Consider the following 57,671-nt stretch of genomic DNA (forward strand, 5'->3'; position numbering starts at 1 on the left):
CAGGCGTTTGATCGCTGTGCGGTTATGGTCTTTCAGCATCTGCTTGTGCTTCAGAATTTGTCGATCCAGTTTATCCATCAACATGTCGATCGCGGCATACAGGTCTTGCGCGACGCTCGCCACGTGCAGGGTCTTGCCCGACACCTGGACATTGATTTCAGCTTTTTGCCTTTTTTCTTTTTCGGTGAGGTTATCGACGGCCAGGAAGACGTGGGTATCTATGACTTGATCGAAATGGCGAATAATGCGTTCCAGCTTATTCTGAACGTATTCACGGATGGCAGGGGTTACTTCGAGATGGTGACCACTGATGGTGAGGTTCATACACACTCCTTTGAAGATGTCACGTCGCTTGCACCACACAGGAGCTGAAGGCACAGACTGTATGAGCGGCGTTGTTACAAGGCTTTGCGGAGACTGACGGGGGGGATCTTGAGCGCTTCACGGTATTTTGCGACCGTCCTGCGCGCAATGACCATGCCTTGTTCCCCGAGCATTTCCGCGATCTTGCTGTCGGATAATGGATTCTTAGGGTCTTCTGCTCCTGTCAATTGTGCGATGAGCGCACGGATTGCCGTTGAGGATGCTTCGCCTCCCGCCTCGGTGGCAACGTGGCTACCGAAGAAATACTTCAACTCGAACATGCCGTGCGGGGTCAGCATGTATTTCTGGGTTGTGACACGAGAGATCGTGCTCTCGTGCAGACCTAGTGTATCAGCTATCTCGCGCAAAACAAGGGGCCGCATGGCAACCGCGCCATGGCTGAAAAAGTTGCGCTGGCGCTCGACAATCGCTTCGGCCACACGCAGGATCGTGTCGAAACGCTGGCGCATGTTCTTGATGAGCCACTTCGCCTCCTGCATCTGCGCACCCATCTGGCTCTCGCTGCGGCCCTGCTTGAGCATCGTGGCGTACAGGCTGTTCACGCGCAGGCGCGGCATGACGTCCTGGTTCAGCGTGACCGCCCAGCCGTTCTTGGCGCGCCGCACGATCACGTCCGGCACCACGTAATCCGACACGTTCGATGCGAACGCCGCGCCCGGATGCGGATTGCACTGGCGGACCACGGCCTGCACTTCGCGCAGGTCTTCGTCATCGCAATCGAGCGCTTTTTTCAGCTTGCTGTATTCGCGCTGTGCGAACCAGGTCAGGTAGCCTTCGACGATCTTCAGTGCCATGCGGCGCGTCACCATCGGCACGCCCGGCATGCGCCGGATCTGCAGCGCCAGACATTCGGCCGCGCTGCGCGCGCCCACGCCCACCGGGTCCATGCTCTGCACCATCGCCAGCGCGCAGCGCAGTTCGTCCAGGTCGACGTCGAGTTCTTCGGGCAGGCGCGCGTGGATGTCGTCGAGCGGTTCTTCCAGGTAGCCGTTGTCGTCAAGCGCGTCGATCACCAGTTCGGCCAGTGCGCGGTCACGGGTTGACAGCAGCGTTTCGCGCACCTGTTCCATCAGGTGTTCGCGCAGCGTGATGGCGCATGCCTCCAGCTGCGGGCGGCCGTCTTCGTCGTCGCTGCTGCTACTCCCGGACGACGCGCCGCTGCTTTCGCTCCACTCGTTGTCGGGCCGGTCGCCATCGACCGCGCCGCCTTCAGCACCCTCGCCCTCGGCCGGTGCACTGCCCTCGCCTTCGGCCTGCTGGCCCGGCGCCGGCGGCGCCTCGCCCGGTGCCGGCGCATTGTTGATGGCGCCATCGGCCAGCAAGCGCACCGAATGATCGAGCGGGTCGTCGAGCCTTTCGAGCAGCGGGTTATCGCCCAGTATCTGCTCGATCTCCTGGTGCAGTTCGAGCGTCGACAGCTGCAGCAACCGGATCGATTGCTGCAGCTGTGGCGTGAGCGCCAGGTGCTGCGAAGTGCGGAGCTGAAGGGACTGTTTCATCAATTGAGTATGGCTTACATGCGGAAATGTTCACCAAGGTACACGCGGCGCACCGACTCGTCGGCGATGATATCGTCGGGTCGGCCGGATGCGAGCACCGCGCCCTGATTGATGATGTAGGCGCGGTCGCAGATACCGAGCGTCTCGCGCACATTGTGGTCGGTGATCAGGACGCCGATCTTGCGCTCCTTGAGGAAGCGCACGATGCGCTGGATCTCGATCACGGCGATCGGGTCGACACCGGCAAAGGGTTCATCGAGCAGCACGAAGCGAGGATTGGTGGCCAGTGCGCGTGCGATCTCCACGCGGCGTCGCTCGCCGCCCGACAGCGACAGCGCCGGGTTCTCGCGCAGCTTTTCGATCTGCAGATCGGCCAGCAGGTTGTCGAGCCGCTCGCCGATCTGCGCCTTGGTCAGCGACTTGCCGTCGACCTTCTGCAGTTCGAGCACGGCGCGGATGTTTTCTTCCACCGTCAGCTTGCGAAACACCGACGCTTCCTGCGGCAGGTACGACAGGCCGAGCACCGCGCGGCGATGGATCGGCATCCTGGTGATGTCGGTGCCGTTGATGCTGATCGAGCCGGCATCCGACGGCACCAGGCCCACGATCATGTAGAACGAGGTGGTCTTGCCGGCGCCGTTCGGGCCCAGCAAACCCACCACCTCGCCGCATTCGACATCCAGCGACACGTCACGCACGACCAGGCGCTTGCCATAGCTTTTCTGCAGGCCCTTGACGACCAGCGTGCTGCGATCGTTCAAGGCCGTCATTGCGTGCCTCCGGCCGGCGTGCGCTTGGGCGCCAGGATCAGCGTACCGCGCCCGCCGCCAACCTTGCTCTCGCCACTGACGTCATTGCGCACGGCGACGACTTCCTTGCGGTTGTCGTACGAAATGAACGGGCCGGTCATCTGGTTGGTCATCCGGTCGTTTTCGAGTTCCTTGACGATGGCGTTCGAGTACAAGCGCACCAGCTCCGTACGCTCATCGTATTCGATGCGTTCGGCCTGGCCCTCGACCCACAGGTTCGGGCCGCCGTCGCGCTTCTGGCGGAACGTGGCAGGCTTGCCGTTGGCCGCGGTGAGCGTCACGCTCATGTAGCCTTCGGGCGTATCCCTGACCACCGCGCGTTCGGCCTTGACCAGCAGCGTGCCGCGGGTCAGGATCACGTTGCCGGTAAAGGTGCGCACGCCTGCGACGCCATCGAGGTCGCCGTTATCGTATTCGAGAGCCGCCTGCTTGAGCGAGTCGGCCTTTTCGGCCATCGCGCTCAAGGAAAGGAGTGACAAGAAAGCGGCAGCAAAAAGTTTTTTCATGATGGTGCTGGTCCTGGGTTAACACGCGCGCATGGCTGGTGGCCTTCAGCGCTGGCGTGGCGGATAGACGATACGGCCGCGGCCGGACAATTTCATCTGCATGGTCGCATTGTTGGCCACCAGGCCGACGGCCTTGAGGCTGGACGCGCCAAGCTCCATGTCGATCGGCTGGTCGGTCTTGACGATTTCTTCGTCGGGCAATACGGTCATGGCCGACGTGCGCACGCGCAGCGCTTCGCTGGCGGGCGTCTTCGGGCGCTGCAGATCGACGTCGCCGAACAGTTCGACGCGGTGCTCTTCGTGGAAGATGCGCGCGCTCTTGGCCACCACCGTCATCGGTGGACGGCCCGGTTCGACGCCGCGCATGAGGGGCTGGTCGACATTCGACACGTCGCCTTGCGGGATGTGGGCCAGGCGCTTGCCCGACACCACGTAGCTCGGCTGGCCGTTGGGCGTCATCCGCACGAACGAGAAGTTCTCGACGATGTAATCCGGCTCGTCGGGCGGGCCGCCCAGTTGCGCATCGATGTTAGTCCCCTGCATCAGCTGCAGCAGCCAGAAGCTGCCGAAGGCGAAGAACACGCCGATCACGATCATCGCCAGCAAGTTCCAGCGATGCGAGGTGCGTTTGTTGGAGGCGAGTGTGGCCATGGCGCTCAGGCGAAATACGGCGCGAGCGCCTGGTCGTAGGTGCCCTGCGCGCGCATGACGAGGTCGCAGATCTCGCGCACCGCGCCACGCCCGCCACCGTTCTTGGTCACGTAATGCGCGCGGTGCTGCACGTCCGGATGACCTGAGGGCACGGCGACGGCAAAACCGACGCGCGCGAACAGCGGCAGGTCGATCACGTCGTCGCCGATGTAGCCGCATTGGTCGGCGGTAAAGCCGGTGGCCTCGAGCAGATTGGCAAAGCCGATGCGCTTGTCGTGGTTGCCCTGGTAGACATGCGAGATGCCCAGGTCGGCGGCGCGCCGGACGACGATCGGCGACAGGCGCGCACTGATGATCGCGGTCTGCACGCCGGATTTATTCAGCATCTGGATGCCCAGGCCGTCGAGCACATTGAAGGTCTTGGTCACTTCGCCATCGGGGCCGTAGGTCAGGCTGCCGTCGGTAAGCACGCCGTCGACGTCGAAGATCATGACCTTGATGCGCGCGGCGCGCTCGATGTGGGCCAATACGGGAATAGTCATCAAATCACCTTTGCGCGGGTCAGGTCGTGGATGTGCAGCGCGCCGACCAGCTGGCCCGCCTCATCGATCACGAGCATCTGGTTGATGCGGAATTCTTCCATCACGGCGACCGCGTCGACGGCCAGCTGCTCGGGACGTACGCTGCGCGGATTGGCGTGCATGACGTCGCGAATCAGCACGTTCGAAAAATCGTGCATGCGCTCGATCACGCGGCGCAAGTCGCCGTCGGTGAACACACCCAGCGGCCGGCCATCGGAATCGACCACGGCGGTCATGCCCATGCCCTTCTGGCTGATCTCGAGCAGTGCCTTGACCAGCGGGACATCCAGGCCCACCGACGGGATGGCATCGCCGGTGCGCATGACGTCGCGCACATGCGTGAGCAGGCGCCGGCCCAGCGCGCCGCCCGGATGCGACAGCGCGAAATCCTGCTCGCGGAAACCCCGCACGTCGAGCAGCGCCACGGCCAGCGCATCGCCCATGGCCAGCGTGACGGTGGTGCTGGTGGTTGGCGCCAGGTTGAGCGTGCAGGCTTCTTTCGCCACCGCGATATTCAGGTGGACGTCGGCCAGCTTGGCCAGCCGCGAAGCCGGCTTGCCGGTCATGGCGATCACGCGCGCGCCCAGGCGCTTCACGGCCGGCAGGATGTCGAGCAGTTCGGACGATTCGCCCGAATTGGAAATGGCGATCAGAATGTCATTCGCGGTCACCATGCCAAGGTCGCCGTGCGCGGCTTCGCCCGGGTGCATGAAGAACGCCGGCGTACCGGTGGACGACAGCGTGGCGGCGATCTTGCGGCCGATGTGCCCCGACTTGCCCATGCCCGAGACAACCACGCGGCCGGTGCCGGCGTAGATCAGCTGCGCGGCGTCGACGAAGCTGCTGTCGTCGCCCAGGCGCGCGTGCAGCGCCACGATGGCGTCGGCCTCGATCGCAAGCGTCTGGCGACCCAGTTCCAGCACGCGCTGCGCCAGGGTTTCGTCAAAACTTTTCAGCATTATTTGGTCATCAGTTACACTCATTCCAGAAGTATAAACGAATTGCGAAAGCAAAAAACTTGCCAGTCGTAACATTCGATGACAAGTACGCCTCGCCACCCCAACCGTCACCCGCTTCACCCCATGCATTCTGGTCTCGAACTCACCCTGTTGCTGCTTGGCTGCGCCGTCCTCGGCGTGGTCGCCTTTCGTACCCTGCAGCTGCCGCCGATGCTCGGCTACCTGGCCGTCGGCGTCCTGATCGGCCCCCACGCCCTGGCCCTGGCCGAAGACAGCCCCACCACCCACGCGCTGGGCGAATTCGGCATCGTCTTTTTGATGTTCTCGATCGGGCTCGAATTCTCGCTCGGCCAGCTGCGCTCGATGCGGCGCATCGTGTTCGGGCTGGGGCTCGGCCAGGTCGTGACGACCGTCGCTGCGGCCATGGGCATCGGCCTGCTGGCGGCGTACCTGATGCCGCACCTGACGCTGGCCTGGCAGGCCGCATTCGCGCTGGGCGGCGCGCTGGCCATGTCGTCCACGGCGATCGTCGTCAAGCTGCTTACCGAGCGCCTCGAACTCGAGAGCGAACACGGGCGGCGCATCATCGGCATCCTGTTGTTCCAGGATCTGGCGGTGGTGCCGCTGTTGATCATGATCCCGGCGCTGGCGCGCGATCCGGAAGACATGGCCATCACGCTGGGACTGGCCGCGCTCAAGGCCGGGCTGGTGCTGGCGCTGCTGCTGTTCTTTGGCCAGAAGCTGATGGGTCGCTGGTTCACGATCGTGGCCAAGCGCCGCTCGCAAGAGCTGTTCATGCTTAACCTGCTGCTCGTGACACTGGGGTCCGCCTGGATCACCGAGCAGGCCGGCCTGTCGCTGGCGCTGGGCGCTTTCGTCGCCGGCATGCTGATTTCCGAAACGCCCTACAAGCACCAGGTGGAAGAAGACATCAAGCCGTTTCGCGACGTGCTGCTTGGCCTGTTCTTCATCACGATCGGCATGCTGCTCGACCTGCGCCTGGTGAGCCAGTACTGGTGGCAGGTCACGCTGCTGCTGGGGCTCGTGGTGCTGCTCAAGGCCGGCCTGATCGTGCTGATGGCGCGCGCATTCGGCGCGCCACTGGGCACCGCGCTGCGCACCGGTCTCGCGCTGGCGCAGGCGGGCGAATTCAGCTTCGTGCTGCTCAGCCATGCATCCGGCTCGAAGCTGATCGATCCGTTCGTGATGCAGCTGGTGCTGGCCTCGATGGTGCTGTCAATGCTGCTCGCGCCCTTCATCATCGGCTACATGGACCGGATCGTGATGAAGGTCGCGGCCAATGAATGGATGATGCAGTCGCTGCAACTGACGCAGCTGGCCACGCGCACCATGACCACCCAGAAGCACGTGATCATCGCCGGTTTCGGGCGCAGTGGCCAAAGCCTGGCCACGCTGCTCAAAGAAGAGACCTTGCCGTGGTATGCCCTTGACCTGGATCCGGAGCGGGTGCAGAAGGCGCAGGCGGCCGGCGCGTCGGTGTCGTACGGCGATGCGGCGCGCCGCGAAAGCCTGATCGCGGCCGGCGTACACCGCGCAAGCGCGCTGGTGATCACGTTCGCCGACACGCGCCAGGCACTCAAGGTGCTGCACCTGGTGCACGAACTGGCGCCCGCCCTGCCCGTGATCGTGCGCAGCCACGACGATGGCGACATGGACGTGCTCAAGGCAGCCGGCGCGACCGAGGTGGTGCCGGAAGCCCTGGAGAGCAGCCTGATGCTCGCCTCGCACGCGCTGGTGACGCTCGGCGTGCCGCTGCGCCGCGTGGTGCACCGGGTGCAGGACGCGCGCAAGGGCCGCTACGCCACGCTGCGCGGCTACTTCCACGGCACGGACGACAGCGGTGCGGATCTCGAACATGGCCAGGTGAAGCTGCATTCGGTGCGCCTGCACGCGCAGGCCGGCGCGATCGGCGTGTCGCTGGGCGCGTTACGGCTGCAGGATGTGGCGGTGGAGGTCACGGCCTTGCGGCGTGGCGGCAAGGATCTGGCGCCCGGTCCGGACGTGCTGCTGGCATCGGGCGACGTCGTGGTGCTGCGCGGGGACAGCGAGGCGGTCAGCCGCGCCGAAGAGCGGCTGCTGTAACCATCACGCGAACCTGACGACCTGATTGCGGCCCGCAGCCTTGGCCTGGTACAGCGCCGCGTCGGCCGACGCGATCAGCTCCTGCGCGACGCCTTCGATGGCGTGATCGCGCTCGAAATCGGTCAGCGCCGCCACGCCGATCGACACCGTCACGCTCACCTGCTCGCCCGTGCTCAGGTCCACCGGCAAGCCGGCCACGCTCGTGCGGATGCGGTTGGCGACGATGCTGGCGTTTTCCAGGTCGGCGTCGATCAGCACCACGACGAATTCCTCGCCGCCGAAGCGGCACAGCGTATCGGACATCCGCAATTCGGCCTTGATGCGGGCGCACACCTCGCGCAGCACGTCGTCGCCGCCCTGGTGGCCGACCGTGTCGTTGACGCGCTTGAAGTGGTCGATGTCGATGTACATGCAGGACAGGCGGTAGCCCTGGCGCCGCGCACGCGCGATTTCTTCGGCCAGGCGCCGGTCCATGTAGCGCCGGTTGTAGGCGCCGGTGAGCGAATCGGTCAGGCCGATGTACTTGAGCATCTCGTTACTGATCACGTTCTCGAGGCAGATCGCGATGATCGAGCCCATGTGCTCGACGAAGTCGGTGCCCAGTGCCGGCGTGAACCGGCCCGGGTCCGCGCTGCCCAGATTCAGGCTGCCGATCAGGCGCTTGTTGCGCATCAGGGGCACCAGCGCCACGCTGCGCAGATTGGCCGGCGGCTGCGGGAACATCGCGCGGTGCTGGCCCGGCGCGTAGGCGCCCAGGAGAGGCCGTAGCTGCGATTCCGGTGCCATGTCAAAGCCAAGTTCGACCGCATGCTCACAGAAGATCAGGTTGGGCAGCGTGTCGAAATCGACGCCCAGGCGGTGCATGACCGTGTAGATATCGGCATTCTGGTCGATCAATGACAGCGTGACGATATCGAGGTCCGAGATCACCGGCAGCGTGCTGAAGATCGTGCCGACGAGGTCAGGAAAACTGCTGGCGCCGACAATCTGCAGGTCGAATGCCTGGTGGCGGCACATGATCTCGTGATTACGCTCGGCCTGTTCGAGCAGATACGCCATGCGTGCGCGCAACGTCTCGTTTTCCGCCATCAGTTCCCGCGACGAAATGCCCGGCTCGTGCATGAAGAATTCCTTTCAGCAATAACCGTAACATTACGCCATCCTCCCGGGCTTGGATACGAAAAACCGCCCCATCACGCAGGCGATTAGGCGATTTTGCGACAGTGTGGCGCGCTATCTAGAAAGCCAGCTCGACGTTCAATGGCTGGCCAACCCGCAGCGTCTGGTCAATGCCATCCTGCACGATCACGTTCATGCCCACCGTGACGGCGCCGTCCATGCGCGGGTTGGCGCGCCAGGCTTGCAGGATGTCGAGGGGATCGGGGCCGGGAATGCCAGTTACCTGGTCAACGGCCGGGATCGGGCAGCGCGTGCAGGGCTTGACGGGGCGCAGCGTCATTCCGTCGCCGTGGAAGGCCGCGACGAAATCTTCCTCGAATGCGCCGATGCCATCGACGACGACGTTCGGACGGAAGCGGTTCATCGGCAGCCTGTCGCGACCGGCCTGCGCGAGTTTCGCGTTGATGTCGTCGAGCGAGGCCTGGCCGATCAGCAGGATCGGGTAGCCGTCCGAAAAGCGCGTGGCGGCCGGGATGCCGTTTGTCCACTTGGTGCTGGTTGGGCGGTGGACGTCGGGGCGAAAGCGCACCAGGCGGCATGGGGCCTTGAGGGCGGTGGAGAACCAGCTGGCGGCCGCGTCGCCGCAATCGGCGGCGGGGATGCGGTCTTCCCAGAGCAGCACCTCGATCGTTTTTGCGGCGGCGTCGTGCGCCAGCGGCAGATGCAGCGGCGACATGCCGGGCGCGTTGGCGATCAGCTCTGTGGCGTCGATGCGCGGCGTGACCGTGGCCATGCGCGGGACTTCGCGCTGGGTCAGGAACAGGCCGTCGGGCGTGACGAGCATCCATTCGCGGTCGTGCACGCCGTTGGCCGAGAGGCCGTCGAGGGCCAGATGGGCTTCGGGGACGGACAGGCCGGCGCAGGATTTGATCGGGTAGATAACGAGTTCGGTGAGGGTGGCCATGCCGGGTACGCGCGGAGTGAGAGGCCGCTAGTATGGCAGCAATCTGTCCCTGTGCATGGTCCCTCGACCAACGCACAGACAGCTGCGCACCTTCGATGACGTCGCCATGGTGCGATGACCCGATCCATCAGATAATGGAAAACATTTCTCACACACGACAATCCTGTGTCCAGCGCATACTGTGCAGGAACATCGCCCCATCCGATGCAACCAATCCGCTTTACTCAGCTCATCAGTTTCTGGCGCAGTGTCGAAGCGCTCAGCCCACAGTCCATTCCGAAGTTGGCGCCGTCAAATCAAACCGCGCCTGTTCGCAACTGGGCCCATGGCGCATTGGTACCGTGGCTGGAACCGGCATTTGCGCAGCGTCCGATATCGCCCGCAAAGGCCTGGCGCCACAGCATTTACGGCGCCGTCTACGAACGCGCGACATTCATTCGCTTGTTGGAACTACAACTGGGCAAACAACCGGACGTCCATGAGGAGCGCGCCAACGGCGAATGCTGCGTATTCTATGTCGCGGTCGATGAGCACGGTCGTCCACAGGCAGACTCGCTGACGCTCAGCATGGCTGCCTGGGCGCTTGGAACGATCGAGAAACACGGTATGGCGGCGCTTGGCGATAGTCAGGCGTGCGACGTTGCCGGGCTCCACAGCTCGCCATCGATCCTTGAACTACCGCCGACAAACAGCGGGTTCCCCGGATTCGATACGCAAAACGATGCACTGCGTGACGAGCTTGCATGGCGCATCGGTCAGCTCGCTCCCGATCAGGCAATCGATGGCGAATGGCTGGCGGACTTCTCCGACCTGGTCGTTTCCCGGCTGGGTCTTGCCACATTGGTGCGATCCGAAGCGCCGCACCGGATCAAATCCGCCCAGATAACACGTCCCAAACCAAACTCGGCAACACCGACGCCAGCGAAGTCCGAAGACGATTTCATGAACTCGTTCTTCATACGGGATCTCAACCGGATTGCGGCTGCCGGCGCCCTGGCTGCCGGGCGGGCCTTCAATCGTTATCTTGAAGCCCCTGCACATATACAGCGCATCGATGTGCGCGCAGACCGCACACGCGCGCTTGCCCTCCTTGATCCGGCTCTTTTTCCGCAGGGATGCTGGCCGGCCAGGTATCCGCTGGTATGGAGCCAACAGCTTGCAATCAACGCTCTTTGGCAGGAACTCGATCAGGATGGCACATTCGCCATCAACGGCCCGCCGGGCACTGGCAAAACCACCCTGTTGCGCGATGTCGTCGCCGCGGTGGTGGTGAAACGCGCGAAGGTGTTGGCAAAAAAAGGCAGGCAAGCATTCGGCCATCGGCGAACGATCGATATCGGCCAACGCTCGGTCCCCTATTTCGAACTCGATCCCGAACTGACAGGCCATTCAATCGTGGTTGCCTCGAGCAACAATGGTGCGGTCGAAAATCTCTCTCTTGAATTGCCGGCCGGGGACGCGATCGATTCGCGGTGGGCAGGACAGACCGATCTGTATGCAGACATTGCAACAGAGCTGTTGTCCAAATCCGTTGATGCACCCGCCAGATCGGCGTGGGCACTCATCGCTGGGCGGCTTGGCAACAAAACAAACCGGAATACGTTCACCAGCAAATTCTGGTGGCAGACATCGAACGATGACAAAGTGCCGGGATTGCGCGAACGGCTGGATAATCTGAAGGGGGGAGTAACCCAGGCTGCAGTGCCATGGAACGAAGCGCTGGCGGCGTTCACACGAGCGCTGGAAGATGAGGAGATCTGGCGTAAAAGACTTGGCACCATTGCGACATCGATGGCTCGTCTGGCCCAACTCACTGAGCAGCATGCACAAGCACATATCTCTCACGATATGGCACTCGCAGAACAACGGCGCGCGAAGGACAACGATGATTCGAACATGCATCAGCTAGAAGCAGGTGAACTCAACGTTGATCAGCTGAAAGCGTATCTCGACGGTCAGCGCGACATCCGCCCCGGTTGGCTCGAGTGGTTGCGAACGTTCGGCCGCGCGCAACGTGAATGGCGTGCACGGGTAGGCGATGTACTTGATCAAATTCGGGAAGCTGAAAGTGCAAACGCAGCAATCCGTCGTCTGCGCGCGCAGTCCAGTCACTCATTGGCGCAATGTGACAGCGAACTCAGGCGCGTAGCTGACGATCTCGCCAAGCTTGACACCCAGCTTGCCGGTACGCAGGAAGCACTGCGCGATGCACAGACATTGCTTGGCCCGCACTGGCCGAATGTCAACGCAAACGAGGCCGACCAGGAACGCTCCAGCCCATGGGCCCATCCAGAATGGCATGGCGCGCGCGTCCAGGTCTTCATCAGTGCGCTCAATCTGCACCGCGCATTTATTGAAGACAACGCCGCTCAGATGCAGTCGAACCTCGGGCTGGCGATGTACATGCTGTCGGGAAGCGTCCCCAACTCGGACGTGCGTGCTGTGGCACTCGAGTCGCTGGCACTTGCCTGCCCCGTGATCTCCACCACCTTCGCATCCGCTGCCTCGCTGTTCGGAGAAATGAAACCTGGCGGCATTGGCTGGTTACTGATCGATGAAGCTGGCCAGGCCCCACCGCAAGCCGCAGCCGGCGCGATATGGCGTGCGCGGCGCACCGTCGTCGTCGGCGATCCACTCCAGCTGGAACCAGTGGTGACCTTGCCGCGTTCAGTCGAAGCCTCGCTTGCCGCGTACCACGGTGATATCGGCACGCACTGGTTGCCGACCCGGGCTTCAGTACAGAATCTTGCCGACATGACCACGCAGATCGGCACGCAGGTTGGCCCGGAAGGCAGCAAGATCTGGGTGGGTGCGCCGTTGCGGGTGCACCGGCGCTGTGATGAGCCGATGTTCTCGATCTCGAATGCGATTGCCTACGATGGCCTCATGGTTCATCGGAAAGAGCCATCCACGTTCTCGTGGCCTGCAAGCGGCTGGATCGATGTACCGCGCGTTACCAGCGAAGGCAACTGGGTGCCTGCCGAAGGCGACGCACTGCGCGTGCTGCTCACACAGCTGATTGAAGTGAGCAAGGTCGCGCCTGAAACGATCTTCCTGATCTCCCCGTTTCGCGATGTCGTCCAGCAAATCACCAGAATTGGCACACAGTTTGGCTTAAAGGGGGACCGCATGGGAACCGTCCACACCACCCAGGGCAAGGAAGCGGAAGTCGTGATCGTGGTGGTAGGCGGTGGAAGCGCAGGCGCGCGGGACTGGACAATCAGCAAACCGAACCTGCTCAACGTTGCGGTCACTCGGGCCAAGGCCAGGTTGTACCTGATCGGTGACCGACGCGATCTGGCACAGCGCCCCTATTTCGATGTGCTGTCGCGAAGCTTGCCGGTACTTGTGATTTAAGTAGAAAAGAAGTCGCAGCACTGCCTGCGACAGACAACGCAATGCGGTGAAAACCAGCTAACCAAAAAACAATACCCGCGATGGCAAGACCATAGCGGGTATTGTGTGTGCCGCAATGTCAGGGACATCACGGCAGATCTTCTGCTTGGATCAGACGTTGAACAAGAAGTTCAACACATCGCCATCCTTGACGACATATTCCTTGCCTTCAGCGCGCATCTTGCCCGCTTCTTTCGCACCGGCCTCGCCCTTGTAAGCGAGGAAATCGTCATACGCGATCGTCTGCGCGCGGATGAAGCCGCGTTCGAAGTCGGTGTGGATCACGCCGGCCGCCTGTGGCGCGGTGTCGCCCACGTGGATGGTCCAGGCGCGCACTTCCTTCACGCCGGCGGTGAAGTACGTCTGCAGGCCGAGCAGCTTGTAGGCGGCGCGGATCAGGCGGTCCAGGCCCGGCTCTTCCATGCCCATGTCGGACAGGAAGTCGGCCTTGTCAGCGTCGTCCATCTCGGCGATTTCGGACTCGATCGCGGCGCTGATGGCCACGATCGGGGCGTTCTGCTCCTTGGCGTACGCGGTCAGCAGGTCCAGCAGCGGATTGTTGGTGAAGCCCGTGTCGGACACGTTGGCCACGAACATTGCCGGCTTGGCCGTGATCAGGTGCAGCGTCTTGATCATTTCCATTTCATCAGCGTCCAGGCCCAGCGTGCGCACTGGTTTGCCCTGGTCCAGGTGCGGCATCAGGCGTTCGCAGACGGCGACCAGCTTGGCGGCGTCCTTGTCGCCCGAGCGCGCTTTCTTGCCTTCGCGGTGGATGGCTTTTTCGACGGCGGTCATGTCGGCCAGCGCCAGCTCGGTCTGGATGACTTCGATGTCGTCCAGCGGGCTGACCTTGCCGGCCACGTGGATCACGTTGTCGTCATGGAAGCAGCGCACGACGTTGATGATGGCATCGGTTTCGCGGATGTGCGACAGGAACTGGTTACCCAGGCCCTCGCCCTTCGATGCACCGGCGACCAGGCCGGCGATGTCGACGAATTCGACGATGGCGTTGACCATGCGTTCCGGCTTGACGATGGCCGACAATGCATCCATGCGTGGATCCGGCACTTCGACGACGCCGACGTTCGGTTCGATGGTGCAGAACGGATAATTTTCAGCCGGGATGCCGGCCTTGGTCAGCGCGTTGAACAGGGTGGACTTGCCGACGTTTGGCAGGCCGACGATGCCGCATTTGAGGGTCATGAGAACTCTTTCTGATTCGGTAAAAAGCGAGCGATCAATGAACCGCTCTAAACCCTGCATTGTAACCCGGACCGGCTTTTCTGCTGAAAAAAAGGGCGCACCGCCCCCGTGCTGCAACGCTCGCGATTGCCCCAATGACAAGCTAGATTGGCTGGATGCGCGCCAGGTCGGGCCGCAGCGCAAATTCGGCCAGTTCATCGCGCAGGCGCTCGCCCTCCCCGATCGCATGGCGCCAGACGCGGATGCGCTCGTCGTGGTCGAGGCCGAATGACGTGAAGTCGGTCCGGTCCGGCAACTTGCCGCGCGGCAGTGAGCGCAGGAACTCTGCGGAGGGTGTCACCAGCAGCACATTCTCCAACCAGCTGCGATTGGGGCCACGCGCCGCGCGTCGCCACGGCATGCTTTTGTCGAGCCAGCCCGGCACGATGTGATCGGTAAAGTGGGGATACAGCACCAGTTCGCTCTTGTCCGCACCTGCCGCCCGTGCATACGGCAAGGCCAGATGGTAGTCGATGATGCCGCCATCCCAGTAGCTGCCGGGAGGCGTCCCGGCGATATCCGTCACCGCTTGCATGATCAATGGCAGCGTGCCCGATGCCAGCAGGCCAGGTACCAGATTGGCGCGCGTCAGTGGCGCGAAATGCGTCGTGAAACGGTCGAACGGCTCGTGTAGCCATGGCAGGTCGCCTGCGCGCGTGCCGCCGATGACCACCCGCTCCATCAAGCGCGCCAGCCAGGCCCGTGAGCCGGCATTGTGCAGCGCGGCCGAGGCAAAGCCGCGCAGTTCGGCGTGGCGGCCGACCGGCGCGGCCAGCGAACGCAGGCCACGGTCGGCCAGAATGTGCAGGCGGTGATGGGCATGTCCGATGATGTCGTCTTCGTGCCCGCCCACCAGTTCGGCCAGCAGGGCTTGCACGACCTCATCGATCTCTTGCACGCTGGGTTTCAGGCGCGTGTAGCGCTGGCCGGTGTAGAGTTCGGCCAGCCGGGCAAACGCCTTTGCCGGATCCTTCTGGCACGCGGCCGCCATGCGCCAGGCGCCAATGGAGGCGCCGATCAGCGTCCGTTCGCGCGGCGCCGTGGGCAACCACTCGCCGAACAGCCACGCATCGAGCGAGGCGAAGATCAGGCCCTTGGGGCCGCCCGCCGCAGCAGGCACGATGGCAATGTCCTGCGCGCGCAAGCCATGCGCGGCGATCTGGGCCATGGCAAGGGGGCCGGCCTGGAAGGTGAGCGCTCTCATCGTGAAATTATCGCAGAAGTCCGGCCGACGGCAGGCGCTTGCGCGACATCAATCCTGCACCGGCGCCGCCCCGTACCATGGGTCGGTCGTGTAGCCGGAGATTGAAATGATGCTGCGCTGTGTCGTCATGCTGTGTCTGCTTCTGTGGCCATTATTCGGGCTGCAGCCGGCATGCGCGCGTGGTAACGGCGTCGAGCGCCACGTACGCCACTTTGTGGTCGAACCCAGTGGCGCCTACGTGCTCACGGTCGAACAAAACAGGACCATCGCCCAGCGCGATGCGCTGCACGACCACGCCCGGTACGAGATCGGCTACAACCAGGCGCTCGAGGACATCATCGCCGTCGAGGCATGTACCGAAAAGGCCGACGGGCGCCGGCTCGCCGTGCAGCCGCACCAGATCACCGACCAGCAACACGCCGCTTCGGTCGACGCTCCAATGCCCCAGAACACACGCCTGAAGATTGTCGTGTTTCCCGATGTCGACGTGGGTGACCGGGTGGCGGTGCGCTATGTCGTGCGGCGCCACACGCCGCTGTTTACTGGCCACTTCGAAGACCTGTCCAGTGCGCGCCTCCAGCACCAGCGCGACTTCCGGGTGGTCTATGACATGCCGGTCGCTATGCTGCTGCACGCCGACGCCATCGGTTTTTTGCCCACAACGATTACCGACCTGCCTGTGCCGGCAGCCGGCAAGCTCCGCTACGCCTGGCGCTATCTTGATGGCGACAATCCCCGAATCGAGGCCGACTCGGTCAGCGAACTTGACCACGGCAAGCGGCTCGCCGTCTCCACCTTCGCCGATTACGCCGCTCTTGCGCATTCTTACCAGGATCGCGCGGGCGCAAGCGCACTACCAGACGACGCGGTGGCGGCGCTTGCAACGCGCGTGACTGGTGATGTGGTCGAGCCCCGTGCGCGTGCGATCGCGTTGTCCGACTGGGTACGCAGCAATGTGCGCTATGTGGGCGTGCACCTTGGTCCCGGCGGCATCGTGCCGCATGCCGCGGCCAGCGTGCTGGCGAACCGCTACGGCGATGCCAAGGACCACGCGACGCTGCTCGTCGCCCTGCTGGCCAGCGCCGGCATCGACAGCACCGTTGCCCTCGTCAACAACGGCAACGCCTACCAGTTACCGGCCGTGCCGACGCTGGGCGTGCTCAATCACGCGATCATCTACGTGCCATCGCTGCAGCTGTATCTCGATTCGACCGCCGACAGTGTGGCCGGCGGCTTCTTGCCGGCGGCCTTGCTTGGCAAGCCGGCAGTGCTCACACGCTCGGGCGAGTTCGCGATGCTCCCCTTCTTCCAGCAGGCGCATAGTCACACGCTCATGCAGTTCATTATCCAGCCCGACGGCAGCAGCCGATTTACGGTCACGCGCACTGGTAGCGGCGCCCTGGCAGAACTGTACCGGGACGTCCCGGGCGGCGATGTCGCAATACCGTTGCGCACCGCCAGCAACGGTTTCACGCAACCGCCCGGCCCTGCGCGGCTGGCCACGACCTACGATCTGAAGGGTAGCCTGGGCGAGGCCGTGTTCGCGTTCACGCAGGAGCCCGAGCGACACCAGGATTTCGTATGTCCGGCGATCGATGCCGAGGACGAACTACGCTTTCATCTGCCGACGCGCTCGCGCGTGCTGACACTGCCGCGCGCCGTGCATGTAGACGACGCCAACTTTGCCTATCACTCGCGCTATGCGCAGCGCGGCGCGCTGGTGACGGTGCAGCGCCAGCTCAAGTTCCGCCACACGGCGGCAACCTGCACGCCCGACGACTACCGGCGCATGCGGCCAGCTCTCGAGCGCATGCTTCGCGACCTGCGCTCGCAGGTCGTGTTTAAACGTGGATGACGATGGCAGTGCGCCAGCGAATCAGGCAGTGTGCAACCGCATCGTGGCCGTGTCGAACTTGCCTTCGCAGACCAGCGGAATGATGTGCAGGCTTTTGTCGATCGATTCTTCGATCAGGCTCTGCTCTTCACGGCGCGGGCGGTGCAGGACAAAGTCGGCCACCACCTGCTGCAGATTCATCGTGCGCGGGTGGCCGATGCCAAGGCGCAGGCGCCAGTAATCCTGGGTGCCCAGCGCCGCCGTGATGTCCTTCAAGCCGTTGTGGCCGCCTGACGAACCACCCTTCTTGAGCTTGGCGACGCCCGGCGGCAGGTCGAGTTCGTCGTGCACGACCAGCACTTCATCCGGATTGATTTTATAAAAGCGCGCCAGACCGCCGACCGACTGGCCGGAGCGGTTCATATAGGTCTGCGGCTCGAGCAGCCAGACATCGTTGCCGGCAATGGACGTCTTGGCGACCAGCGCATTGAAACGCGATTCGCGCTGCAGACGGCAGCCGGGCAAGCCATTGGCGAGATTGTCCACGAGCCAGAAGCCGGCGTTGTGGCGGGTTTGTTCGTACTCGGGGCCGGGATTGCCAAGGCCAACGATCAGTCGAATGGACATGCGTGAGATTCTGTCGAGAAAAGGCGATTATCGCCGAAACGTGCAAATCAAAAAATAAAAACCCGCCGGGCAAGCCGCGGCGGGTTTCTGTGCGATGCGTCGCCGGAGCGACGCGTCAGCTGCGATTACTCGGCAGCTGGGGTCTCTTCAGCGGTGACTGCGCCGCGTGGGATGGTTGCGGTGACGATGGTCAGGTTCTGGCCATGGGTCAGTGCGGTGACGCCTTCTGGCAGGACCAGGTCGTCGGTGTGGATCGAGTTACCGGCTTCCAGGTTTGCCAGGTCGACTTCGATGAACTCTGGCAGTTGGCCTGGCAGGCACGACACTTCCAGCTCGTTCAGCACGTGCGAGATGACAGCGCTGTTCAGCTTGACGGCTGGCGAGTTCTCGGCGTTGACGAAGTGGAAAGCGACTTTGGTGTGCACTGGCTTCGACGAATCGACGCGCTGGAAGTCAGCGTGCAGGACCAGTTGCTTGAACGCGTGCATCTGGAAGTCACGCAGCAGGACTTGCTGGGTCTTGCCGTCGATTTCCAGGTCCAGAACCGAACCGTGGAACGCTTCTTTCTTCAGCGCGTGCCACAGGGCGTTGCCGTCCAGGGCGATCAGCTCAGGCGTACCTGCGCCACCGTAGATGATGCCTGGCGTTTGACCAGCTTTACGCAGGCGGCGGCTCGCTCCGGTCCCCTGCAGAGTGCGGTTGAATGCGACTACTTTCATGTGATACTCCAAAAATAAAACAGGCCCGAATGCCGAAGAAAACGATCAACAGCCCGGTAGCCAAGTGGCGACCACCCCCGCGACCAGGGGCAGTCAGGAAAGAGCGCATTGTTACGCGCTCAAAAGATACGGAAATCCTGGATGCTACAACGGCGCGCCGGCTGATCAGCCAGGCGCGCCGTGGAATACAACGTCGATGAAGCTTAGTCGACGAACAGCGAAATGACCGAGTCGCCCTTGACGATCCGCTTGAAGGTCTCGGCCAGCAGCGGTGCGCAGGTCAGCTGGCGGATCTTGCCGCAAGCGGCGCCGGCGGCGCTGAGCGGAATGGTGTCGGTGACGACCAGTTCATCCAGCGGCGAGTTCGCGATGCGTTCGATCGCCGGGCCGGACAGCACCGGGTGCGTACAGTAAGCAACCACCTTCTTGGCGCCGCGCTCCTTGAGCACTTCGGCAGCCTTGCACAGCGTGCCTGCGGTGTCGACCATGTCATCCATGATCACGCAGTTACGGCCTTCGACTTCACCGATGATGTTCATCACTTCGGACACGTTCGCCTTCGGGCGACGCTTGTCGATGATCGCCAGGTCGCAACCCAGACGCTTGGCCAGGGCGCGTGCGCGCACCACGCCGCCGACGTCCGGCGAGACAACCAGCAGGTCGTCGTAGTTACGCTTCTGCAGATCGCTCAGCAGGATTGGCGATGCGTAGATATTGTCGACCGGAATATCGAAGAAACCCTGGATCTGGTCAGCGTGCAGGTCCATGATCAGGACGCGCTCGACGCCGGCTTTTTCCAGCATGTTCGCCACGACCTTGGCCGAGATCGCAACGCGCGCCGAACGCGGGCGACGATCTTGACGGGCATAACCGAAGTAAGGAATCGCCGCAGTGATACGGCCAGCCGAGGCGCGCTTGAGAGCGTCGACCATCAGGATGATTTCCATCAGGCTGTCGTTGGTCGGTGCGCAGGTCGACTGCAGGACGAAGACATCCTTGCCGCGCACGTTCTCATTGATTTCGACCATGACTTCGCCGTCAGAAAACTTCGAGACGACAGCCTTGCCGAGTGGAATACCGAGGCTTTTTGCGACCCCTTCTGCTAGCGCCGGATTGGCATTGCCGGTAAAAACCATCAGGTTTTCGTAAGCCATGGGAGTCCCAAAAGGTAAGAAGCGTTAATACAGTAGAAAAACAATCAGCCGGCTATACCGGCTGATTAACTTGCTGATGTGGCGCTTGGCGCCGCATCGCGATTCTCTTGCTGGACGCATCGGCATCGACAGAACAAGAAAACTTTGGCAGGGGAACAAGGATTCGAACCTTGGAATGCCGGAATCAAAATCCGGTGCCTTAACCAACTTGGCGATTCCCCTACACGACCTGTACTACTTGCCGCTTCACATTGTGCTGCACATCTTTCTGTGCTGCTCAGTGTCGCGACAGGCAAAATTTTATTCTACAACTCATTGTTTTGCAAGAGCGATTTTTTCAAAGGGTGGGTCTTCAACGACTTCGCTTTCCATGCCGCATACTTCTGCGGCACCTGCGCCAACACCTGGTCGGCAGCGTCTTCGCTGGAGACTGCGCAAAACACGCATGCCCCTGAGCCAGTCATCCTGGCATCGCCGTAGCTGCTCAACCATTCAACCGCTTCGGCTACCGGCGGGAACAGGCGCATCGCCACGTTCTGCAAATCATTTTTACCAAACCCCACCATGCTGCCTGAATTGGTGTGGCTGGAAAAGTCCGCTATTCTGACCGGCTTTGCGTCCCTTGTCAAATCTGCTGCAGAAAAAATGGCAGGCGTTGGCACCGCGACGCCGGGCTCGAGCACGACATACCAGCAATCGGGGCCTTCTACCGCTTGCAAGGCCTCCCCCACCCCTTCTGCAAACGCCGTCTCGCCAAACAAAAAGAACGGGATATCGGCGCCCAGCGGCAAGCCCAGCGCCATCAATTCGTCGCGAGCAAGGCCTGCCTGCCACAGGTGGTTTGCGGCCATCAGCGCCGTGGCGGCATCGGACGAACCACCTCCCAGCCCGCCACCCATCGGCAGGATCTTCTCGACCGCTACATCGATGCCGGGCGGCAGGCGCCCATGGCGGCGCGCAAATTCTGCCTGCAGCAAGCGCAGCGCGCGCACGATCAGGTCCTGATCGTGCGGCACGCCGGGCACGTCGGTCGTGCGCACGATGCGTTCATCGTCGCGCAGGTCGAAGTGGAGGCGGTCGGCGCGGTCGATCAGCTGGAACACGCTTTGCAGCAGGTGATAGCCGTCGGCGCGCCGGCCGGTGACGTGCAAAAACAGGTTGAGCTTGGCCGGGGCCGGGCAATCGTGCAGGGAACGCATGGGCATGAGGGTCAAGCCGTCGGGTTGACGACGATGCGAATGGCCAGATCCTGGATGTCGCCCGACGCGGCGCGTTCGGCCTGGATCAGGCGCGGCACCGGCGCAGCCGCGGCAGCACCGGTCGCAGCATCACTACCCCCGGCCGCTTGCCAGTCGATGAAGCGCAAGCGCCAGCCATCCTTGGTCGTCACACTGTTGCTGGCCGGCGAAGCGCGGAAACGCTGCCCCTGCGCATCGACCGCATACCCCTGCAGCCAGTCGCGCAAGCCCGACACGGGCAGCGGCCAGCCAAGCGTCTGCTGGGTCAGGCTATCGATGTCGGCCGCTGTGCGGGGTTCCTGGCCGGCCTGCGTGAGCGTGGCCGAGCCTGGCGTAACATTGATCGCAGCGACCGTCTGGCCCAGCGGCGACATCAGGGTGACGTCGATCGTGCCCGGACGCTGCTCCCAGTTGAAACTGCCACTGATCGATTCGGGCCGGCCATCCTTTTGGTAATTCACCGACAGGCGCCCTGCCAGGTCAATGGTTTCGCGATACGCGCCGACCGTAGCGGTAGACAGATTGGCGGTGCTTGTCGCGCAACCGGTCAGAACCGTGGCGGCAAGGGCGAGGATGGCAAGGCGTCGGGTAAGCAGCATCATGGGGCAGCAAAACAATTGAACAAGGGTGGATTATTTCACAGGGACAGGCCAAGGCGGGTCAGCGTCTCGCGCAGCTCTTCGTTCTGCGGGTCTTTGGCGCGGGCGTCGCGCCAGAGTGCCTGAGCAGCAGACTTGTCACCTTTTTGCCACAGCACTTCACCCAGGTGAATGCCGATCTCGGCATCCTTGCGCACGCCATACGCACGACGCAGGAACTTTTCAGCCTCGGTCAAGTTGCCCATGCGGTAGTGAATCCAGCCCATGCTGTCCATGATGAAGGGATCGTCCGGCGCCATCTCGAGCGCCTTCGCGATGAGCCCGTAGGCTTCCTGCAGGCGCACATTGCGTTCGGCCAGCGAGTAGCCGAGCGCATTGTAGGCGTGGTGATTGTCGGGCGCCTGCGCCATCACTTCGCGCAGTTGCGCCTCCATCACATCGACCTTGCCCAGCTTTTCGGCCAGCAGCGCAAAGTCGTACAGCAGATCCGGATTTTTCGGGAAGCGCTGCGCTGCCGCTTCCATCACCGCATACGCTTCCGGCAGCTGATTGGCCTGGCGCAGCAGTTGCGCATCGGCCGCCATCAACTGGGCCTGGCGCTCCGGCTCGGTCGGCTTGACCTCGGCCAGCAGCGCACGCGCAGCAGTCAGGTCGCCACCCTTGCCCGTCAAATGCGCGCGGCGCAATTGCGCACTGAAACGGGTTTGCTCGTCGGTGTTCTCTGGCACCTTGTTCAGCCACAGCAGCGCGCCGGCCAGGTCGCCCCGTTCTTCGGCCAGTTGCGACAGGATCAGGAGCGCGCGCGACGGATCACGTTCGTCGCTCGGATTGCGACCGAGCACGTCCACGAAGCGGGTGAAATAGGTTTCAGCGCCACGTGCATCGTCGGTCTGCGTGGCCAGGATGCCCAGCGCATACAGCGTCGCGGCATTGTCCGGCTGCACCTTGAGCAGCGCTTCAAACTCGCGCCGCGCCGCCGGATAATCCTTGCGGTTGACCAGCACGCGCGCATAGGCGGCGCGCACGTCGTTCGCCTTCGGATGGCTCTTGAGGAATTTCTCCATCATGGCCACCACCTGCGCTTCGTCGTCGGTGACCTGCGCCAGCATCAACAGCGCGATCTCGGCGTCGGGCTTGGCGGCCAGCGCCGACTGCGCGTAGGTGCGCGCCAGCGCCTTGTCGCCGCGCACCAGCGCGATCTGGGCACGCACGATGCGCGCTTCCATCATCTTGTCGTACGGCTCGATCAGGCGCTCGAGCATGGCCAGCGCGGCGTCCTTGTCCTTGGCCCGGCCCAGCAACTGCTGGACCTGGAACATCAGGATGCCGCGCCGGGCCACCGGCGCTTCGCGCAGGCGCTCCTCGAACACGGGCTCGAGCTCGGCGATCTTTTCGGACGTAACCACCATGCCGACGAAATACTGGGTCGCTTCATCCGACTCGGGATCGAGCCGGTACCACAAACGCACCGCGGCGAGTGTGTCGTCGGCCTGCTTGGCGGCGACGGCCATCTCGGCAGCGCGCCGCGCCAGGCGCGGATCGCGCGTCTGCTGGGCCAGGCTCAGCACCGTGAGGTACGGGCCTTGCCAGTCGCCATTGCGAAACGCAAATTCGGCCTTAAGTAACTGGTCGAGCATGACCGGAGTCATTTCGACTTTCGGCAGGCGGGCTTCTTCCTCGGCTTTTTGCCTGGCGGCCTGCGCTTCGTCATCGAGCAATGGCTCGGCGGCGGGTGTGGACGCGGCCTGGACATCGGCCGCGACGGAGTGCTGTTGCGGCACGACAGCACATGCCGTCAACAGACCGGAGAGGGTTACAATGACGAAAGCGTTTTTCAAAGCAAGTCCAGAAGTCCAAAGTGAGTTTGATTCTACGCTCATGCGCAGACCTGCCGCGCATGTGCTGCGCTGTCAACTGACTCTACACGAATCCCCTTAGGCATGCCTGAACTCCCAGAAGTCGAAGTTACCCGGCGCGGCGTCGCGCCCCATCTCGAAGGCCGCATCGTCGAGCACGTCATTTGCCGTCGCGAAGGGTTGCGCTGGCCCTTCCCGCCCGGCCTGTCCGCGTTGCTGGAAGGCCGCCGCATCCTGGATATCGGCCGGCGCGGCAAATATCTTTTGATCAATTTTGAGCACGGCACCCTGATCATCCACCTTGGCATGTCAGGCCACCTGCGCGTGCTGCCGCCGGGCGTCGAGCCGCGCACGCATGACCACTTCGATCTGGTCGTGAATGGTCCCGAGGGCCAGCAAGTGCTGCGCCTGAACGACCCGCGCCGCTTCGGCGCCGTGCTGTGGCATGCCAATGAAGACGGCCCCCTGCCCGAGCACGTGCTGCTAAGCGGCCTGGGCGTGGAGCCGCTGGCCGAGGGTTTTGACGGCGCCCTGCTGTTTCGCGAAACCCGCCGCCGCAGCGCCCCGATCAAGCAGGTGCTGCTGGCCGGCGACATCGTCGTTGGCGTGGGCAATATCTACGCGTGCGAAAGCCTGTTCCGGGCCGGCATCAACCCGAAGACGGCGGCCTCGCGCATCAGCCGTGCGCGCTACGACCGGCTGGCCGAAGCGATCCGCGTCATCCTGGCCGAAGCGATCGTCCAGGGCGGCAGCACGCTGCGTGACTTTATTGCCGTAAATGGCCAGTCTGGATATTTCCAGCAGACATATTTCGTCTATGATCGTGCAGGCGTGCCCTGCCGCCAATGCGCGCTGCCGGTACGCCAGATCAAGCAAGGGCAACGTTCGACGTTCTACTGCGCCCAGTGCCAGCGCTAGTCATCCCTACGAGCAAACACGATGCAGGATTTACAACAGTACGGCGCCTGGCGCGCCCGGGTCGCCGCCTCCCTCACCGGCTACGGCAGCGCACTGCGGGATGCCGGGCTGATCGATGCGGCCGGCGAGCAGCTGCTGGCGCACGCACTGGGGCGCCTGCGTGACGACCGCCTGTCGGTCGCCTTCGTGGCCGAATTCTCGCGCGGTAAAACCGAGCTGATCAACGCACTGTTCTTCGCCGACTACGGCCAGCGCATCCTGCCATCCAGCGCCGGCCGCACCACCATGTGCCCGACCGAACTGTTGTGGGATGCGAGCCTGCCGCCCTGCCTGCGCCTGCTGCCGATCGACACGCGCGCCGGCCACCTGTCCACCGGCGACTACCGCGACGACGCTGCCGCCTGGACCGTGTTCCCGCTCGATCTTGACTCGCCGGCGGCCATGCACGAGACGCTGCGCCAGGTCAGCCAGACGCGGCGCGTGTCGACCGTCGAAGCGCAGCGCTACGGCCTGTACGACGCCGACGATCCCGACCTTGCGGCCAGCCTCGACCCGGACGGCACGATCGAAATCCCGCGCTGGCGCCATGCGATCATCAACCTGCCGCACCCGCTGCTCAAACAGGGCCTGGTGATCCTCGATACCCCGGGCCTGAATGCCATCGGCACCGAGCCGGAACTGACGCTGAACCTGATCCCCAACGCCCATGCGGTGCTGTTCGTGCTGGCCGCCGAGACGGGCGTGACCAAGAGCGACATCGAAGTCTGGCGCACGCATATCGGCGCCGGGCCGGGGCGCCTGGCCGTGCTCAACAAGATCGACGCCATGTGGGACGAGCTCAAGTCGCCCGAGGCTGTCGACGCCGACATCGCGCGCCAGCAGCACGACGTGGCGCGCCAGCTGGGTCTGTCGGCGGGCCAGGTGTATCCGGTGTCGGCGCACAAGGCGCTGGTCGGGCGCATCGGCGGCGACATGGCCCTGTTCGAGCGCAGCCGCCTGGGCGCACTCGAAGCGGCGCTGTTCCATGAACTGATTCCGGCGCGGCGCGCCATCGTCGAGCGCCAGCTGCACACCGATCTCGAGGCGCTGGTGGCCAGCCAGCAGATGCTGGTGGCCACGCGCCTGCGCGAGCTGGTCGAGCAGTTGCAGGAACTGCGCAGCCTGCGCGGCAAGAACCAGGGCGTGATCGCGCACATGGTGCGCCGGGTCGAGGCCGAGAAGAAGGAATTCGACGCGGGCCTGTTCAAGCTGCAGGGCACGCGCGCCGTGTTCACGCGCCTGTCGACCGAGCTGTACACGCTGCTGGGCATGGACGTGCTGCAGGACCGGACCGACACCGTGCGCGTGGCAATGAGCGCAGTGCGCTTTGCCACCGGCATGCGCGCGCCGGTGCGCAACTACTTCGACGGCGCCCGCGCCGGCCTGGCCGAGGCAGACGCCAAGCTCACGGAAATCACGTCGATGATGGACGCGATGCACCGCAAGTTCGCTGCCGAGCATGGCATGAGCCTGGGCCTGCCGCCGACCCTGTCGCTGGCGCGCCACCGCGACGAGATCGACGCCATCGAAGAACTTTTCTCGCGCCAGTTCGGCACCGCCACCTTGTGGATGAACAGCCGTGCCACGCTGCTCGAGCGCTTCTTCGATTCGATCGCTTCGCGCGTGCGCCGCGTGTATCGCGCCGCCAACGCCGACATCGAAGCGTGGCTGAAAGTGGCCAATGCACCGCTCGAAGCGCAGATCCGCCAGCACCGCGACAACCTGCGTCAGCGCCAGGCAACGGTAAAACGCATCCACGAAGCGAGCGACAGCCTGGAACAGAAAATCGGCGCCTTCGAGAGCGGCCAGGCCGAACTCGACGTCACGCGCAAGCGCCTTGGTTCACTGGCCGCCAGCGTGACCGCGACCTTGTCCGACACCCTACCCAACTCCGCGACGGCCACCAGCGCCGACGCCCACTACACGACTGCATGAAGCGACTGACCGAGTTTGACCAGCTGGCCGATCCGACCTTTTCCCGGGCCGTGATCGACTGGCAGCGCAGCCATGGCCGCCACACCCTGCCATGGCAAAACACCACCGACGCCTACCGTGTGTGGCTGTCCGAAATCATGCTGCAGCAGACCCAGGTCGCCGCGGTGTTGGGCTACTACACCCGCTTCCTGGAGCGCTTCCCGACCGTGCACGCGCTTGCCGAAGCCCCGGCGGAAGACGTCATGGCCCACTGGAGCGGCCTGGGTTACTACACCCGCGCGCGCAACCTGCACGCCTGCGCCAAGCGCGTCGTAACAGATTACGACGGCGTGTTCCCGAGCGACCCGGCGCTGCTGGCCGACCTGCCCGGCATCGGCCGCTCGACTGCCGCCGCCATCGCCGCCTTCTCGGGCGGCGTGCGCGCCGCGATCATGGACGGCAACGTCAAGCGCGTCTTCGCGCGCGTGTTCGGGATCGACGCCTACCCCGGCATCAAGCCGGTCGAGGATGCGCTGTGGCGCCGCGCCGAAGCGCTGCTGCCGGAAGTGACAGGCAACCCTGGCGCCATCGAATCGTACACGCAGGGCCTGATGGACCTGGGCGCCACGCTGTGCACGCGCTCGCGCCCCGACTGCGGCCGCTGCCCGCTGCAGGCGCGCTGCGTGGCCTTCGCCACCGGCCGCACGGCCGAACTGCCGGTGCGCAAACCGAAAAAGACAACACCCGAAAAACGCACTGCGATGCTGGTGCTGATCGACCGCGGCGAAGTGCTGCTGGAACAGCGTCCGCAAACAGGCATCTGGGGCGGCCTCTTGTCGCTGCCGGAAGTGGGCGGGCATGTGGCGATGGATGGCGATGCCGATCCCGTCTGCACGGCGGACATCGCGGCCGCCAGCAGCGCGTTCGGCACGATTGACGAAGTGCGCGCGCTCACGCCGTTGATGCACGGGTTTACCCACTACAAGCTGCACATCGCGCCGTTCGCGGTGACGCTGGCCACGCGTGGTGAACATGGCGCCGGGCACGTGTGGTGGAAGCTCGATGCGATTGGTGAGGCGCCGTTGCCGGCGCCGGTCAAGAAGTTGCTGCTGGATTTGTCGCAGCCAAGCCTGTTCAGCCAGTAAGACCCGTTGGTCGTAGGGTGGGCGGCTATGCCGCCCATGCGTTCAAACCAATCTCGCTCTGTGGCCTTAACTAACTGAACTTTATTCGAGGAACCGACGTAAATTTCAATTTTTATGAGATTTCACGCTCCGTGAAAAATTAAATAAATTGAAAATCCGAAGCCATTAACTTGTGGCTGCGCGCAGCCCTAGAAGTGATCGAGCGAGAAAATGCGCCGGTGCTCACGGATCGCATAACGATCGGTCATGCCCGCGATATAGTCGGCGATCTTGCGCGCCTGCTTGTGCGGATCGCCCTGCACCTGGTAGTCGCCCGGCAGCAGCACGGGATCCGCCAAAAATGCATCGAACAACTCGCGCACGATGCGGCTGGCTTTCACGCGCATGCGGTTGACCTGGAAATGCCGGTACAGGTTCGCATACAAGAAGCGTTTCAGCGCCACGGTCTCGGCGCGCATCGCGTCCGAGAAGCGGATCAGCGGCGGCGCCGCGCGCACGTCGTCGATGGTCGCTGGCGCCGCCTCGGCGATCAGGCGCGCCGATGTCTCGACCAGGTCGGCCGTCATCGCGGTGATCATCAGGCGGATCGTCTCGTACAGCGCGCGCCGGCCCGGCAAGCCCGGATAGCGCGCCTCGACCTCCCGATGCAGTCGCGCGAACAATTCGACTTCTTCCATCTGCGCCATCGTGAGCAGGCCTGAACGCAGGCCGTCGTCGATGTCGTGGTTGTTGTACGCGATCTCGTCGGCCAGGTTGGTCAGCTGCGCTTCGAGGCTGGGCTGGCTGCGCTCGATGAAGCGTTGGCCCAGGTCACCCAGCTGGCGCGCGTTGTTCAGCGAGCAGTGCTTGAGGATGCCTTCGCGCGTCTCGAATGTCAGGTTCAGGCCATCGAATGCGCCGTAGTGTTCTTCGAGATGGTCGACCACACGCAGGCTTTGCAGGTTGTGCTCGAAGCCGCCGAAGTCCTTCATGCACTCGTTGAGCACATCCTGGCCTACGTGGCCGAACGGCGTGTGGCCAAGATCGTGCGCCAGCGCCGTGGCCTCGACCAGGTCTTCGTTCAGGCGCAGGCTGCGCGCCAGCGTGCGGCCGATCTGGGCCACCTCGATGCTGTGCGTCAGGCGCGTGCGAAACAGGTCGCCTTCGTGGTTGATGAAGACCTGCGTCTTGTACTCAAGGCGGCGAAACGCGGTCGAGTGGATGATGCGGTCGCGGTCGCGCTGGTACTCGCTGCGAGAACCGGGGCCCGGCTCGGCATGCGTGCGCCCGCGCGACTGCGCCGAATGCGCCGCATACGGGGCCAGGCCCGCGTCGAAGTCGCGCATCAGGCTACTCATCCGCTGCAGGCCGCGAGCGTCGAGCGCAGCACGTCCAGCGGCGCGGTCGTGATCGACGGGCTGCCCAGTGGCTTGAGCAGGATAAAGCGGATTTCACCGCCCTCGTTCTTCTTGTCGACTTCCATCAGCTCGATCCAGCGCGCTTCGCCAAGATCCGGCGCCACCGCCGGCAGGCCGGCGGCGCGCACCAGCGCGCGCACACGCTCCACGGCGGCCGGCTCGATCAGGCCCAGGCGCGCCGACATGTCAGCCGCCATCACCATGCCGCAGCCGACCGCTTCGCCGTGCAGCCAGGCGCCGTAGCCGAGGCCATTTTCGATCGCGTGACCGAAGGTATGACCGAAGTTGAGCACCGCGCGCAGGCCGCCTTCGCGCTCGTCCTTGCGCACGACGTCGGATTTGATTTCGCACGAGCGGGCGATCGCGTAGCCGATGGCGTGACGGTCGCGCGCGATCAGCGGCTCGATGTTCGCTTCGATCCAGTCGAAGAAATCGGCGTCGAGGATGGCGCCATGCTTGATCACTTCGGCCAGGCCCGCCGACAGCTCACGCGCCGGCAGCGTGTTGAGGGTGGCGGTATCGGCAATCACGGCGCGCGGCTGGTAAAACGCGCCGATCATGTTCTTGCCCAGCGGGTGGTTGATGCCGGTCTTGCCGCCCACCGACGAATCGACCTGCGCCAGGAGCGTGGTCGGGATCTGCACGAACGGCACGCCGCGCATGTAGCTCGATGCGGCAAAGCCGGTCAGGTCGCCGATCACGCCGCCGCCCAGCGCCACCAGCGTGGTCTTGCGGTCGCATTTGTGCTGCAGCAGCGCGTCGTAGACGAGGTTCAGCGACTGCCAGTTCTTGTGCTCTTCGCCATCCGGCAGAATAATTTCGAGCACGTCACGGCCCGCGGCGCGCAGGTGGCCCGCGACCTTGTCGAGGTACAGCGGGGCAACCGTGGTGTTGGTGACGATGGCCACCTTGTGGCCGCCGATGTGGCGCGCGAGCAGCGCGGCGTCGTCCAGCAAGCCGGCGCCGATCTCGATCGGGTAGCTGCGCTCGCCAAGTTCGACGTTGAGGGTGATGTGTGCCTGTTCGTTCATTGCTGTCCTTGCATGCTTGCGCGCGCGGGCATGTTCCTGCGCGGCCAGCTGGTCCAATATGGTTTGAACCATCGATTGTACGTTAGGCCTGCCGGTGTCGATGACGAGGTCGGCGATCTCGCGGTACAGCGGATCGCGTTCGGTCCAGAGTTGCTCGAGTTTGCCGCGCGGGTCGGCGGTCTGCAGCAGCGGGCGGTTCTTGTCGTGCGCGGTGCGCTGCAGGATGCTGCCGATCGACGCGCGCAGATAGATCACGGTGCCGCGCTCAGCCAGCAATGCGCGGCTGGCCGGATTGAGTACGGCGCCGCCGCCGGTGGCCAGTACCAGGCCCTGCTGCGCCGACAGGTCGCGGATCACATCGGCTTCGCGCCGGCGAAAGCAGGCTTCGCCCTCGATCTCGAAGATCCACGGAATGGTCGCGCCGGTGCGCGCTTCGATCTCGTGATCGGCGTCGACGAAGCGGCGATTGAGCTTGCGAGCAAGCAATCGACCGATCGTGGTCTTCCCTGCCCCCATCAGGCCAACAAGGAAGATATTGTTGTTCTTGGGATGTGGCACAACCAGACCCGTTGAGATGAAAAAGACGGCCAGTATAGACTGGCCGTCCCGGATTGCGGTCAAAAAGCGCGCGTCCCGCGAGGTGCGGACAGCGCGCGTACGCGGTCGATCAACCCGATTTGAAGTTGTACGGCGTCACCTTGCCACGTGGCGTCGTCACGCGCAGCGTGAAGCTGCCTGCTGCACATGCTGCATCAGGCAGCACCGTCGCAGTGTGGATGGTACCGCCCAGATCGTTGGTCGATCCAATGGTCGCCGGCAAGAACGACGACGTCGACAGCTTGACTGCATCGCTCGATGCCACGGTGGTGCCGAATGGCAAGGGGTTGCGGTTGGCGTCGTACAGGCGGAAACTCAGTTGCTGCGCACTGCAGCCTGCGCCGGCCACGCCATTGATTACCGCCGGGTCGCCATCTGTCGCGCGCCAGTCGCGGCAGGTGCCGTCGGTACCGCACAGCTGGCGCACGAGCGTGGCGACCGAGCCACTGAAGATGATCTCGCGCGAGGCGCGGATGTAGTTCAGGCCCCACTTGCCGTCCGGTGCGCTGCTGTAGCTGGTGCGGTTATACGGGAATGGCAGGTCGCCCTTGGCCGCATCGTAGGTGCCGTTCATGTCGGTATCGAGGAACGGATCGCCCATGTCGCCTTCCTGGTTGCTGCCGGCAGTCGGGAACGGCTCGCCGCCGCCCGGGCAGGTATCGACCAGTGGACGGTACGCGGTGGTCCCGGTGTAGCCGCTGCAGCTGTACTGGCCGTCACCATTGAGATCGACGAAGTTCTCGATACCCTGCAGGTACGCCAGCACCGTGACGCGGCCGTCAACCGGGCGGAAATTCTGGCTGCGCAGCGAGACTGTGCAACCACCGTTGGTGGTCAGACAGGCGCCCTGTGCCGAACTGCCCACCGCGCCGCCTTCGGTCACGAAGTTGACAGTGGAGCCGTCCGAGACCGGGTTGCCGTACTGGTCTGCCAGCAACACCGTAATCTCAGTGGTTTCGTTGTCGTAATCCTGGCCTTCGATATTGTACTTTGACGCACTCATCGACATCGACTTCTGGATCGGCAGGCCGGTGGAGATGGTCAGCGCATCGGACAGGCCGATGATTTTCATGCCATTGCGGCTTGCTTCGGCAGTCACGCGTACCGGGGTCGGAATCGTGCCCGACGAGACCATCGTCATGACGTTGCCGTTAGCGTCGGTGGTGGCGCGGCGCGGCGAGACCATCAGGCCGCCGGTATAGGTGGTGGCGGCGAAGTCGACGTCGACCCCGGCCAGACCCTTGTCGTTCTGATCAACCACGCGGAACGTCAGTTGCGCAGCCTCCGAACGCCCTTGTCCACCCGAGCCCTTGAGCACGATCGAGGTACCGGAGACGCTGCTGCCTGAGAACAGGATGCTGCCGATATTGGCCGGCGAGACCGCGACCTGGATGCTTTGCGTCGAATTGCCGATCGTGACCGTGATCGTGTCGTTCACGCGCAGGCAACCGTTATTCGTGTAAGTGGCCGTTTGCACGCCATTGGCAAAGGCACCGGCGACCAGCGTGGCGGTGCCGTCGCCGGAACACAGCGACGTCATGCTCAGACCTTCGACCGCGGTGGCCGGCTGGCCACCGCTGGTGACCGGGATGTTCAGCGAGAGCGTGCTGAAGGCTGGCAGGCTGGTGGTCGGCGGTTTTGCGAACGACAGGCTGCCCACGGTCAGCGGCGCCGCGCCCACCGACAGATTGACGCTGGCGGTGGCGGTCGTGCCGGCCACCACCGAGTTGGCGGTGATCGCGACTGCCCCTGCGGACGACGTGCTGGCCGGCTTGACGCTCACGGTGGCCACGCCATTCGCGTCCGTCAGTGCCGAGCCGGTTGCCGGGGTAAACACCACCAGCTCGCTCGTGGTGAACTGGACGATCGCGCCCGCGACCGGCTTGCCGGCGCTGTCGACCACGGTGGCCTTGATCGAGGCGCTCTGGCCGCCGGACAGCGACGTGATATTGGCGCCGCTGCCATCGGTCAGCGCCAGCGTGACTTTCGGAACCAGCGTGGTGCCGCCACCGGTGCCGGTGCCAGTACCAGTGCCGGTACCGCCGCCGCCGGTGCCACCGCCAACCGTGCCTGGCGAGCCGCCACCACCGCCACAGGCGGCAAGCGAGGCTGCCACGAGGGCGATTGCGGTCAGGCGGCCAAGGCTGGACCGGCTTGCAAGTGATGAAATGTGGTGCATGACGTGGGCTTCCCTTTTGTTCTATTTAAATGGTCGCGAACTGCACGCTGCTCAGCGTGCGCCCGCCACGTTGTCGTTCACGATCTTCGGGGTAATGAAGACCAGCAGTTCAGTCTTGCTGCTTTCACGTGCAGTGGTCTTGAACAGATAACCCAGCAGCGGCACGTCGCCCAGGAATGGCACCTTGCTTTCGTTGGTGCGCTCGGTCTGCTGGTAAATCCCGCCCAGCACCACGGTGCCGCCGTTTTCGACCATCACCTTGGTCTTGACGTGCTGGGTATTGATGGCAAAGCCCGCGCGGGTGTCTTCGCCCTTCGAATCCTTGCTCACGTCCACTTCGAGCACCACGTTGCCGTCCGGCGTGATCTGCGGCGTGACTTCCAGGCGCAGATTGGCCTTCTTGAATTCGATCGCGGTGGCGCCACTGCTGGTGGCGTTTTCGTAAGGCAGCTCGACGCCCTGCTCGATCAGCGCGACCTGCTTGTCTTCGGTGACCACGCGCGGACTCGAGATGATCTTGCCCTTGCCGTCTGCTTCCAGCGCCGACAGTTCCAGGTTCAGGAAGCGGTTGGCTGCCGACGAGAACAGCGAAAACGCCAGCGACGACGCCGGAATGCCGCCGATGCCGGCCGCCGGCAGGTTGACCATCGTCGTGTTGTTGAAGCTGTCGGCGCTGTTGGCCACCTGGCCGGTGGTCTGGCCCACGCCGACCAGGTTGCCGCCGATCGCGACGCGTTCGTTGCCATTGACCTGCCAGCCCGAATCGCCGCCGCGCATCGTGCGCATGTCGGCAAAGCCCAGCTTGGCGCCGAGGTTGCGCGAGAAGCCGTCATTCGCTTCCACCAGGCGCGCTTCGATCAGGACCTGCTTCGAGGCGACGTCGGTTTTCTGGATCAGCTTGCGGATGTCTTCGATCTTCGACGCGATATCGGTCACGAACAGCTGGTTGGTGCGCGGATCGATGATCGCGCTGCCGCGCCGGGACAGCACGCGGTTGCGGCCCGCGTCGCCGGCCGCGCCCGTACTGGCGCCGCCCTGGTCCAGGCCAAACACGTTGCGGAACGATTCGGCTTTCTGGTAATTGAGCTGGAAAATCTCCGAGCGCAGCGGCTCGAGTTCGGCGATCTGCGCGCGCTGCTCGAGTTCGAGCTTTTCCTTGGTCAGCAGTTCTTCCTTCGGCGCGATCCACAGCACGGTGCCATTCTTGCGCATGTCCAGGCCCTTGGCGGTCAGGATCACGTCCAGCGCCTGATCCCATGGCACGTCCTTCAGGCGCAGCGTCAGAAAGCCCGCCACCGAATCGCTGGCGATGATGTTCAGGCCCGAGATGTCGGCCACGGCCTGCAGCGCGGCGCGCACTTCGACGTTCTGGAAATCGAACGACAGTTTTTCGCCGCGGTAGCCCTGCGGGTTGTTGCTTGAGCCGGGGCTGTTGCGGTTCGGGTCTTCCACGACCGGGCGCACTTCGACCACCAGTTGCGAGTCGCTCTGGAACACCGACTGCTCCCAGGCACCCTGCGCCTCGATCGTCATGCGCACGTTGTCGCCCTGGGCGCTGGTGGCCACGCGCGTGACGGGCGTACCGAAATCAGTCACGTCCAGGCGGCGACGCAGCGATTCGGGCAGGCGCGCGCCGATGAAGTCGACCGTCACGCCGGTGCCAGTCTGGCGCACATCGACGGCGACCTGGTTGTTCGGCAGATCAACCACGACGCGCCCGGCGCCATTGGCGCCGCGCTTGAAGTCGAGGTCGCGCAGCTGCGGGCGCGCCGCCAGCGCCGACGCCACCGGTGCGGCCGGCGCTGCAACCGGCAGGCCGCTGGCATTGACCGCGCGCGCCACGCCGCCCGTGCCTTCGACGGTCACGATGATCGACTTGCCGTCGATCGCCGTCGCGTAGTTCAGCGCGCGCGCCAGGTTGACCACCATGCGGGTGCGCTCGCCGGCCTGCACCAGGTTCAGGCTGCGCACGTCGCCCAGGTTCAGCTCCTGCATGTTCTTGCCGGTGGCGTTCGCGGTGGCGCCGAAGTCAAGCGCGATGCGCGCCGGGTTGGTGATCGCAAAACCGATCGGCGCGCGGCTTGGCGCATCGCGCATGGTCACGTTGATGACCACGTTGCTGCCTTGCTGGTTGGCCGTGATCGATTCGATCGCATTGCCCTGGGCCAGGGCGGCGCCGGCGCACGTCAACAGCACGAGTGCGGTGGCAGCGCGCGCCAGCCAGGCCGGCACGGCGAAGCGAATCTGGACATTGGGGGTCATTTACTGCTCTCCTGGTTGTGCTGCAGCTCGATGTTGGCTAGTCGTTCCACCCAATCGCCGGTGGCGTCCTGCACCGATTCCCTGATTTCGATTGCCTCGTCACTCACGCGGGTGACGCGGCCATAGTTCTGTCCCATGCGCTGGCCGGGCCGGACGCGATACAACGACCGGTCGACCTGCACCAGCGCGTAGCTCACGCCGCCTTTTTTCATCGTGCCGACCATCCGCATCGTGTCGAGCGGGAAGAGCTCGAGCGGCTCTTTTGGCCGGGTCAGGTCAGGCTGGTTGGCGTTGGGGCTCACCTGCGCCATGCGCGCCAGTTCGCCCAGCAGCTTGGCCTGGTCGAACGGGTCGAGCACGCCACCCGGCAGGTAGGCGTGCGGCTGGAACGTTTTTGGTTCTGGCAGCGGCTTGACCTTCGAGACGGTGCGGCCCTCGACCTCTTTCATCCAGGCGCGGGTTTCGCCGACGCCGCCATCGCCGCAACCGGCCAGCAAGGCTGCCATGGCGAGCAGCGCAATCACGTGAGCTCGTATCATCACTTGCCTTTACCCTTGCCTTTGCCGGCTTTCTTCTCGGCCGCGCGCGCGGCGCGCTGGGCGATCAGTTCTTCCTGGTCGAGGTAGCGGAAGGTCTTGGCGATCGCTTCCATCTCGAGGTTGCCTTCCTTGACGCTCACCAGCGACAGGTTGTTGAGCGTGACGATGCGTGGCAGGTTTGCCATGTCGGCGGCAAACGCGCCCATGTCGTGGTACTGCCCGCTCACCTTGATACTGATCGGCAGCTCGGCGTAGTAGTCGCGCACCACTTCCTGGCCCGGCTTGAACAGCTCGAACTGCAGGCCGCGGCCCACGCCGGCCTGGTTGATGTCCGACAGCAGCGCGGCCATTTCCGACTTGCTCGGCAACTGCTTCTCGAGGCGCACCACGTACTGGTCGACCTGGGCCTTTTGCGCCTTGAGCGCTTCCAGATTGATCGCCTGCGCCATCTTGGTTTCGTACTCGCCGCGCAGCCGCACTTCTTCCAGCGCCAGCGTTTCCTGCTCGGCGAACTGGTCGCTCCAGTAGAAGTAGTAGCCCAGGCCGACGACCAGCGCCACCACGCCCGCCGCGCACAACAGGCGCGGCGCCAGCGGCCACTGGCCCGGCTGGCGGCCCTGCAGGTCTTCGAATTGCGCCGCGAGCTGGGCGAACTGCGCCTTGATATCGATGTTCATGATTTCTCCGGCGCGCCAGGCTTGGCGGTGGCGCCGTCTTCAGGCGCATCGCTGTTGCGGGCGCGCTTGATCGACACGGCCAGCGTAAATTCAACCACCTTGCGCGCGCTCTTGCTCTGGGTGACGGTGGCAGCGCGCACTTCGGTCAGGTCGGGCTTTTCCAGCCATGCCGACTGGCTCGACAGGTTGCGCAGCAGCTCGGCGACGCGCTCCTGCGACTGGGCGGTGCCGGTCAGGATCACGCGCTGGCCATCCTGCTTGACGGTCTTGAGGTGCACGCCGTCGGGCGTCTGGCGCACCAGTTCGTCGAGCAGATAGACCGGCTGGTTGCGGTCGCCCTGCAGATCCTCGACCGCCTGCTGGCGTGCCTGCAGGGCGGCGATTTCTTCCTTGAGCGTCGTGATCTCGCCGATTTTCTTGTCAAGATCGGCGCTGGCCTGCTTGAGCACCTCGTTGCGCTCGTTCTGGACCGAAATCTGGCTGGCGTTGTAGCCGCCCACCAGCAGCACGATGCCGGCGCCGACCAGGCCGCCAAGCGCCATCAGCGCCACGAACGCCGATTGCTTCTGTTTGCGTTTTGCCTCGCGGTGAGGCAACAGGTTAATGCGGATCATCAGCCAAACCTCCGCAACGCCAGGCCACACGCGACCAGGTAGGCCGGCGCTTCCTGACGCAGCTGGTGTTCACGCACGCCGGGGCCGAACGCCATATTGTCGAACGGTGAAGCCAGGCTGGTGGCGATGCGGGTGCGGCCGGTCACAATTTCCATGATGCCCGGCAGCAGCGCGCAGCCGCCGGCCAGGTAGATGCGGTCGATCCGGGTGTACGGCGTCGATGTATAGAAGAACTGGATCGCGCGCGTGACTTCCAGCGCTGCGTTTTCCAGAAATGGCGCGAGCAGGTCGGCGCGGTAGTTTTCCGGCAGGTCGCCTGCCTTCTTGCGCGTTTCGGCTTCTTCGAACGCCATGCCATAGGCGCGCACGATGTCCTGCGTGAGCGTGTTGCCGCCGAACGGCTGTTCGCGCTCGTAGACTGCTTCGCCGTTGAACAACACCGACACGTGGGTGGCCTGGGCGCCGATCTGGAACAGTGCCACGATCTGGTCGCGCATCAGGCCAGCAGCGTTTTCCAGCGCACTGCGCGCGGCGTAAGATTCGATGTCCATCACGGTGGCCAGCAGGCCGGCACCTTCGGCGATGGCGATGCGGTCCTCGACTTTTTCGCGACGGGCGGCGGCCAGCATCACTTCCATGTCGTCCGCCGAGTTGAGCGCCGGGCCGATCACGTCGAAGTCGAGGCTGACTTCATCGAGCGCGAACGGGATGTACTGGCTCGCTTCGGACTCGACCTGCACTTCGAGCTGGTCTTCCGACAAACCGGCCGGCAGGATGATTTTCTTGGTGATCACGGCCGCTGGCGGCATGCCCAGCGCGACGTGCTTGGCGCGCGTGCCGCTCTTTTTCCAGACCCGGCGCACGGCGTCGGCGACCTGGTCCATGTTTTCGATATTGCCATCGACCACGGCGCCGCGTGGCAGCGATTCGGTCGCGTAGCGCTCGAGACGCACGAGTCCCTTGCCGGCGTCGGCCAGCTCGACCAGGCGAACGCCGGACGTGCTGATATCGAGCCCGATCATTGGCGGACTCGACTTTCCAAACAAGGAACCCAGATTGATCACCAAAACACTCCTTGACACCGATTGGGACAGAATCTGGCTGTGGACGCCCTTGCAAGGGTCGTTGTCGTTAACCAAACACCTGTTATTTTCTTATAAAAATCCGATACTTACGTGAAAGCACCGTCTCGGATCGTAGCAATAAAGGATGATGCCGGACAAGATATTTCTACTTGGGAACATCAGAATGCGGGGCATGCGCACCACACTTTGCCGATTCATTGCCAGCTAAATATTGCTCTGTGGTTCGATTAAGGCTCGGCCAGTATCGGGTGCCAAACTGCTGTCTTATAATGAGGCGGATCAACAAAGCGAAAGTCAGCATGAAAGAGAAACAGGCAGCACCTTCTTCCTCCTCGAAGTTCAGCCCCAAGCGCCTGATCCTCATCGCATTCGCCAGCCTGTTCGGTCTGGGTGCGATCGGCGTACTCGTGCTCGTGTTTGCCCTGGCCATGGCGTACCCGAACCTGCCGGCGCTGGACACGATCACCGATTACCGGCCGAAGATGCCACTGCGGATCTTCACGGCCGATAACGTCCTGATCGGCGAATTCGGCGAAGAGCGCCGCACGCTGGTCCATTTCAAGGACATCCCGGATGTCATGAAAAAGGCCGTGCTGTCGATCGAAGACGACCGCTTCTATGAACACAGCGGCATCGATTACCTGGGCATCATGCGCGCGGCCGTGCGCAATGCCACCGGCGGCGCGCGCCAGGGTGCATCGACCATCACCCAGCAGGTAGCGCGCAACTTCTTCCTGTCGTCGGAGCAGACCTTCAAGCGCAAGGCATATGAAGCGATGCTGGCCTGGAAGATCGAGAAGAACCTGACCAAGGACCAGATTCTCGAGCTGTACATGAACCAGATTTACCTGGGCCAGCGCGCCTTCGGCTTCCAGTCGGCGGCCCAGATCTATTTCGGCAAGGACCTGCGCGACATCACCGTGGCCGAAGCGGCCATGCTGGCCGGCCTGCCAAAGGCGCCTTCTGCTTATAATCCTGTCGTCAATCCGACCCGCGCCAAAACGCGACAGCAGTACATCCTGGTGCGCATGCACCAGCTGGGCTATATCAGCGACGCCCAGTTCGCCCAGGCCAAGGTCGAGCCACTGAAAATCAAGACCGACAGCGCCGCCTTCGGCGTGCACGCCGAATACGTGGCCGAAATGGCGCGCCAGCTGGTGTATGAGCAGTTCAAGGAAGACACCTACACGCGTGGCCTGAACGTGTTTACGACCATCACCAAGGCTGACCAGGACGCTGCTTACCTGGCATTGCGCCGCGGTGTGATGGATTACGAACGCCGTCGCGCCTACCGTGGCCCGGAATCGTTCATCGACCTGCCATCGGGTAAAGCGGCGGCCGACGAAGCGATCGAAGCCGAGCTGGCCGAGCATCCGGACAGCGACAACATCATCGCCGCCGTCGTGCTGCAGGCGTCGAGCACGCAGGTTCAGGCTGCGATCGCCTCGGGCGAGACGATCACGCTGTCGGGCCCGGGCCTGGCGTTTGCCAAAGCCTGGCTGTCGGACAAGGCTGCGCCGAACCGGCGCGTGCGCCGCGGCGCCGTGGTCCGCGTGATGCAGGACGACGAATCGAAGTGGTTGATCACGCAGATGCCCGAAGTGGAATCGGCCTTTGTGGCGGCCAATACCGAAGACGGCGCGATCCGCGCGCTGGTGGGCGGCTTCGACTTCAACCGCAACAAGTTCAACCACGTGACGCAAGCCTGGCGCCAGCCCGGTTCGTCGTTCAAGCCGTTCATCTATTCGGCTTCGCTCGAGCGCGGCCTGTCACCCGCCACCATCATCAACGATGCGCCGATCAGTTTCGATGCCGGCCAGACCGGCGGCCAGGCGTGGGAACCGAAGAACTACGACAGCAAGTACGACGGCCCGATGACGATGCGGCGCGGTCTGCAGCAGTCGAAGAACATGATCTCGATCCGCATCCTGAACAAGATCGGCGCGCGCTATGGCCAGGAATACGCGGCCCGCTTTGGCTTTGATCCGGAGCGCAATCCGGCCTACCTGACGCTGGCACTGGGCGCAGGCGCGACCAATCCGCTGCAGATGGCCGGCGCCTACGCGGTGTTCGCCAACGGCGGCTACCGCGTCAGCCCGTACCTGATCTCGAAGGTCACCGACAGCGACGGTAAAGTGCTGTCCGAAGCGCGGCCGGCGCGTGCGGGCGACGAAGCGAACCGCGTGATCGATGCGCGTAACGCGTTCCTGATGGACAGCATGCTCAAGGACGTGGTCCGCCACGGCACTGCGGTCAAGGCGATGGCCCTGAAGCGCACCGACCTGGCCGGCAAGACCGGCACCACCAACGACTCGATCGACGCGTGGTTCGCTGGCTACCAGCCAAAGCTGGTGGGCATTGCCTGGATGGGCTACGACAAGCCGCGCAACCTGGGCGCGCGCGAGACCGGCGGCGGCCTGGCCCTGCCGATCTGGATCGGCTACATGCAAAAGGCGCTGAAAGACCAGCCGATGGTCGAACGCGAGGTGCCGGCCGGCCTGGTGCAGTACGGGTCCGAGTACTACTACGCCGAGACGCCGCCGGGCAGCGGCGTCGAAGCGCTCGACGTCGGCCAGCCGCCACCGGCGCAGCAACAGCAGGAACGCGACGCGGTGAGGAACGAGTTGTTCTGATTACCCGTGCATGAAACGACAAAGGCGGCCAATGGCCGCCTTTGTTGTATTGCGAGACAGCGTTACACCAGCGTGACCGGCGCTCCGCCCTGCTCGCTCGCATAGCGCCCGAGCGCCGCGAAGAACTCGCTGTCGTCGCGCGTGTTGCGCCATTCGTCGCCCACGCGCTTGTAGTGGTAGCCGCCCGAGCGCGCGGCCAGCCACATCTCTTGCAGCGGGGCCTGGCTGTTGATGATGATCTTGGTGCCGTTGTCGATGAACTCGATTTCGAGCACGTTGCCGCTGCGCTTGCACTCAACGTCGACGACATCCTCGTCGTTCAGGCGATCAAAGGCGGTCTCAATCCGTTTCAGGGTCAGGTCGGCCAGGTCCAAAAATTCGGTTTCGGTCATGCTACACTCCAAATCTGCTAATCAAACCTTGATTCTAATCGTGAAGTCCTCCCTCGCGCTTCCTTTCGGCGCTGCGCTGCTCGCCGCAGCCCTGGCCGGCTGCGGCCAGACCGGCCCGCTGTACATGCCCAACCCACCCGCCAGGCCCGTGCCGGTCGTCGTTGACCAGCCAGCCCAGCCCGTCCCGTCGAACAACGCGTCCACCCCGGCGCCGTACCGCTAACCGTCCGCTTCCACCTCAGTTTCCATATGCCCCACTTCTTGTACCAGGACGGCGTGCTGCACGCCGAAGGCGCTTCCCTGTCCGCCATCGCCGACGAATTCGGCACGCCGACCTATGTCTACTCAAAGGCCACGCTGCTCGAGAACTTCAACGCCTACCAGGATGCCTGCGCCGGGCGCGACGCGCTGGTCTGCTATGCAATGAAGGCCAACTCGAATCTCGCCGTGCTCGACCTGCTGGCGCGCCAGGGCGCGGGCTTCGACATCGTCTCGGGTGGCGAACTGCTGCGCGTGATCGCCGCCGGCGGCGACCCGGGCAAGACCATTTTCTCGGGCGTGGGCAAGACCGAGGCCGAGATGACGCTGGCCTTGGAAAAAGGCATCCTGTGCTTCAACGTGGAATCAATCCCCGAGCTGCACCGCCTGAACGCCGTGGCCGGCAAACTCGGCATGCGCGCGCCGGTATCGCTGCGCGTGAACCCGAACGTGGATGCCAAGACCCACCCGTACATCGCCACCGGCCTGAAGGCCAATAAATTCGGCGTCGCCTTCGACGAAGCACTCGACACCTACCGCGCAGCCGCCGCATTGGCGCACCTGGACGTGGTCGGCATCGACTGCCATATCGGCTCGCAGCTGCTGGACGACGCGCCGCTGCTCGAGGCGCTCGACAAGCTGATCGACCTGATCGACACGCTGCACGCCGAAGGCATCCACCTGCACCACCTGGACATCGGGGGCGGCATCGGCGTCGACTACGGCGTGGCGGGCGACGCGCCACCGGTGCCGGTGGGCGACTACCTGGCCCGCCTGTTCGCGCGCATCGACGCCTGGCGCGCAGCAAAGTATGACGGCCAGCCGCTCAAGGTGATCTTCGAGCCGGGCCGCTCGATCGTCGCCGAGGCCGGCGTGCTGCTCACGCGCGTTGAATACCTCAAACCTGGCGCCGAAAAGAACTTCTGCATCGTCGACGCCGCGATGAACGACATGATGCGCCCGACGCTGTACGGGGCCTGGATGGGCCTGCAGGCAGTGGCGCAGCGCGAGAGCGCCGCACTGATGTGGGATGTCGTGGGACCGATCTGCGAATCGGGCGACTGGCTGGCGCGCGAGCGCGAGCTGGCGCTGGAGCCAGGCGACCTGCTGGCTATGATGACGGCCGGCGCCTACGGCATGACGATGGCGTCGAACTACAACACGCGCGGCCGCGCAGCCGAAGTAATCGTCGACGGCGACACCATCCACCTGGTGCGCCGCCGCGAAACCCCAACCGAAACCTTCGCGCTCGAAACGCTCATCAAATAAAACAAGCCGGGGTCAGGTCTGACATTCGGACACGAGCTCGACGATCAAAGCCGGGGTCAGGTCTGACATTCAGACACGACCTCAGCTTTAGCCACTTCCAGTGGTTTCCTGCCCAGTAGTAGCATGGCGGGGTGCCAGCAGTTCCGACTGAAGACTGTCGAGGTCGTGTCCGAATGCCAGACCTGACCCCCGCTTTTGACCCCCGCTTTTGACTATGGTGCTCAGGCGCGCACGACTTGCTGCTTGCGCGTGAAGTGCCAGAACACCCGCAAACCGAGCAGCAGCGCAATGATCGATCCGAAGATGATCGGTCTGGCGAAATCGTTCTTGCCCTCTTTCATCCACCAGAAGTGCAGGATCGACAGCGGCGCGATCACGTAGATCAGGCGGTGCAGCCATTGCCAGCGCTTGCCGCCCAGGCGCTTGATCATCGCATTGGTCGAGGTTGCCGCCAGCGGGATGAGCAGCACGAAGGCGATGAAGCCCACCAGGATGAACGGGCGCTTGATGACGTCGGCCAGCATGGCGGGCACGTCGAAGAAATGGTCGAACCACAGGAATGCCGTGAAGTGCACGAGTGCATAGAAAAACATGAACAGGCCAATCATGCGGCGCAGCTTGACGAGCCAGTTCCAGCCCGTCAGACGCCGCAGCGGCGTTACTGCCAGCGTGATGCACAGGAAGTACAGCGCCCATTCACCGCTGCCCTTGGTGATCGCCGCCAGCGGATCCGAAAAACTGCCGCTGGCAGTGCCCCACACCAGGCGCGCGAAGGGGATCAAAGCCAGCACGAACACCAGCGCCTTGACCCATCCGACCTGTTTGCTGTTCAACCCTGCCATCAGAAATAACGCTTCAGATCCAGGCCGGTATACAGCGACGACACCTGGTCGTAGCCATTGAACATCAGGGTCTTGCGCTTTGGTGCGAACAGGCCCGATTCACCGATGCGGCGCTCGCTGGCCTGCGACCAGCGCGGGTGGTCCACGTTCGGATTCACGTTCGAGAAGAAGCCGTACTCGCGCGGCGCCATGTCGTTCCAGGCGGTCTTGGGCTGGCGTGAGAGCAGGCGGATACGCACCAGTGACTTGGCCGACTTGAAACCGTACTTCCATGGCACGACGAGGCGCACCGGCGCGCCGTTCTGGTTCGGCAGCACCTGGCCATACATGCCCATCGTGAGCATCGTCAGCGGGTGCATGGCTTCGTCGATGCGCAGGCCCTCGACGTACGGCCAATCCAGCACACCACTACGCAGGCCGGGCATCTGCCTGGCGTCGGCCAGCGTCGTGAATTCGACGAACTTGGCGTTGCCGGTCGGTTCCACCTGCTTGAGCAGGTTCGACAGCGAATAGCCGACCCATGGAATGACCATCGACCAGCCTTCGACGCAGCGCAGGCGGTACACGCGCTCCTCGAGCGGCGCGAGTTTCAGCAGGCTGTCGATATCGAGCGTGAGGGGCTTCTTGACCTCGCCCTCGATGCGCACGGTCCAGGGCCGGGTGCGCAGCGTGTGCGCGTTCTCGGCCGGATCGCCTTTGTCGAGGCCAAATTCGTAGAAGTTGTTGTAGCCGGCAGCGTCCTTGAACGGGGTCTGCTTTTCGTCGGTGGACAGCGCCACATTGGCGCGCGCCGCGAGCTTCTGGCCGGCGGTTTGTGCAAAGGCTTCGCGGTTGGCCATCTCCCAGACGCCGCTGCCGACGGCGGCCGTGGTGGCCATGCGGGTGATGAATTCACGCCGGCCGGTATAGATCTCTTGCGGCGTGATTTCGGAAGGGTACGGAAGATCGAGTCCGTTGGGATTGCGTTTGAAGAGCATGGCTGGCCTCGCGAGCTTGGGAAGCTTCACATTACACGAAGTTCCCTTAAGCTTGCGTTAGGCGGCCAACACTATCGGGTCAGCGCCCGGCCGTCTTTACAGCTCGCCGTACGAGTGCAGACCCGACAGGAACATGTTCACGCCCAGGAAGGCGAACGTGGTCACCAGCAAGCCGACCACTGCCCACCAGGCCGCGACACGGCCGCGCAGGCCCGTCATCAGGCGCATGTGCAGCCACGCCGCATAATTGAGCCACACGATCAGCGCCCAGGTCTCTTTCGGATCCCACGACCAGTAACCGCCCCACGCTTCAGCCGCCCACAGCGCGCCGAGGATGGTGGCGACGGTGAAGAAGGCGAAACCGACCGAGATCGACTTGTACATCACGTCGTCGAGTACCTCGAGCGAAGGCAGGCGGTCGACCAGCATGCCGTGCGACTTGAGCAGGTAGGCCGATGCGACCATCGCGGCCAGCGCAAAGGTGCCGTAGCCGATGAAGTTGGCCGGCACGTGGATTTTCATCCACCAGCTTTGCAGCGCCGGCACGAGCGGCTGGATCTGGGCGGCGTCGCGCGAGACGGTGTACCACAGCAGGAAGCCGACGGCGGCGCCAATGATCAGCATCACGAACGGGCCCAGCTGGCGCGTGGCGTAGTGTTCTTCGTAATACAGATGGAACAGCGCGGTGATGAGGGCGAACAGGATGAACACTTCGTACAGGTTCGACACCGGGATGTGGCCGACGTCCGGGCCGATCAGGTACGACTCGTACCAGCGCACCATCATGCCGACCGCGCCGATCACGACTGCGGCCCAGCACAGCGCCGCGCCCACGCCGCCGCCGAACTTGCCGCGGCTTAACAGGCCAACCCAGTAGAACACGGTCGAGAACACGAACAGCGCGCTCATCCACAGGATGGCCGACTGGCTCGACAGCATGTACTTCAGGAAGAATTTTTGCTCGGCAGCGGCGAGGTTGCCGTCGTACAGCGCAATCGCGCCCAGCGACAGCACAGCCACCAGTGGCAGCAGCCAGCGCATCGGTTTCCAGTACCAGCCCAGCACGGCAAACACGGGCGCCGTGCAGACCAGAATCACCTCTTCATAGATGTCCATGAAGTGGCCGTACCGGTTCAGCGCGAACAGCGCCGCGGCGCACAGGGCAAGCGCGTACAGCCAGTCGGCCGGCCCCAGGCGGCGGAAATAGCCCGGCGCTTCCTGGTATTGATCGGTCGGGCGCGCCGGGGCGCCAGTCTTGGGTTGTGACAGTTCCATTGTTTTCTCCAGGCCCGCGCAGCTTACGCCGGTTGTGGCAGCTTTACAGACAAGTCTTCGTACTCACGCTCGAAATCGAGCGTCTTGCGTTGCGTGCTCATGGCCATCAGCGCCTCGGCGCCAGCCTCCGGGTTACCGGGCACGTCGCGCACCCAGATCCAGACGCGCCGCTCGCGAATGTAGAACATCGCGAACACGCCCAGCACGAGCAGGACACAGCCGAAGTAGACCACGTTCTTGCCCGGCGAGCGCGTCAATTGCAGCACCGAGGCCTTCACTTCGGTGAAATCGTCGAGCTGCAGATACACCGGTGCGCCGTACAGATAACTGTCCGACAACGCATTGGTAGCCAGTTGCAGGAAGCGGCCATTGGCGTCCGTGGGCGCAGCCGCGGCATCGCCGTGCTTTTCACGCGCCACTTGCCACAGCTCCCACAGCGTGCCGTTGAGCATCTTCATGAAGATGCCGGCTGCTTTTTCCTGTTCGGCCTGCGTAATCTTTTCCAGGAACTGGGCCACACCGACAAAGCCGCCGCGACCGTCGCCGCCGGCAAAGATGCCGAGCGTGCGCGCGGCCGACTCCTGCAACTGGCCAGCCAGGGCGCTTCCCGGATTGCCGCCCAGTGCCCGCGCGGCATAGCGGCGGGCCGCCACCGCGCGTGCTTCGGGATCGGCCAGCGCCGCGCGCAGACGCATCCAGTCGCCCACGCCAAAGCGTTCGTCCACGGGAATGCGCAGGAAGCTGAAACTTTCCGACGGGTTCGCGCGCACACCGGCCAGATAGACTTGCGCGCCATCCAGCAGCATCGGCTGCATGTAGTTCATGAATTCGCGCGCCTGGCCACTGGCGTCGCGCAACTTGTATTGCACGCTGGGGCCGACGTTCTTGAGGTCTTTCGTGGCGTCCGGATTGGCAGCCGCGCCGGAGGCCTTGCCCAGCGTGGCGGCGAACTGTTCGTTGAACGTTTTGCCCTTGCTCACCGCGCGCACGTCATTGCCCTGGCTGATGTTTTCGACGTTGAACGGGCGGAAACCCGACCACTCGACCGCATAGGTATCGCCGCCGATTTTGAGTTCGGTGGCGCTGTTGACTTCGCCTTCGATCGGGAAACTGGCGCTGGCGGCGCCGTTCATCGGATACCCCGTCAGCCGCAGTTTGCTGCCGCCATCGTCAAAGCTCGACTGGTAGACGGCGATGCCCTTGTAGATCAGCGGGTGATTGACCTTGATGGTCGACTCGAACGTGTGGCCGTTTTCCAGATCGCGCACGACCACGTCGCTGGCAAACAGTTTCGGCATGCCGGTCGAATAGAACTCGATATGAAATTTCTTGAGCTGCAGCGAGAACGGCAGCTCCTGCACCAGCACGCCCGTCGGCTGGTTCAGGATCGCCGTGCGGCTAGCCTGCCCTTCGGCAATGGCGGTATTGCCACGGAAGGTCGGGTTGCCCGTGCCCAGGCGGTGCTGGGCGGGAATGTCCGCGATCGCGCCGCTGCCGGTGAATGGCGTCTTGTTGAAGATCCATTGTTGGATGCGCACCGGCAGGTCCGAATCGAGCGTGCCGCCCACCAGGATCACGATGATCGACGAGTGCGCGAAGATGTAGCCGAACTTGTTGCCCGCGCCTTTCTTGGCCGTGACCAGCGTGCCGCCATCCTTCTCGACAATCTTGGTGGCGTAGCCGGCGTGGCGCAGGCGCAGTGCGCTCTGCTCGGCCAGCGCGCTTTTCGACAGCGGCGCCTGCCATTCGAGCTTGTGGTGGAAGTTGCGCAGCGAATCGAAGCGCACGTTTTCGCGCCAGCTGCGCATGTCGCGCATCATTTTCGGCGCATTGCGGATCAGGCACAGGCCGGTGGACATGACCAGCACCACCAGGATCACGAGGAACCACCAGCTGGAATACACGCTGTACAGGCCGAACTTGTTGAAAATCTCGAACCAGAACGGGCCGAACTGGTTGACGTAATTCGACATCGGCTCGGCCTGCTTGAGGACGGTGCCGATGATCGACGAGATGGAGATGATGGTGAGAAGACTGATCGCAAACCGCATCGATGAGATCAGTTCGACCGCCTCGGCCAGACCACGGCGGCGGGTGTTCAGTGTAATTCCGGTGGTGCTCATGCTTTACAACTTTCTTCCTGCGCGGCGGGTAGCCGCTTGCAGGAAGGGGGTCAGCCCGTTGCTGCCGCCCTTCCTGCGTTCAATGTTGCTTATGCGAGATCGTGGAGTCTCTTAGCGCAAGCCGGCGATATAGTCGGCCACCGCGCGCATTTCAGCCGTCGACATGCGCTGCGAGAGCGTGGTCATTTGCGGGCTGTTGGCGCGGGTGCCGCTCTTGAATGCTTCGAGCTGGGCGGTCGTGTAATCCTGGTGCTGGCCTGCAAGGCGCGGATATTGGGCGGGGATGCCGCTGGCGTTGGCGCCATGACAGCTGGCACAGGCCGCGACGCCCCGCTCGGCGATGCCACCGCGATAGATCTTGCGACCCAGTTCAACGATGTTCTTGTTCTTGGCCGCGCCCGGCTTATGCACCTGCGCCGCCAGCCAGGCCGCGATGTCCTTCTTTTCGGCGTCGGTGAGCATCTTGGCGTAGGTCGTCATGATCGGCTGCTGGCGGTTCGGGGTCGTGAAATCGACCAGTTGCTTGTGCGTGTAGCTGGCGAACTGGCCCGACAGCTTGGGATTGGCAACGATGGACGAATTGCCCGCCGCACCGTGGCATGAGACGCAGGCCGGCAGGCCGCGCGCCGGGTCGCCCGCATCGTACAGCGCGCCACCCCGGGCCGGATCGGCCTTGGCTGCAGGCGCTGCAGCGGGCGCAGCTGCTGTCGCCGCCGGGAGTCCCCCGAAAACAGTTAGTGTGACCAACAGTGTTTTGAGCAGGGGGGACGACAAGCGGTTCATACTAGCACCTTGAAAAAGTCAATAATTGAAGGTTCAGTGCAGCGCCCTTGATTGCTGGGGCCAAGGGGCTGGCAGGCAGCAATCAACCCCTTATTGTACAATAGCTTTGTTTCTCCAACGCCATTTCGTAGTCCTCTTATACCTTCTCCCCAATGTCCAGATTATGGCAAGCCCGGTTCTTTACGACCGTGAATCAGTTGCGCGACCTTCCCGACACCAATGTGCCGGAAATCGCCTTCGCCGGGCGCTCCAACGCCGGCAAATCCACAGCGATCAATATCCTCACGAACCAGAAGGGTCTTGCGTTCGCGTCGAAGACGCCAGGTCGCACGCAGCACATCAATTATTTCTCGATCGGCGGCGCCCATGTGGGCCAACACCGCAAGGATGCGGTCCGGGTCGATGAAATCGAAGCGCTGCTGGTCGACTTGCCGGGCTACGGCTACGCCGAAGTGTCGGGCACGGCCAAGCTGCACTGGCAAAAGCTGCTGGGCGACTATGTCCAGCGCCGCGACCAGCTCGCTGCGCTCATCCTGATCATGGATTCGCGCCGTCCGTTCACCGACCTGGACGTCCAGATGCTCGAATGGTTCGCCCCCACCGGCAAGCCAATCCACTGCATCCTGACCAAGGCCGATAAGCTCAACCGCAACGAATCGACCAATGCCCTGCGCGAAGCGCGCGGCGTGCTCGAAAGCTACGTCGATGAAGATGGCGTGGGCTTCCCGTTCACGGTGCAGCTGTTCTCGGCGCTCAAGCGCATCGGCATCGAAGAAGCCGATGCCAAGATCCTGGCGCTGGCAGGGCTGGATGGCGTCGCCGGCGAGTACGAGGGTGAAGAAGAACAAGAGCACGACGAACATGGCGCGCCGTCGGCGGACGACGATCAAACCTCCGCCTGATCCTGCAAGGAGCCATTCGATGAGCATCATCACTTCCGCCTATCCGGCGGCCCGGCCGCGCCGCATGCGCCGCGACCCGTTCTCCCGCGCCATGATGCGCGAGAACACGATTACCGCATCTGACCTGATCTATCCCGTGTTCGTTCTGGAAGGCCAGAACGTGCGCCAGGAAGTCGGCTCGATGCCGGGCGTGGCCCGCGTCTCGCTCGACCTGTTGCTGAAGGTGGCCGAAGAATGCGTCGCGCTCGGGATTCCCGCGCTGGCGCTGTTCCCGCTGGTCGACCAGTCGGTGAAAACCTATGACGGCGTCGAAGCAACCAACCCGGATGGGCTGGTGCCGCGCGTGGTCCGCGAGCTCAAGCGCAACTTCCCCGAGCTGGGCATCATCACCGACATCGCGCTCGACCCGTACACGACCCACGGCCAGGACGGCCTGCCGGACGAGAACGGCTATATCGTCAATGAAAAGACGATCGAGATGCTGGTCAAGCAAGCACTCACGCACGCCGATGCCGGCGTGGACATCGTCGCACCGTCGGACATGATGGACGGGCGCATTGGCGCGATCCGCACCGCGTTCGAGGCGCAGGGCCATATCCACACGCGCATCATGGCGTACTCGGCCAAGTATGCGTCGGCGTTCTACGGACCGTTCCGCGATGCGGTCGGCTCGTCGGCCAATCTCGGCAAGGCCGACAAGAACACCTACCAGATGGATCCGGCCAACAGCGACGAAGCGCTGCGCGAAGTGGCGCTGGACCTGGCCGAAGGCGCCGACATGGTGATGGTGAAACCAGGCATGCCGTACCTGGACATCGTGCGCCGCGTGAAGGATGAGTTCAGGGTGCCGACGTTTGCCTACCAGGTCAGCGGCGAATACGCGATGCTCAAGGCCGCCGCGCTCAATGGCTGGCTGGACCATGACAAGGTCATGATGGAATCGATGATGGCGTTCAAGCGCGCCGGCGCCGATGGGGTGCTGACGTACTTCGCGCTGGATATTGCCCGGAAATTGAAGGCCGGTTAAACACCCGCACACCCAACAAAAAACCGTGCCATGGCACGGTTTTTTTACGGCACAGCTGGGGTCAGGTCTGACATTCGGACACGAACTCAGCCTTTTCCACATCGAACAGTGACTTGTCCAGTATCGGCATGGCCCAGTGCCCGCTAGTCCTGACCACCAGACTGTCGAGGCCGTGTCCGAATGTCAGACCTGACCCCGGCTTTTCTCGAATTCCCACTGCCCGACTGTCGAGGTCGTGTCCGAATGTCAGACCTGACCCCGGCTTTTTTTTGCACATTCATCAGCCTCCCGGTGGCGGGCGGTATTCCGGGAACATTTCTTTGTACAGGAACTCGGTCAGGCGCGCTTCGTCTGCCGGGCGGGCGCTGAGCTTGACCACGCGGCCAAGGCGGTGCGAATCCCATTCGAAGTCACCGGTCTTTTCCTTGCGGATCAGCTCGATCATTTTCTTGATGACGGCCGTTTCGATGTCGCGTGCGCTGCCCTGCTCCACTGTTACCGCCGTCAGCCAGCGCCGCTTGAAGCTCGGGTTCCAGCCGCGGAACTTCAGGTCCATCGTGTTGAACGTCTTGTTCGACACCGAGAAGATGCCGCCCGACTCGTTGCTGTCGTCGCGGCCCCGGCCGTTGATCGCGGCGATGTTGGCCAGCGCGTTGCGGTTGCCGCGGACGGCGTCGCTTTCCGGCGTTTCCACTTCGCTGCCGGTTGGTGCGCCGCGACGCTCGCGCTGGGCTTTGACGTAGGCGGCCATGTCCATGTCAGGCGGGACCTCGGTCTTGGGCTGTGGCGGCTGCGGTGGTGGCGGTGTGCGCTCGACCGGCTTTTCGTCAGGAATCGTGATCGTGTCGGGCAGGCGCTGGACGAACACGCGCTCCGGTTGCTTCGGACGCGGCGTTTCACGCCGGGGCGTCGGCTTCGGTGCCGGCTTGGGCTTTTGCTCGCGCTGCGCCTTGGTCGGCTGCTGCAGCGGCTGGACGAAGAACACGTCAGTTTCGCGCTCGGACGCCGGACGCGCGGTCTTTTGCTCTTTTTCGGGCGGCTTGAAGATGAAGATCGCCAGCAGCAGCAAGTGCAGCGCGATCGTGCCGATCAGGCCACCGCGCTTGGAGCCCTCGCGCTCGTATTGCGGGCCCGGGCGTACCAGTGGCTGTCCGCAGTGGGAGCAAACTTCGCTGTCCTGATCGTAGGAGTGGGGATGGTCACGCAAGGTAGATCGGTATCCTGGAAGCGACGTCTAAAAAAACAGCAGAGAGCCGCAGTCTAACCGTTTTAGAGTACCTGCGCATCACGCCAGCGAGCGGACTGCACCGCTGCTGGCGTTGATGGTTGTTACCAAATGTTTCCGAAATTAAGCATGGTGTGCAACCGGGACATCGTCGGCCTTCGCGAGCTGATCGTCCGTCATCGGTCCCGTGCCACTGAAGCGGTCCAGGTAGAGGTAGATGACCGGCGTGATGTACAGCGTAATGACTTGCGAGAAGATCAAGCCGCCGCACACTGCCAGGCCCAGCGGCTGGCGCAGCTCGGCGCCGGCGCCGATACCCAGCGCGATCGGCAGCGCGCCCATCAGCGCGGCCAGCGTCGTCATCAGGATCGGCCGGAAGCGCAGGATGCACGCTTCGCGGATCGCCTCTTGCGGGCTCATGCCAAGGGTGCGCTGCGCATCGAGTGCGAAGTCGATCATCATGATGGCGTTCTTCTTGACGATACCGATCAGCATCAGGATGCCGATCATCGCGATCAGCGTCAGGTCCTTGTCGAAGATCCACAGCGTCAACAGCGCGCCGACCGCTGCCGACGGCAGGCCCGCCAGGATGGTCAGCGGGTGGATATAGCTTTCGTACAAGACGCCCAGCAGCACGTAGATGACGCCGATGGCCGTCAGGATCAGGATCAGCTGGCTCGACTGCGTGTCCTGGAACACGGCCGCGTCGCCGCCGTAAGTGGCAATCACGGATGCCGGCAACTTCATCGCCGTGCCCATCTGTTCGATGGCGGCGGTGGCATCGCCCAGCGGCACGCCCGGCGCCAGGTTGAACGACAACGTGATCGCCTGCAACTGCCCCTGGTGATTCACTTGCAGCGGGCCAACCGTGCGGCGCACGGTGGCAATGCTCGACAGCTTGACCAGGTCGCCCGACTTGCTGCGCACCGACACGCGCGACAGCGCTTCGTCGTAGTAGCGGTCGCTGGCGGCCGCTTCCAGGATCACGTAGTAGCTGGCAGCCGTCGAGTAGATGGTCGAGACCTGGCGCTCGCCGAACGACGCGTACATCACGGTGCGGATGTCGTCCATTTCCAGGCCCAGCAGCGCAGCCTTGTCGCGGTCGATGTCCACGGTCGCTTGCAGCGCCTTGTTCTGCGAGTCGCTGTTGACGTCGCGGAAGCGCGCATCCTGCCGCATGCCTTCCAGGAACCGTTCGGCCCAGCCGCCGATCTCGCCGCCCGACACGCTCTGCAGCGTGTACTGGTAGCGCGCCTTGCTCTGGCGTCCGCCCAGTTGCAGATTCTGCTGGGGCGACATGAACACCTGCACGCCCGGCACGGCGCGCGTGGCCTTGCGCAGGTCGTCGATCACGAGGTCCATCGGTGGCCGCTCGCCGCGGGGTTTCAGTACCAGGAACATGCGGCCCGTATTGCCGCCGCCGCTGAACGAGGTCGTGTCCTGCACGTACGGATTGGCGCGGACGATGTCGACCACCTTGCCCTGCAGTTCGGCCAGCGCGACCGACGACGTGTCTTCGGACGCTTCGACGTTCACGCGGATCTGGCCGATGTCTTCTTCGGGGAAGAAGCCCTTGGGCATCGTCATGTACAGCACGGCGGTCAGCACGAAGGTGCCCAGCGCCAGCATCAGGACCAGAAAGCGGTGACGCAGCGCCGTGTCGAGCGTGCGGCCGTAACCGTTGCGCACATTGGTGAACATGGCTTCGAACCGGCGGCCGATCCACGACATGTCTTTTGGATCGACGTGGCCGCCATCCTTGAGCAGGCGCGAGCACAGCATCGGCACGAGGGTCAGCGACACGATCGCCGAGACCATCACGGCCAGACCGACAATCACGGCGAATTCGCGGAACAGCAGACCGATCACGCCCGGCATGAAGAAGATCGGGATGAACACGGCCACCAGCGAAATCGAGATCGAGATGATGGTAAAGCCCATTTCGCGCGCGCCGACGAGCGACGCATGCATCGGCTTCTTGCCCATCTCCATGTGGCGCACGATGTTTTCCAGCACCACGATCGCATCGTCGACCACCAGGCCGACGGCCAGCGTGATGCCCAGCAGCGAGATATTGTCGAGGCTATAGCCCAGCCAATACAGCAGCGAGAGCGCACCCAGCAGCGAGATCGGTACTGTTACCGCCGGGATGAAGGTTGCGGCCGCGCGGTGCAGGAACAGGAAGATCACCAGGATCACCAGCATCACCGTGCCCAGCAGGGTCAGATTGACGTCGTGGATCGCTTCGCGGATCGACAGCGAACGGTCGTTGACGAGCTCGATCTTGATCGACGCCGGCAATTGCCCTTCGAAACGGGGAATCAGCGCGCGCACGGCGTCCACCACTTCGACCGTGTTGGCGTTGGGCTGGCGCTGCACCATCAGCGAGATCGAGCGTTCGCCGTTCAGGCTCCCCATGGCCTTGACCGACTGGTAGCTGTCCTGGACATCGGCGATATCGCGCAGGCGCACTGGCATGCCTTCGCGCGTGGCAACGATCAGGTTGGCAAAATCGGCCGCCTTCATCAGCTGGCCGCCGCCCTGGATCGTCAGCGCCTGGGTCGGGCCATCGAGAATGCCCAGCGGGGTGTTCGAGTTGGCCGCGCGCAGTGCTGCTGCCAGCTCATCCATCGAGATATTGCGCGCGTTCATCAGGTCGGACTTGGCGCGTACACGCACGGCAAAGCGCTTGCCGCCGTTGATCGAGACTTGCGACACGCCCTGCACGGTCGAGATCGCCGGCGAGATCAGATTCTCTGCGTAATCATTCAGCTCCGACAGGTCCATCGACGGCGAGGTCAGGTGCATGAACAGGATCGGGGCGTCGGCCGGGTTGACCTTGCGGTAGGCCGGCAGTTCCGTCATCTCGAGCGGCAAGCGCCGCTGCGCCACCAGCAGCGCCGCCTGGACGTCGACTGCAGCCTTGTCGACATCGATCGCGGTGTCGAATTCAAGGGTGATATTGGTGTCGCCCTGGGTGCTGCTCGACGTGATCAGCTTGATGCCGGCAATGGTCGAGAACTGCTTTTCGAGCGGCAGCGCGACCGACGAGGCCATCGTCTCGGGACTCGCGCCCGGCAAGTTGGCCGAGACGTTGATGACCGGCGTGTTATAGCTTGGCAGCGCGGCGACCGGGATCTTCATGTACGACAGGATGCCCACCAGCACCAGGCTGATCGACAGCAGCACCACCATCACGGGACGGCGGATACACAGTTCGGACAGGTTCATGCCTGCTCACCCTGCTTGGGTTGCGCAGTGGAAGCCGGCTTGTCGGTGGCAGGCTTTGCGGCCTGGGCCAGGCGCACCTTGCCACCCGGTCGCAGGTTCTGCTTGCCTTCGGTGATCACTTGCTCGGCGCCGCTTAGGCCCGTGACGGCGGCGTGGTCGCCAAACGCATACACGCGCTTGACCGGCACCTGGCGCGCCGAGTTGCCTTCGGCCAGCACGTAGACGAAGGTGCCGTTGGTCGACGTGATAATCGCCGTCTGCGGGATCACGAGGGCATCCTTCAGCGTTTGCACGACCACGCGTGCGGTGACGTACTGGCCCGGCCACAGGCTCGTGTTGTTGTTGGAGAATTCGCCCTTGACGCGGATGGTGCCGGCCTGCGCATCGACGGCGTTGTCGATGAAGCTCAGGCGGCCGGCGACCGGTTTGGCGTCGGCACCGCTCGTCACGTGGACGTCGACATTGCCGGCCTTCTGGGCGCCGAGCAGCGCGCCGAGCGTTGATTCTGGCAGCGTGAACGAGACATTGATCGGGTCGAGCTGGGTGACGGTGGTCAGCGACGTCGTCATCTGCACCAGCGCGCCCGGATGGACGTCGATGGCGCCTACCCGGCCCGACATCGGCGCGCGGATCGACGTGTAGCTGGCGCTGACCTGGGTGGCGCGCATCGCCGCCTGGTTCGATTGCACCAGCGCGCGCTGGGCTTCCACCTGGCTCAGCAGCGAGTCGAGCGCGCTCTGGGCCAGGAAGTTCTGCGATACCAGCTCCTGGCTGCGCTTGTACTGGCGGTCCAGGTCGGCCAGCGTGGCGCGGTCGCGCGCCACCTGCGCTTCGGCGCGCGCCACATTGGCCTGGTCGGCGCGGTCGTCGAGCGAGAACATCAATTCGCCTTCCTTGACGAACTGGCCTTCGCGGATATGGACCTTGCGGATGGTGGTGACAGTCTGCGGATGCAGGTTCACGGTGCGCACCGGCGTCACGGTGCCGTTGGCAAACAGCTCGACGCCGACATCGCGCCGCTCGGGCTTGACCACGTTGACGGTTACCGGTGGCTGGCCGCCGCCATGCCCTTTGGCGCCCCGGGCCTCTGCCTTGGCCTCGTGGCCCTGATTGAAGTACCAGCCGCCCGCGACGACCAGCGCCGCTACGACGGCGATGACGCCGACATTTTTCTTGTTCATGCTTGTCCCTTGCCGCCAGTGCCGACGGCTCTCTCAGTGATGCTGCCTGGTGATCTTGCTTGTTAATGTGGCCATTGCGCGCGCGCATTGTCCCACACTGTCGTTACGGCTTTATTTTGCTTGTTGGTTTTTTTTGCTATCTGTTCGGGTAATACGTGGGCAGCATCAGCGTGACTTCCAGTCCGCCTTCCGGATGGTTGGCCAGGCTGATGCTGCCGCCGTGCTGCTCCGTGATATTGCGTGCGATCGTCAGGCCCAGGCCGGTGCCGCCCGATTCGCGCGAGCGCGATGTCTCCACGCGGTAGAACGGATCGAACACGCGCACCAGCTCGCTGCGCGGAATACCCGGCCCGCTGTCGCGGATGCGGATGCGCGCGGTGCCATTGGTGCGGTCGACGCAGACGCGCGCATCGCGCCCGTACTTGACCGCGTTGTCGATCAGGTTGACCAGGCAGCGGCGCATGTCGATCGGCCGGCCCAGCACCGCGATCGAGGCTTTGCCGGCCAGCGTCACGGCCTGGCCCGCATCGGTCGCATCGGCGCACACGGCCTCGAGCAGCGAGTCGAGATCGAGCATCTGCATCGTCTCGGTCGTGTCCATGCTGCGCGCCAGCACCAGGCCTTCGCGCACCATTTCCTGCATCGCCGACAGGTCGCCGATCAGGCGGTCCTGCAGGTCGGTGTCGCTGACCTTCTCGAGCCGCAGGCGCATGCGCGTGAGCGGCGTTTGCAGGTCGTGCGTGATCGCGGCAAGCATCTGTGTGCGCTGGAAGATGTACTGGCGGATGCGCGCCTGCATCGCATTGAAGGCGGCGCTGGCCTGGCGGATCTCGATCGCGCCGACCAGGTCGAGCGGTGCGCGGTTGATGTCCTGCCCCAGGTCCTGCGCGGCTTGCGCAAGCTGCTTGAACGGGCGCGCGGTCATGCGTGCCACGAAGTAGGCCAGCACCGCGATGCTGACCAGGAACATGCCGAGGATGATGCTGGTGTCGACATCCTCACCGACCAGCCGCGGTGGCAGCACCGACAGTTGCAGTTCGGCGCCATCGCGCAGCCGCACGTCGATCGACTCGCAGGCGCCCTCCCACTTCATGCTCAGCAAACCGTACATCACGGGCTGCGTTTGCACGACACCGCAGGCAGTCGGGCGCGTGGCGCGTGAGGCAACCAGATAGCCCTTGCCCAGACGCTTGGCCAGCGACGCGGCAAACGGCGTCAGCGGGACCGCTTCCGGCGGCATGTCGCCCACCTGGAGCTGCAGGCCCGGCCGGTTGGCGACATCGAGGTAGATCGAGCGGGCCGACGCCGGGACGATCTCGGTGGCCATGATCAGCTGTTCGGCGCGTTCGAGCACGTGCGCATCGCGCTGGTTTTCGAAGTCGCGCAGGCGCTGGTAATCGGCCGCCAGTTGCGTCAGCGCGGCCGAGGTCAGAATGCCCAGTAGCAGCGTGAGGAACACGCGCCCGGTCATCGACCCGAAGAAGGCTTTCACGCCGCCGGCTCCACGGTGACCTGGCCGGCCAGCACGTAGCCGCCGTTGCGCACGGTCTTGATAATCTGCGGCATGCGCGCGTCTTCGCCGAGCTTCTGGCGCAGGCGGCTGATCTGGATGTCGATCGAGCGATCGAACGGATCGGCGTCGCGGCCCTGCGTGAGGTTGAGCAGCTGGTCGCGATTGAGCACGCGGTTCGGGTGCTCGAGGAACACGCGCA

At 63.8% G+C, this 57,671-nt stretch carries 47 protein-coding genes and 1 tRNA gene (2 of these 48 only partly in view); 11 read left to right on the top strand and 37 right to left on the bottom strand.

Going from position 1 to position 57,671, the window contains the following annotated elements; all coding sequences use genetic code 11:
* From hpf to AC56LH_RS19240, 7 genes are all read right to left on the bottom strand, one after another.
* On the bottom strand, positions 1 to 324 hold the 5' portion of the coding sequence (gene hpf, locus AC56LH_RS19210) for a ribosome hibernation-promoting factor, HPF/YfiA family (protein ID WP_183554132.1). 33 nt of this gene lie to the left of the window's left edge; only the first 324 of its 357 coding nucleotides appear in the window; its start codon is at positions 322 to 324; its stop codon lies beyond the left edge, outside the window.
* Positions 325 to 398: 74 nt separating this feature from the next.
* Positions 399 to 1,883, bottom strand: a complete 1,485-nt coding sequence (locus tag AC56LH_RS19215; protein WP_499648877.1) for an RNA polymerase factor sigma-54 — start codon at positions 1,881 to 1,883, stop codon at positions 399 to 401.
* 14 nt (positions 1,884 to 1,897) lie between these two features.
* Positions 1,898 to 2,653 (bottom strand): LPS export ABC transporter ATP-binding protein, encoded by a 756-nt coding sequence (gene lptB, locus AC56LH_RS19220; RefSeq protein ID WP_499648879.1) that lies wholly within the window; start codon positions 2,651 to 2,653, stop codon positions 1,898 to 1,900.
* Entirely contained in the window at positions 2,650 to 3,198 is a 549-nt protein-coding gene (lptA, locus tag AC56LH_RS19225) for a lipopolysaccharide transport periplasmic protein LptA (RefSeq protein WP_499648881.1), read from the bottom strand. The genes lptB and lptA overlap by 4 nt, the downstream gene beginning before the upstream one ends.
* Before the next feature lie 45 nt (positions 3,199 to 3,243).
* Complete coding sequence (gene lptC, locus AC56LH_RS19230) at positions 3,244 to 3,849, bottom strand: LPS export ABC transporter periplasmic protein LptC (protein ID WP_499648883.1); 606 nt, start codon at positions 3,847 to 3,849, stop codon at positions 3,244 to 3,246.
* Positions 3,850 to 3,854: 5 nt separating this feature from the next.
* Positions 3,855 to 4,391, bottom strand: coding sequence for a KdsC family phosphatase (locus AC56LH_RS19235; RefSeq protein WP_499583177.1), 537 nt, complete (start codon positions 4,389 to 4,391; stop codon positions 3,855 to 3,857).
* Positions 4,391 to 5,413, bottom strand: a complete 1,023-nt coding sequence (locus AC56LH_RS19240) for a KpsF/GutQ family sugar-phosphate isomerase (RefSeq protein WP_499648885.1) — start codon at positions 5,411 to 5,413, stop codon at positions 4,391 to 4,393. Before AC56LH_RS19240 ends, AC56LH_RS19235 begins: the two co-directional genes overlap by 1 nt.
* Positions 5,414 to 5,512: 99 nt before the next feature.
* Between AC56LH_RS19240 and AC56LH_RS19245 the strand changes: the two genes are divergently transcribed.
* Positions 5,513 to 7,492: a monovalent cation:proton antiporter family protein gene (locus tag AC56LH_RS19245; RefSeq protein ID WP_499648887.1), complete on the top strand. Its 1,980-nt coding sequence runs from the start codon at positions 5,513 to 5,515 to the stop codon at positions 7,490 to 7,492.
* Between the two features lie 3 nt (positions 7,493 to 7,495).
* On the opposite strand, the gene AC56LH_RS19250 is transcribed toward AC56LH_RS19245, so the two are convergent.
* On the bottom strand, positions 7,496 to 8,614 hold the full coding sequence (locus AC56LH_RS19250; RefSeq protein ID WP_499648889.1) for a GGDEF domain-containing protein: 1,119 nt from the start codon (positions 8,612 to 8,614) through the stop codon (positions 7,496 to 7,498).
* Between the two features lie 115 nt (positions 8,615 to 8,729).
* Positions 8,730 to 9,575: an MOSC domain-containing protein gene (locus tag AC56LH_RS19255; protein WP_499648891.1), complete on the bottom strand. Its 846-nt coding sequence runs from the start codon at positions 9,573 to 9,575 to the stop codon at positions 8,730 to 8,732.
* 204 nt (positions 9,576 to 9,779) lie between these two features.
* Between AC56LH_RS19255 and AC56LH_RS19260 the strand changes: the two genes are divergently transcribed.
* On the top strand, positions 9,780 to 12,932 hold the full coding sequence (locus AC56LH_RS19260; protein WP_499648893.1) for a DEAD/DEAH box helicase: 3,153 nt from the start codon (positions 9,780 to 9,782) through the stop codon (positions 12,930 to 12,932).
* A 150-nt stretch (positions 12,933 to 13,082) separates the two neighbouring features.
* On the opposite strand, the gene ychF is transcribed toward AC56LH_RS19260, so the two are convergent.
* Together ychF and AC56LH_RS19270 are read right to left on the bottom strand one after the other, a co-directional pair.
* Positions 13,083 to 14,174, bottom strand: coding sequence for a redox-regulated ATPase YchF (ychF, locus tag AC56LH_RS19265; RefSeq protein ID WP_499574089.1), 1,092 nt, complete (start codon positions 14,172 to 14,174; stop codon positions 13,083 to 13,085).
* Positions 14,175 to 14,316: 142 nt separating this feature from the next.
* Entirely contained in the window at positions 14,317 to 15,417 is a 1,101-nt protein-coding gene (locus tag AC56LH_RS19270) for a patatin-like phospholipase family protein (RefSeq protein ID WP_499648895.1), read from the bottom strand.
* Positions 15,418 to 15,523: 106 nt separating this feature from the next.
* Here AC56LH_RS19270 and AC56LH_RS19275 point away from each other — a divergent pair, with 106 nt between their 5' ends.
* Positions 15,524 to 17,272, top strand: coding sequence for a DUF3857 domain-containing transglutaminase family protein (locus AC56LH_RS19275; protein WP_499648897.1), 1,749 nt, complete (start codon positions 15,524 to 15,526; stop codon positions 17,270 to 17,272).
* 21 nt (positions 17,273 to 17,293) lie between these two features.
* On the opposite strand, the gene pth is transcribed toward AC56LH_RS19275, so the two are convergent.
* The 7 genes from pth to AC56LH_RS19310 all read right to left on the bottom strand — a co-directional run bounded on the left by pth (position 17,294) and on the right by AC56LH_RS19310 (position 23,369).
* A complete protein-coding gene (pth, locus tag AC56LH_RS19280) occupies positions 17,294 to 17,878 on the bottom strand; it encodes an aminoacyl-tRNA hydrolase (protein ID WP_258837205.1) in 585 nt (194 codons plus the stop codon).
* A gap of 125 nt (positions 17,879 to 18,003) precedes the next feature.
* Entirely contained in the window at positions 18,004 to 18,597 is a 594-nt protein-coding gene (locus tag AC56LH_RS19285) for a 50S ribosomal protein L25/general stress protein Ctc (protein WP_183554157.1), read from the bottom strand.
* A gap of 203 nt (positions 18,598 to 18,800) precedes the next feature.
* Positions 18,801 to 19,751 carry a ribose-phosphate pyrophosphokinase gene (locus AC56LH_RS19290; RefSeq protein WP_183554159.1) on the bottom strand — a complete coding sequence of 317 codons (951 nt, stop codon included), beginning with the start codon at positions 19,749 to 19,751 and terminating at the stop codon, positions 18,801 to 18,803.
* 145 nt (positions 19,752 to 19,896) lie between these two features.
* A tRNA-Gln gene (locus AC56LH_RS19295) sits at positions 19,897 to 19,973 on the bottom strand.
* A gap of 83 nt (positions 19,974 to 20,056) precedes the next feature.
* Complete coding sequence (ispE, locus tag AC56LH_RS19300) at positions 20,057 to 20,950, bottom strand: 4-(cytidine 5'-diphospho)-2-C-methyl-D-erythritol kinase (RefSeq protein WP_499649803.1); 894 nt, start codon at positions 20,948 to 20,950, stop codon at positions 20,057 to 20,059.
* Positions 20,951 to 20,961: 11 nt separating this feature from the next.
* Complete coding sequence (gene lolB / locus AC56LH_RS19305; protein WP_499648898.1) at positions 20,962 to 21,591, bottom strand: lipoprotein insertase outer membrane protein LolB; 630 nt, start codon at positions 21,589 to 21,591, stop codon at positions 20,962 to 20,964.
* A gap of 35 nt (positions 21,592 to 21,626) precedes the next feature.
* Positions 21,627 to 23,369, bottom strand: a complete 1,743-nt coding sequence (locus tag AC56LH_RS19310; RefSeq protein ID WP_499648900.1) for a tetratricopeptide repeat protein — start codon at positions 23,367 to 23,369, stop codon at positions 21,627 to 21,629.
* Between the two features lie 159 nt (positions 23,370 to 23,528).
* Between AC56LH_RS19310 and mutM the strand changes: the two genes are divergently transcribed.
* The 3 genes from mutM to mutY are packed head-to-tail and all read left to right on the top strand — an operon-like array spanning position 23,529 to position 27,460.
* Complete coding sequence (gene mutM / locus AC56LH_RS19315; RefSeq protein ID WP_499648901.1) at positions 23,529 to 24,362, top strand: bifunctional DNA-formamidopyrimidine glycosylase/DNA-(apurinic or apyrimidinic site) lyase; 834 nt, start codon at positions 23,529 to 23,531, stop codon at positions 24,360 to 24,362.
* 21 nt (positions 24,363 to 24,383) lie between these two features.
* On the top strand, positions 24,384 to 26,336 hold the full coding sequence (locus AC56LH_RS19320) for a dynamin family protein (RefSeq protein ID WP_499648903.1): 1,953 nt from the start codon (positions 24,384 to 24,386) through the stop codon (positions 26,334 to 26,336).
* Positions 26,333 to 27,460 carry an A/G-specific adenine glycosylase gene (gene mutY / locus AC56LH_RS19325; RefSeq protein ID WP_499648905.1) on the top strand — a complete coding sequence of 376 codons (1,128 nt, stop codon included), beginning with the start codon at positions 26,333 to 26,335 and terminating at the stop codon, positions 27,458 to 27,460. The genes AC56LH_RS19320 and mutY overlap by 4 nt, the downstream gene beginning before the upstream one ends.
* Before the next feature lie 188 nt (positions 27,461 to 27,648).
* Here the strand turns inward: mutY and AC56LH_RS19330 are convergent, their stop codons facing one another.
* The 8 genes from AC56LH_RS19330 to AC56LH_RS19365 form a co-directional block, all read right to left on the bottom strand.
* Positions 27,649 to 28,785, bottom strand: coding sequence for a deoxyguanosinetriphosphate triphosphohydrolase (locus AC56LH_RS19330; RefSeq protein ID WP_499648907.1), 1,137 nt, complete (start codon positions 28,783 to 28,785; stop codon positions 27,649 to 27,651).
* An 8-nt stretch (positions 28,786 to 28,793) separates the two neighbouring features.
* A complete protein-coding gene (gene aroKB, locus AC56LH_RS19335) occupies positions 28,794 to 30,404 on the bottom strand; it encodes a bifunctional shikimate kinase/3-dehydroquinate synthase AroKB (RefSeq protein WP_499649805.1) in 1,611 nt (536 codons plus the stop codon).
* A gap of 151 nt (positions 30,405 to 30,555) precedes the next feature.
* Positions 30,556 to 32,664: an Ig-like domain-containing protein gene (locus AC56LH_RS19340; protein ID WP_499648909.1), complete on the bottom strand. Its 2,109-nt coding sequence runs from the start codon at positions 32,662 to 32,664 to the stop codon at positions 30,556 to 30,558.
* A 51-nt stretch (positions 32,665 to 32,715) separates the two neighbouring features.
* Positions 32,716 to 34,926 (bottom strand): type IV pilus secretin PilQ, encoded by a 2,211-nt coding sequence (locus tag AC56LH_RS19345; RefSeq protein WP_499648911.1) that lies wholly within the window; start codon positions 34,924 to 34,926, stop codon positions 32,716 to 32,718.
* On the bottom strand, positions 34,923 to 35,450 hold the full coding sequence (locus tag AC56LH_RS19350; protein WP_499648912.1) for a pilus assembly protein PilP: 528 nt from the start codon (positions 35,448 to 35,450) through the stop codon (positions 34,923 to 34,925). Before AC56LH_RS19350 ends, AC56LH_RS19345 begins: the two co-directional genes overlap by 4 nt.
* 14 nt (positions 35,451 to 35,464) lie before the next feature.
* Positions 35,465 to 36,142 (bottom strand): type IV pilus inner membrane component PilO, encoded by a 678-nt coding sequence (locus AC56LH_RS19355; protein ID WP_482897038.1) that lies wholly within the window; start codon positions 36,140 to 36,142, stop codon positions 35,465 to 35,467.
* Positions 36,139 to 36,756 (bottom strand): PilN domain-containing protein, encoded by a 618-nt coding sequence (locus tag AC56LH_RS19360; protein WP_499648914.1) that lies wholly within the window; start codon positions 36,754 to 36,756, stop codon positions 36,139 to 36,141. The genes AC56LH_RS19355 and AC56LH_RS19360 overlap by 4 nt, the downstream gene beginning before the upstream one ends.
* Positions 36,756 to 37,778 carry a pilus assembly protein PilM gene (locus AC56LH_RS19365; RefSeq protein WP_499648916.1) on the bottom strand — a complete coding sequence of 341 codons (1,023 nt, stop codon included), beginning with the start codon at positions 37,776 to 37,778 and terminating at the stop codon, positions 36,756 to 36,758. The genes AC56LH_RS19360 and AC56LH_RS19365 overlap by 1 nt, the downstream gene beginning before the upstream one ends.
* A gap of 362 nt (positions 37,779 to 38,140) precedes the next feature.
* On the opposite strand from AC56LH_RS19365, the gene AC56LH_RS19370 reads away from it, so the two are divergent.
* Complete coding sequence (locus AC56LH_RS19370) at positions 38,141 to 40,474, top strand: penicillin-binding protein 1A (RefSeq protein WP_499648918.1); 2,334 nt, start codon at positions 38,141 to 38,143, stop codon at positions 40,472 to 40,474.
* Between the two features lie 62 nt (positions 40,475 to 40,536).
* Here AC56LH_RS19370 and cyaY read toward each other — a convergent pair whose 3' ends face one another.
* The gene (gene cyaY, locus AC56LH_RS19375) at positions 40,537 to 40,866 is read right to left on the bottom strand and encodes an iron donor protein CyaY (protein ID WP_482897034.1); all 330 of its coding nucleotides are present in this window, start codon (positions 40,864 to 40,866) and stop codon (positions 40,537 to 40,539) included.
* Positions 40,867 to 40,906: 40 nt separating this feature from the next.
* Here cyaY and lptM point away from each other — a divergent pair, with 40 nt between their 5' ends.
* On the top strand, positions 40,907 to 41,089 hold the full coding sequence (lptM, locus tag AC56LH_RS19380) for an LPS translocon maturation chaperone LptM (RefSeq protein ID WP_499648920.1): 183 nt from the start codon (positions 40,907 to 40,909) through the stop codon (positions 41,087 to 41,089).
* A 26-nt stretch (positions 41,090 to 41,115) separates the two neighbouring features.
* Positions 41,116 to 42,393 (top strand): diaminopimelate decarboxylase, encoded by a 1,278-nt coding sequence (gene lysA / locus AC56LH_RS19385; RefSeq protein ID WP_499648921.1) that lies wholly within the window; start codon positions 41,116 to 41,118, stop codon positions 42,391 to 42,393.
* 221 nt (positions 42,394 to 42,614) lie between these two features.
* On the opposite strand, the gene msrQ is transcribed toward lysA, so the two are convergent.
* The 5 genes from msrQ to AC56LH_RS19410 form a co-directional block, all read right to left on the bottom strand.
* Positions 42,615 to 43,235, bottom strand: a complete 621-nt coding sequence (msrQ, locus tag AC56LH_RS19390; RefSeq protein WP_499648923.1) for a protein-methionine-sulfoxide reductase heme-binding subunit MsrQ — start codon at positions 43,233 to 43,235, stop codon at positions 42,615 to 42,617.
* The gene (gene msrP / locus AC56LH_RS19395) at positions 43,235 to 44,212 is read right to left on the bottom strand and encodes a protein-methionine-sulfoxide reductase catalytic subunit MsrP (protein WP_499648924.1); all 978 of its coding nucleotides are present in this window, start codon (positions 44,210 to 44,212) and stop codon (positions 43,235 to 43,237) included. Before msrP ends, msrQ begins: the two co-directional genes overlap by 1 nt.
* A 96-nt stretch (positions 44,213 to 44,308) precedes the next feature.
* The gene (gene ccsB, locus AC56LH_RS19400; RefSeq protein ID WP_258837185.1) at positions 44,309 to 45,487 is read right to left on the bottom strand and encodes a c-type cytochrome biogenesis protein CcsB; all 1,179 of its coding nucleotides are present in this window, start codon (positions 45,485 to 45,487) and stop codon (positions 44,309 to 44,311) included.
* Between the two features lie 23 nt (positions 45,488 to 45,510).
* Positions 45,511 to 47,610: a cytochrome c biogenesis protein ResB gene (locus AC56LH_RS19405; protein WP_499648926.1), complete on the bottom strand. Its 2,100-nt coding sequence runs from the start codon at positions 47,608 to 47,610 to the stop codon at positions 45,511 to 45,513.
* Between the two features lie 111 nt (positions 47,611 to 47,721).
* Positions 47,722 to 48,393 carry a c-type cytochrome gene (locus tag AC56LH_RS19410; RefSeq protein ID WP_499648928.1) on the bottom strand — a complete coding sequence of 224 codons (672 nt, stop codon included), beginning with the start codon at positions 48,391 to 48,393 and terminating at the stop codon, positions 47,722 to 47,724.
* Positions 48,394 to 48,545: 152 nt separating this feature from the next.
* Here AC56LH_RS19410 and yihA point away from each other — a divergent pair, with 152 nt between their 5' ends.
* Both yihA and hemB read left to right on the top strand, forming a co-directional pair.
* Entirely contained in the window at positions 48,546 to 49,295 is a 750-nt protein-coding gene (gene yihA / locus AC56LH_RS19415; protein ID WP_499648930.1) for a ribosome biogenesis GTP-binding protein YihA/YsxC, read from the top strand.
* Between the two features lie 19 nt (positions 49,296 to 49,314).
* Complete coding sequence (gene hemB, locus AC56LH_RS19420) at positions 49,315 to 50,322, top strand: porphobilinogen synthase (protein WP_183554206.1); 1,008 nt, start codon at positions 49,315 to 49,317, stop codon at positions 50,320 to 50,322.
* 280 nt (positions 50,323 to 50,602) lie between these two features.
* Here hemB and AC56LH_RS19425 read toward each other — a convergent pair whose 3' ends face one another.
* The 5 genes from AC56LH_RS19425 to AC56LH_RS19445 form a co-directional block, all read right to left on the bottom strand.
* Positions 50,603 to 51,529, bottom strand: coding sequence for a hypothetical protein (locus tag AC56LH_RS19425; protein ID WP_499648932.1), 927 nt, complete (start codon positions 51,527 to 51,529; stop codon positions 50,603 to 50,605).
* 141 nt (positions 51,530 to 51,670) lie between these two features.
* On the bottom strand, positions 51,671 to 54,778 hold the full coding sequence (locus AC56LH_RS19430) for an efflux RND transporter permease subunit (protein ID WP_499648934.1): 3,108 nt from the start codon (positions 54,776 to 54,778) through the stop codon (positions 51,671 to 51,673).
* Complete coding sequence (locus AC56LH_RS19435) at positions 54,775 to 55,959, bottom strand: efflux RND transporter periplasmic adaptor subunit (protein WP_499648936.1); 1,185 nt, start codon at positions 55,957 to 55,959, stop codon at positions 54,775 to 54,777. Before AC56LH_RS19435 ends, AC56LH_RS19430 begins: the two co-directional genes overlap by 4 nt.
* A 136-nt stretch (positions 55,960 to 56,095) precedes the next feature.
* Complete coding sequence (locus AC56LH_RS19440; protein ID WP_499648938.1) at positions 56,096 to 57,451, bottom strand: ATP-binding protein; 1,356 nt, start codon at positions 57,449 to 57,451, stop codon at positions 56,096 to 56,098.
* Positions 57,448 to 57,671, bottom strand: the 3' end of a protein-coding gene (locus tag AC56LH_RS19445; RefSeq protein ID WP_499648939.1) for a response regulator. The gene runs 505 nt beyond the window's last position; only the last 224 of its 729 coding nucleotides appear in the window; its start codon lies beyond the right edge, outside the window — the gene reads right to left on this strand; the stop codon is at positions 57,448 to 57,450. The genes AC56LH_RS19440 and AC56LH_RS19445 overlap by 4 nt, the downstream gene beginning before the upstream one ends.

It is taken from the genome of Telluria sp. LT1R51-2, assembly GCF_059685775.1.

What these genes read in the sequence shown, in the direction of transcription:
- AC56LH_RS19255 (WP_499648891.1), bottom strand. Translation starts at nt 9,575, where the DNA reads ATGGCCACCCTCACCGAACTCGTTATCTACCCGATCAAATCCTGCGCC.
- AC56LH_RS19430 (WP_499648934.1), bottom strand. Translation starts at nt 54,778, where the DNA reads ATGAACCTGTCCGAACTGTGTATCCGCCGTCCCGTGATGGTGGTGCTG.
- AC56LH_RS19355 (WP_482897038.1), bottom strand. Translation starts at nt 36,142, where the DNA reads ATGAACATCGATATCAAGGCGCAGTTCGCCCAGCTCGCGGCGCAATTC.
- hemB (WP_183554206.1), top strand. Translation starts at nt 49,315, where the DNA reads ATGAGCATCATCACTTCCGCCTATCCGGCGGCCCGGCCGCGCCGCATG.
- AC56LH_RS19365 (WP_499648916.1), bottom strand. Translation starts at nt 37,778, where the DNA reads ATGATCGGGCTCGATATCAGCACGTCCGGCGTTCGCCTGGTCGAGCTG.
- ccsB (WP_258837185.1), bottom strand. Translation starts at nt 45,487, where the DNA reads ATGGAACTGTCACAACCCAAGACTGGCGCCCCGGCGCGCCCGACCGAT.
- AC56LH_RS19285 (WP_183554157.1), bottom strand. Translation starts at nt 18,597, where the DNA reads ATGAAAGTAGTCGCATTCAACCGCACTCTGCAGGGGACCGGAGCGAGC.
- AC56LH_RS19410 (WP_499648928.1), bottom strand. Translation starts at nt 48,393, where the DNA reads ATGAACCGCTTGTCGTCCCCCCTGCTCAAAACACTGTTGGTCACACTA.
- AC56LH_RS19270 (WP_499648895.1), bottom strand. Translation starts at nt 15,417, where the DNA reads ATGAGAGCGCTCACCTTCCAGGCCGGCCCCCTTGCCATGGCCCAGATC.
- AC56LH_RS19345 (WP_499648911.1), bottom strand. Translation starts at nt 34,926, where the DNA reads ATGACCCCCAATGTCCAGATTCGCTTCGCCGTGCCGGCCTGGCTGGCG.
- msrP (WP_499648924.1), bottom strand. Translation starts at nt 44,212, where the DNA reads ATGCTCTTCAAACGCAATCCCAACGGACTCGATCTTCCGTACCCTTCC.
- mutY (WP_499648905.1), top strand. Translation starts at nt 26,333, where the DNA reads ATGAAGCGACTGACCGAGTTTGACCAGCTGGCCGATCCGACCTTTTCC.
- msrQ (WP_499648923.1), bottom strand. Translation starts at nt 43,235, where the DNA reads ATGGCAGGGTTGAACAGCAAACAGGTCGGATGGGTCAAGGCGCTGGTG.
- AC56LH_RS19370 (WP_499648918.1), top strand. Translation starts at nt 38,141, where the DNA reads ATGAAAGAGAAACAGGCAGCACCTTCTTCCTCCTCGAAGTTCAGCCCC.
- aroKB (WP_499649805.1), bottom strand. Translation starts at nt 30,404, where the DNA reads ATGGGGGCAGGGAAGACCACGATCGGTCGATTGCTTGCTCGCAAGCTC.
- AC56LH_RS19330 (WP_499648907.1), bottom strand. Translation starts at nt 28,785, where the DNA reads ATGCGCGACTTCGACGCGGGCCTGGCCCCGTATGCGGCGCATTCGGCG.
- AC56LH_RS19240 (WP_499648885.1), bottom strand. Translation starts at nt 5,413, where the DNA reads ATGAGTGTAACTGATGACCAAATAATGCTGAAAAGTTTTGACGAAACC.
- AC56LH_RS19235 (WP_499583177.1), bottom strand. Translation starts at nt 4,391, where the DNA reads ATGACTATTCCCGTATTGGCCCACATCGAGCGCGCCGCGCGCATCAAG.
- lptB (WP_499648879.1), bottom strand. Translation starts at nt 2,653, where the DNA reads ATGACGGCCTTGAACGATCGCAGCACGCTGGTCGTCAAGGGCCTGCAG.
- AC56LH_RS19275 (WP_499648897.1), top strand. Translation starts at nt 15,524, where the DNA reads ATGATGCTGCGCTGTGTCGTCATGCTGTGTCTGCTTCTGTGGCCATTA.
- mutM (WP_499648901.1), top strand. Translation starts at nt 23,529, where the DNA reads ATGCCTGAACTCCCAGAAGTCGAAGTTACCCGGCGCGGCGTCGCGCCC.
- AC56LH_RS19215 (WP_499648877.1), bottom strand. Translation starts at nt 1,883, where the DNA reads ATGAAACAGTCCCTTCAGCTCCGCACTTCGCAGCACCTGGCGCTCACG.
- AC56LH_RS19405 (WP_499648926.1), bottom strand. Translation starts at nt 47,610, where the DNA reads ATGAGCACCACCGGAATTACACTGAACACCCGCCGCCGTGGTCTGGCC.
- ychF (WP_499574089.1), bottom strand. Translation starts at nt 14,174, where the DNA reads ATGACCCTCAAATGCGGCATCGTCGGCCTGCCAAACGTCGGCAAGTCC.
- AC56LH_RS19260 (WP_499648893.1), top strand. Translation starts at nt 9,780, where the DNA reads ATGCAACCAATCCGCTTTACTCAGCTCATCAGTTTCTGGCGCAGTGTC.
- lptA (WP_499648881.1), bottom strand. Translation starts at nt 3,198, where the DNA reads ATGAAAAAACTTTTTGCTGCCGCTTTCTTGTCACTCCTTTCCTTGAGC.
- yihA (WP_499648930.1), top strand. Translation starts at nt 48,546, where the DNA reads ATGTCCAGATTATGGCAAGCCCGGTTCTTTACGACCGTGAATCAGTTG.
- AC56LH_RS19360 (WP_499648914.1), bottom strand. Translation starts at nt 36,756, where the DNA reads ATGATCCGCATTAACCTGTTGCCTCACCGCGAGGCAAAACGCAAACAG.
- AC56LH_RS19435 (WP_499648936.1), bottom strand. Translation starts at nt 55,959, where the DNA reads ATGAACAAGAAAAATGTCGGCGTCATCGCCGTCGTAGCGGCGCTGGTC.
- lptC (WP_499648883.1), bottom strand. Translation starts at nt 3,849, where the DNA reads ATGGCCACACTCGCCTCCAACAAACGCACCTCGCATCGCTGGAACTTG.
- AC56LH_RS19340 (WP_499648909.1), bottom strand. Translation starts at nt 32,664, where the DNA reads ATGCACCACATTTCATCACTTGCAAGCCGGTCCAGCCTTGGCCGCCTG.
- ispE (WP_499649803.1), bottom strand. Translation starts at nt 20,950, where the DNA reads ATGCGTTCCCTGCACGATTGCCCGGCCCCGGCCAAGCTCAACCTGTTT.
- AC56LH_RS19245 (WP_499648887.1), top strand. Translation starts at nt 5,513, where the DNA reads ATGCATTCTGGTCTCGAACTCACCCTGTTGCTGCTTGGCTGCGCCGTC.
- pth (WP_258837205.1), bottom strand. Translation starts at nt 17,878, where the DNA reads ATGTCCATTCGACTGATCGTTGGCCTTGGCAATCCCGGCCCCGAGTAC.
- lolB (WP_499648898.1), bottom strand. Translation starts at nt 21,591, where the DNA reads ATGATGCTGCTTACCCGACGCCTTGCCATCCTCGCCCTTGCCGCCACG.
- AC56LH_RS19290 (WP_183554159.1), bottom strand. Translation starts at nt 19,751, where the DNA reads ATGGCTTACGAAAACCTGATGGTTTTTACCGGCAATGCCAATCCGGCG.
- lysA (WP_499648921.1), top strand. Translation starts at nt 41,116, where the DNA reads ATGCCCCACTTCTTGTACCAGGACGGCGTGCTGCACGCCGAAGGCGCT.
- AC56LH_RS19250 (WP_499648889.1), bottom strand. Translation starts at nt 8,614, where the DNA reads ATGCACGAGCCGGGCATTTCGTCGCGGGAACTGATGGCGGAAAACGAG.
- cyaY (WP_482897034.1), bottom strand. Translation starts at nt 40,866, where the DNA reads ATGACCGAAACCGAATTTTTGGACCTGGCCGACCTGACCCTGAAACGG.
- AC56LH_RS19320 (WP_499648903.1), top strand. Translation starts at nt 24,384, where the DNA reads ATGCAGGATTTACAACAGTACGGCGCCTGGCGCGCCCGGGTCGCCGCC.